Below are 57134 nucleotides of genomic sequence, written 5' to 3'. Positions count from 1 at the left end.
CGGTCATGTCGACCGCGAGCATCTTGCTTCCCTGGAGCCGAAACTGAGCCACGGGCCCGACGTTATCGGCCTCTTTCGTCGGCGGACAGGGACACCGGTGACCCGGGAGCGGTGATCGGCCGCCCGGCTGCCACAATGGACGACGGCTTGTGCATCGCTTCACAAGCCGCCCCGTGTCCTCTGTACTCCTCTGTACCCCTCACGCGAAGGTGCTCTCGTGGACTTCAAGACCGCCACCGCGCTGCGCCGGCTCCGCCTGGTCTCCGCGCCCGAGGCCGTGTCCTTCCTGCTGCTGCTCGTCTGCTCGGTGCTCAAGCGCACCACTGACTTCAACGCGGTGCCGGTGATGGGCATGGTGCACGGCGTCCTGTTCATCCTGTACCTGGTCTTCTGGGCGGACGCCTGGAACCGCACCAAGTGGGGGTGGCAGACCGCCGCCCTCTACTTCGTCCTCTCTGTCCTGCCCACCGGCGGCTTCTTCGCCGAGCGCAAGCTCAAGCGCGAGGCCGAGGCGAGCGTCATCGCGGCCCGCGCACGCAAGGAGGGCGTGGTCAAAGCATGATCGTCGCCTTTTCGGTGACGCCGCTGGGCGTCGGCGAGGACGTGGGCGAATACGTCGCGGACGCGGTGCGGGTGGTCCGGGAATCCGGGCTGCCCAACCGTACGGACGCGATGTTCACGTCGATCGAGGGCGAGTGGGACGAGGTCATGGCCGTCGTCAAGCGAGCCGTCGCGGCGGTGGAGGCGCGGGCGCCGAGGGTCTCGGTCGTCCTGAAGGCCGACATCCGGCCGGGTGTGACGGACGGCCTGACGTCCAAGGTCGACACGGTGGAGCGCCACCTGTCCGCGACGTAGCGCGCCGACCTCTCCCGCGCGGGGTTCGCCTGTAGTCCGGTCCGCCCGGCCGCCCGGCCTCTCCGGGGGTCAGGGTCCGGGGGCGGTGGCCTGCCTCCCGGGCGGGGTTCGCCCGTAGTCCGGTCCGCCCGGCCAACCGGCCTCTCCGGGGGGCCAGGGTCTGGGGGCGGTGGCCTGCCTCGCGGGCGGGGTTCGCCCGTAGTGCGGTTCGCCCGGCCGCCCGGCCCTCTGGGGGGCCAGGGTCTGGGGGCGGTGGCCTGCCTTCCGCGCGGGGTTCGCCTGTAGTCGGGTCCGGCCGGCCTCTCCGGGGCCAGGGTCCGGGGGCGGTGGCCCGCCTCCCGGTTTCACCGGTGTGCAAGAGGTTCTGCTGACGCCGTACTCCGAGGGGCTGGGTGACGCCGTACTCCTGGGTCTCGGCCCGTCCGGGCTGGGGCTGCCGACGTGCGGGATGCCGGTGGGCGCGGTGGTCAGCGAGGCTCTGGTGGGGTCGCCGCTGGGCCGCGCGCACGGGCCCGGCTGACGCTGCCAGTGGGGGTGGCGGCGAGCTGCCCGCCCTGGGGTACGCCTGGCACCCCTCGTTCGGCTGGGCCCTGGCCCTCCAGGCCCGAAGTGTGAGACTGGGCTGACCACGATATGACCGGCCGGTAGGGTCGGTACCGTGCCCAAGCCGCTCAGCCTGCCGTTCGACCCCATCGCACGCGCCGATGAACTCTGGAAGCAGCGATGGGGGTCCGTGCCGTCCATGGCCGCGATCACCTCGATCATGCGGGCCCAGCAGATTCTGCTGAGCCAGGTCGACGCCGTGGTCAAGCCGTACGAACTGACCTTCGCCCGCTATGAGGCGCTGGTGCTGCTCACCTTCTCCAAGGCCGGTGAGCTGCCCATGTCCAAGATCGGCGAGCGGCTGATGGTGCACCCCACCTCGGTCACCAACACGGTGGACCGCCTGGTCAAGTCGGGGCTGGTCGCCAAGCGGCCGAACCCCAACGACGGCCGCGGCACGCTGGCCTCCATCACCGACCGGGGCCGTGAGGTGGTCGAGTCGGCCACCCGCGATCTCATGGCGATGGACTTCGGGCTCGGGGTGTACGACGCCGAGGAGTGCGACCAGATCTTCGCGATGCTGCGTCCGTTGCGGATCGCCGCGGACGATTTCGAGGAAGAGCGGTAGAAGAGCCGCCCGGGGGCGGCGAAGATCGCCCCGGAACGGACGGTTACGCTCACTGCCATGAAGAAGAGCGTTCTGAGCCGCTACCGGGTGATGGCCTACGTCACCGGCGTGCTGCTGATCCTGCTGACCCTCGGCGTGGTCGCCAAGTATCTGCTGGACGTGGACGGCGCGGCCGGGTTCGTCAGCGTCGTCGGCATCGCCCACGGCTGGCTGTACGTCCTCTATCTGGTCTTCGCCTTCGATCTGGGCTCCAAGGCGAAGTGGCCGTTCGGCAGGCTGGCGTGGCTGCTGCTCGCGGGCACGATCCCGACCGCGGTCTTCTTCGTCGAGCGCAAGGTCGTCCGTGAGGTCGGACCGCAGGTGGCCGACGCCGCGGCGGAGCCCGCCAAGGCCTGACGGCGCCCCGCGCCGTATCTCGCGCCGGGCCGCTCACCTGCGGGTACGGTCCGGCCGGCCACCCGATCGGGCCGACCGATGCTGTCAGCCGTCGACAATTACTAGGACGTCCTAGTAAATTTGAAGGCATGGACGCCCAAGGCATTGAGGAAGGCCGCCGCCGCTGGCAGGCCCGGTACGACGCGGCCCGCAAGCGCGTGGCCGCCGGGGGTTTGGGGGCGGAGCCCCCAAGGGGCTGGACGCGTACCACTCTCTCGGGTGATCCCGTCGAGCCGGTCTACGGACCCGCTCCGGGGGACACGGTCGAGGGGTTCGAGAGGATCGGCTGGCCGGGCGAGTTCCCGTTCACCCGCGGTCTGTATCCCACCGGCTACCGCGGGCGGGCCTGGACCATCCGCCAGTTCGCCGGGTTCGGCAACGCCGAGCAGACCAATGAGCGCTACAAGATGATCCTGGAGGCTGGGGGCGGCGGTCTGTCGGTCGCCTTCGACATGCCGACCCTGATGGGCCGCGACTCCGACGATCCGCGCTCGCTCGGCGAGGTCGGCCACTGCGGTGTCGCCATCGACTCCGCCGCCGACATGGAGATCCTCTTCAAGGACATCCCGCTCGGCGAGGTGACCACCTCGATGACGATCAGCGGCCCGGCCGTCCCGGTCTTCTGCATGTATCTGGTCGCCGCTGAGCGCCAGGGCGTCGACATCTCGGCGCTCAACGGCACGCTCCAGACGGACATCTTCAAGGAGTACATCGCGCAGAAGGAGTGGCTCTTCCCGCCCGAGCCGCATCTGAAGCTGATCGGCGACCTGATGGAGTACTGCTCCCAGGGCATCCCCGACTACAAGCCGCTCTCCGTCTCCGGCTACCACATCCGCGAGGCCGGGGCGACGGCCGCACAGGAGCTCGCGTACACCCTGGCCGACGGCTTCGGCTATGTGGAGCTCGGGCTCTCCCGCGGGCTGGACGTCAACACCTTCGCACCCGGTCTGTCTTTCTTCTTCGACGCGCACATCGACTTCTTCGAGGAGATCGCCAAGTTCCGCGCGGCCCGCCGGATCTGGGCCCGCTGGATGCGCGATGTCTACGGGGCGACCTCCGAGAAGGCGCAGTGGCTGCGGTTCCACACCCAGACCGCCGGGGTCTCGCTGACCGCGCAACAGCCGTACAACAACGTCGTACGGACCGCCGTGGAGGCCCTCTCCGCGGTCCTCGGCGGCACCAACTCGCTGCACACCAACGCCCTGGACGAGACCCTGGCGCTGCCCAGCGAGCAGGCCGCCGAGATCGCCCTGCGCACCCAGCAGGTGCTCATGGAGGAGACCGGGATCCTCAATGTGGCCGATCCGCTGGGCGGTTCCTGGTACGTCGAGGCGCTGACCGACCGGATCGAGGCCGACGCCGAGAAGATCTTCGAGCAGATCAGGGAGCGCGGCCGCCGCACGGTGCCGGAGGGGCAGGAGCCAAAGTGGCCGATCACCGCCGGCATCCTGCGGGGCATCGAGGACGGCTGGTTCACCGGTGAGATCGCCGAGTCCGCCTTCCGGTACCAGCGGGCGCTGGAGAAGGGCGACAAGAAGGTCGTCGGGGTCAACTGCGCCCAGGGCTCGGTCACCGGCGATCTGGAGATCCTGCGGGTCGGCCATGAGGTCGAGCGCGAGCAGGTGCGGGTGCTGGGCGCCCGCAGGGCCGGGCGCGACGAGGCGAAGGTCGCCGCGGGGCTGAAGGCGCTCGTGGCCGCCGCGCGCGATGACACCAACATGATCGAGCCGATGCTGGCGGCCGTACGGGCCGAGGCGACGCTCGGCGAGATCTGCGACGCCCTGCGCGACGAGTGGGGGATCTACACGGAGCCGGCGGGCTTCTGATCGTGCCCCGGCAGGGGCTTCGGCGCCGCGGAGGCGCCGGAGCCCGCCGCGGCCAGTCCGTGCAGCAGGAGCACCGAGAACTCCCCGGCCCACCGCGGGTCCACCGGCTCGGCGCTGACCAGCATGCGGTGCACCACCGCGCCCGCGATCACATCGAAGATCAGGTCCGCGTTGCGGGCCGCCGCGTCGGGATCCTCCTCGCGCGGCAGCTCGCCGCGCAGCTGTGCCCGCTCCCGACCGATCAGTACCAGCCGCTTCTGCCGGTCCACGATCGCCGACCGGACCCGGGCCCGTAGCGCGTCGTCATAGGTGGCCTCGGCGATGACGGCCATCAGCGCCGTCTTGGTCTCGGGGAGCTCCAGCAGCGCCGCGAACCGCAGCACCACGTCCTCGATGTCGGCCTGCAGACTGCCGTGGTCGGCGACCTCCAGGTGCTCGTCGAAGACCGCCGCGACCGCGTCCACGACCAGCTCGCTCTTGCCCGCCCAGCGGCGGTAGACGGTCGTCTTGGCGACGCCGGCGCGCGAGGCGACATCCCCCAGCGTCAGCTTCGCCCAGCCGAGCTCGACCAGGGCGGCACGGGTGGCGTCGAGGATGGCGCGGTCGGCCTCGGCGCTGCGGGGGCGCCCGGTACGGCGTGCGGGCGTGTTCATGGCCGGGACCCTACCCGCCAGTACCGGAAGGAGTCCCGGTGAGTTACGCTACGGCTCGTAGCGTAAGACGCGTGCCCGGTCCTTCCATGGGGGAGTGCGCTTTTCCATTCGCCGCGGGAAGAGGGGAGGATAGGACCATGCAGCCACGGAACATGTCCATGAGTGGAGTGGTCGACCTCGCCGCGGTGAAGGCGGCCGGAGAAGCCAAGCAGAAGGCGGAGAAGGCGCGGGCCGAGAAGGCCCGCACCGGTGGCGCCCCCGCGCCCACCCGTCTGGTCTTCGATGTCGACGAAGCGGGTTTTCAGCAGGAGGTCCTGCAGCGCTCCACCGAAGTGCCGGTCGTCATCGACTTCTGGGCCGAGTGGTGCGAGCCGTGCAAGCAGCTCGGTCCCATCCTGGAGCGGCTGGCCGGGGAGTACGCGGGGAAGTTCGTCCTCGCCAAGATCGACGTCGACGCCAACCAGATGCTCTTCCAGCAGTTCGGCGTCCAGGGCATCCCCGCGGTCTTCGCGGTGGTCGCGGGCCAGCCGGTGCCGCTCTTCCAGGGAGCCGCGCCCGAGGCGCAGATCCGCCAGGTGCTGGACCAGCTGATCCAGGCCGCGGAGCAGCAGTTCGGCATCGTGGGTACACCTGTTGAAGCCGGGGCGGAGGCCGAGGAGGCCGAGGAGGCCGAGCGGGAGGCCGCGCAGCGGCCCGAGTCGCCGCAGGACGCCGCGCTCTCGGCGGCCCATCAGGCGCTGGACGCGGGTGACCTGGGCGGCGCGGTGCAGGCGTACAAGAACGTGCTCGCCGAGGACCCGGCCAACGGCGAGGCGAAGCTGGGTCTGGCACAGGCCGAGCTGCTGCAGCGCGTTCAGGGTGTGGACGCCCAGCAGGTGCGCAAGGCGGCCGCCGAGAACCCGGGTGATGTGGCGGCGCAGATCGCGGCGGCAGACCTGGATCTGGTGGGTGGTCATGTGGAGGACGCCTTCGGACGCTTGGTCGACACGGTGCGTCGCACGACGGGGGACGACCGGGAGGCGGCGCGCGTCCATCTCCTGGATCTCTTCGATGTGATCGGCAGTGACGACCCCCGAGTGGTCACGGCGCGTAGTGCGTTGGCGCGCGTGCTGTTCTGACCTCTGGTGGCTCAAACAGTGCGGCGACCGCTCTTTACCAAAAATTGGTAAACGCGGTCGCTGTTACTGCCAGTAAATGTCCGTCAGCACTTTGTCCGGTCTTGAAGTAAATCTCCCTCTCTTTCCGGTCGCCATGTGACGACCCTGTGTGCCCGGCCTCGACCTTCCCGCAGCGCTACGGTTATCCGGCCGTTACTCGCTAGTAACGAACCCCTTGTGCCTCAGCCAGGAATGGACCACGATCGGCCAAGCTCGGTCCATCCCCCGTAGCCCGGCAGCCGGTCGGTGCGTTGGTGTGGTGGTCCCCACCGGGCAGGCCGGCGGCAATGACGTCGGCCTTGGACAGGGGGGTCTCTGCCCACCGGGCAGGGCCTGTCCAGGAGGTTGCGCGAGAAGCGTGGCCAGTGGTTGTCGCTCGGGGGTGATCGCCGGTGTTGCGGGTGCGGTGTGCGCCTGTGAGACGTGGGCGCTCTCCTTCCCGAGGACGTAGCACTTCTCCCATCCCAGGTCCGGGGCTGATCGCCCCGGCCGGAGATGTACGTCCGAGAAGGAGGAAAGTCATGGAGTCTCAGGCTCGTGGCGGAACCAGATGGAAGCGGTTCGCCGTTGTCATGGTGCCGAGCGTTGCTGCCACGGCCGCGATTGGCGTCGCCCTGTCCCAGGGTGCGCTCGCGGCGTCGTTCAACGTGTCCGGCCAGCAGTTCAAGGTCGCGGTCGACCGTCTTGACGGTACGGGCTTCGCCCAGTACGGCGCCATTGACACCCAGCACGGCGGGAAGCACATCCCGGTCGCCGTGTCGGCGTTCAAGAGCGCCAAGCTCAAGGGTCTGTGCCAGTCCGTCGTGGTCCCGGTCCCGCTCTTCGGCGATGTGTCGCTGAAGCTGTCGGCCGGCAACGGCAGCAAGACGGTCGAGGCCAAGAACCTGTTCATCGATCTCGATCAGCTGGACGCGGACGCCACGTTCCGCGGGATCGACATCGGTGTGGCCGCGGGTGACGCGACCAAGGGTCCCGGTATCAAGAAGGGCGACAAGGCCGATCCCGGTTCCTTCGCCCAGCAGGCCGATTCCGCGACGCTGACCGGTGTGAGGCAGACCGCCTGGGCGACCAGTGCGGGCACGTTCAAGCTCTCGGGCCTTTCGATGAAGGTCAGCAAGGGCAAGAACGAGTGCTTCTGACGCGCTGAGCTGGGGTGGGGGGCCGCGGCGCTGCCCTCCACCCGGGCATCGGCCGGCAGCGCCGTGTGCGCCACGCTTTGCTATTACCGCTGTAGAACAACGCGATCCACCGATCGCCAGCCCCAGGGAGCTGTTTTCAATGAGTGCCGAGTCGCCGGGGGCGCGTGACCGAATCAGCCGTTGGCGGAAGTCCTTCCGGGTGTGGCGCTGGCAGCGCCCGTACTGGGCGGGGTTGTTGACCCTGCTGGCAGGGCTGCCGATCATTTACTTTCCGTACAACAGCCTCAACGCGGGCGGGTTCACCATCAACCTGTCCACCACCGCCGGATCGGCCTCGCTGATCATCGGTGTGCTGCTGATCATCCTGGGCCTGACCATGTGGTTCCAGCCCTTGGTGCGGGTATTCGCCGGAGTCGCCTCGATCCTCCTCGGCCTGGTGTCGCTTCCCGTCTCCAACATCGGCGGCTTCCTGATGGGATTTCTGCTGGCGCTGTTCGGCGGTGGCATGAGCGTCGCCTGGGCGCCGGGCGAGGCACCGGAGGAGCAGCCGGCGAAGGGCCAGGAGGCCGTACCGGAGGGCGACGGGAACGGTGACAGCGTGCCGGAACCGGCCGGAGCCGGGACCGCACTGGACCAGGACGCCACGAATGGGAGGCACCGTGCGGGGTGAAGAGGAGCAGCTCGAGGGCGCGAGCCCTCGGCAAGTGAGAACGGGTCCGCGGCACGCGGCTCCAAGAAAGTCGATGCTCACTCGCCTTCAGGTGCCCGCGGGCAAGGCGATAGCGCTGGCCGCCATGCCCACCGCCGTGCTCATGGGCATGGGGCTGACTCCGCAGCTCGCCTCGGCGAGCCCCAGGGCCGACGACCGGTTCAAGGCCGGGCCGTGCGTGTCCCAGCCGGATGAGGCGGACAAGGCGGATAAGGCCGACAAGGGGGATGCCAAGGGCAAGGAGACGGCGGACCCGAAGGGCGACGCCAAGGACGATTCCCCGGCCACCCCCGGCGGCTCCCAGGGCGACGACGGCGCCACGGCCGATCCGAACCCGTCGGCCGGCAAGCCCGCGCCCACGCCGTCGCCGTCCGATTCCCAGGACGCCCAGGAGTCGAAGGAGCCCTCGGCCTCGCCGAGCCCCTCGGAGTCCGAGTCGAGGAACCCGCTGGACCCGCTGGGGCTCGGGGACGCGCTCCACAAGGTCATCGGTGGCGACGAGGAGAAGTCCGACGCGTCCGCCGAACCGAGCGCCTCGCCGACCACGAAGCCGAGCCCTTCGCCGTCCGGTACGTCCGACTCGGCGGCCGACAAGGCGACGGACCCGGTCAAGGACACGGTGGACAAGGTCGGACAGGGCGCCCAGGACGCCGCCGACAAGGCGAAGAAGACGGTCGAGGACACCAAGGACCAGGCCGACAAGGCCCTCCCCACGCCCTCCCCGTCCGCCTCGAAGGGCGCCGGCGGCAAGGAGGCGTTCCCCTGTCCGGAGTTCGACGCGGACGCGTACAAGAACGCCGACGCCGAGAAGACCCCCAACCTGCTGCCGGACGACCCCTGGACCCTCAAGAGCACGCTGCTGAGCCTGCATGGCCTGGACTACCAGGGCATCGTGGAGATCAAGACGTACAGCGGGAAGGTCAAGAAGGTCCTGAAGTTCACCGCCAAAAGCGTGGACATCAAGGATCTGCACCAGACGGTGATCGGCCCGGGCGGGACCACCACCCACGTGCAGGCCCGCGAGGGGTCCAAGTCGACGATCCGCAACGGCACGGTGACGATGTACACCGAGGAGCTCAAGGGCAATCTGCTGGGGATCATCCCGATCACCTTCAGCCCCAAGAGTCCGCCCCCGCTGAACCTCCCCGAGGTCTTCTTCACCAATGTCACTGTGAAGCAGGCCGGTCAGTTCGGTGGCGATCTGACCGTACCGGGCATGCATCTCTACAAGACCGGGGAGTGACACACCCCGCGACACACAGGCCCGTTCGGGAGCCGCACCACCCCTCCTCGGGAGGGAAAAACGCCCGTGGGCACCAACTCCGGCCGGAGTTGGTGCCCACGGGCGCGTTCGGGCCCGAGCGGCTTACTCGTTCTCGCCGCCCAGGTGGTGCACCCGCACCATGTTGGTGGTGCCGGGCACGCCGGGGGGCGAGCCCGCGGTGATGATCATCTTGTCGCCCGCGTTGTAGCGGCCCAGCTTCGACAGCTCGGCGTCCACCAGGTCCACCATCGCGTCGGTGTGCTCCACATACGGCACGACAAAGGACTCCACGCCCCAGCTCAGCGTCAGCTGGTTACGGGTCGCGCTGTCCGTGGTGAAGGCCAGGATCGGCTGCTGGGCGCGGTAGCGGGAGAGCCGGCGGGCGGTGTCGCCGGACTTGGTGAAGGCCACCAGCGACTTGGCGCCCAGGAAGTCGGCGATCTCGCAGGCCGCGCGGGCCACCGAACCGCCCTGCGTCCGCGGCTTCTTGCCCGGCACCAGCGGCTGGAGGCCGCGCGAGAGCAGCTCCTGCTCGGCCGCCTGCACGATCCGGGACATCGTCTTGACGGTGTCGAGCGGGTAAGCGCCGACCGAGGACTCGGCGGAGAGCATGACCGCGTCCGCGCCGTCCAGGATCGCGTTGGCGACATCGGACGCCTCGGCGCGGGTCGGCCGCGAGTTGGTGATCATCGACTCCATCATCTGGGTCGCGACGATCACCGGCTTGGCGTTCCGGCGGCAGAGCTCGATCAGCCGCTTCTGCACCATCGGGACCTTCTCCAGCGGATATTCCACCGCCAGGTCGCCACGGGCCACCATGACGCCGTCGAAGGCGTCGACGACATCCTGCATATTGGCGACGGCCTGCGGCTTCTCCACCTTGGCGATCACCGGCACCCGGCGGCCCACCTCGTCCATGACGCGGTGGACGTCACGGACGTCGCCCGCGTCCCGGACGAAGGAGAGCGCCACCAGGTCGCACCCCATGGCCAGGCCGAACTTCAGGTCCTCGATGTCCTTCTCGGACAGCGCGGGCACATTGACCGCCGCACCGGGGAGGTTGATCCCCTTGTGGTCGGAGATCACCCCACCCTCGATGACGATGGTCCGCACCCGGGGACCCTCGACCGCGGTGACCCGCAGCTCGACGTTGCCGTCATTGATCAGAATCTGGTCGCCCTTGGACACATCGCCCGGCAGCCCCTTGTAGGTGGTGCCGCAGATGGTGCGGTCGCCCGGCACGTCCTCGGTGGTGATGATGAACTCGTCGCCGCGGACCAGCTCCACCGGGCCGTCGGCGAAGGTCCCCAGGCGGATCTTGGGGCCCTGGAGGTCGACGAGCACGCCGACCGCGTGGCCGGTCTCCTCGGACGCCTTGCGGACGCGGTGGTACCGCTCCTCGTGCTCCGGGTGGCTTCCGTGGCTCATATTGAAGCGGGCCACGTTCATCCCGGCCTCGATCAGTGCCTTCAACTGTTCGTAGGAGTCGACGGCGGGGCCCAGAGTGCAGACGATTTTGGAACGGCGCATGAGGCAGATCCTATCGGGTTTGTTTCGGAGCGGAATATTTAAGGCTTGGATCAAAGGGAGCAGAGCCGAGACTAGGCGCTGACCAGGTCGAACGCCTGGGTGGCGATCTCCAGCTCCTCGTCCGTGGGCACCACGGCCACCGCGACCCGGCTGCTCCCGGCGGAGATCAGCCGCGGCGTGGTGCCGCGCAGCGCGTTGCGCACCGAGTCCACCTCGATGCCGAACGCGGTGAGGCCGCGCATCGCCGCCTCCCGCACCGCCGCGGAGTTCTCCCCCACCCCGGCGGTGAAGGCGATGGCGTCCACCCGTCCGAGTACCGCGATGTACGCGCCCACATACTTGCGCAGTCGGTGAATGTAGATGTCAAAGGCCAGCTGGGCGGCCGGGTCGCCCTCGCCCATCCGGCGGCCGATCTCGCGCATGTCGTTGTCCCCGCACAACCCCAGCAGCCCGCTGCGCTTGTTGAGCAGGGTGTCGATCTCATCGGTCGACATCCCGCCCACCCGGGACAGATGAAAGATCGCCGCCGGGTCGATGTCTCCCGACCGGGTACCCATGACCAGGCCCTCCAACGGGGTCAGCCCCATCGAGGTCTCCACGCACTCCCCGCCGCGCACGGCCGAGGCACTGGCCCCGTTGCCCAGGTGCAGCACGATCGTGTTGACCTTCGAGACGTCCCTCCCCAGCAGCGCGGCCGTGGCCCGGGAGACATACGCCTGCGAGGTGCCGTGGAAGCCGTAGCGCCGCACCCCGCACCGGTCGGCGGTCTCCACGTCGATCGCATAACGCGCCGCGGCCTCCGGGATCGTCGCGTGGAAGGCGGTGTCGAAGACCGCGACCTGCGGCAGATCCGGGCGCAGCGCGCGGGCCACCCTGATCCCGGTGACGTTGGCCGGGTTGTGCAGCGGGGCCAGCGGGCTCAGCTTCTCGATCTCCTCGACCACCTCATCGGTGATCAGGGTCGGCTTCGTGAACCGAGTGCCGCCGTGCACCACCCGGTGCCCGACCGCCGCCAGCTGGGGCGAGTCGAGGCCGAGGCCCTGCCCCCTCAGGTCCTCGGAGACCTGCTTGAGGGCCGCCGCGTGGTCGGCGACGGGGCCCTCCCCGATGCGCTCCACGATGCCGGAGGCCAGCCGGGTGCGGTCGGCCATGTCCAGCAGCTGGTACTTGACGGACGAGGAGCCGGAGTTCAGGACGAGGACTCGGGAGCCGTTCACGCGGTCTGCGCCTTCTGTGTCGGGGACGTCGGGGACTGCGCCTGGATGGCGGTGATCGAAACGGTGTTGACGATGTCCTGGACGAGTGCCCCGCGGGACAGGTCGTTCACCGGCTTGCGCAGGCCCTGGAGCACCGGGCCCACCGCCACGGCGCCCGCCGAGCGCTGGACGGCCTTGTAGGTGTTGTTGCCGGTGTTCAGGTCCGGGAAGATCAGCACGGTGGCCCGGCCCGCCACCTCGGAGTCCGGCAGCTTGGTCGCCGCCACCGCCGTGTCCACCGCCGCGTCGTACTGGATCGGGCCCTCGACCAGCAGATCCGGGCGGCGCTCGCGGACCAGCTCGGTCGCCTTGCGGACCTTGTCCACGTCCGCGCCCGAGCCGGAGGTGCCGGTGGAGTACGACAGCATCGCGATCCGCGGCTCCACGCCGAACTGGGCGGCGGTCGTCGCCGACTGGATGGCGATGTCCGCGAGCTGCTCGGCGTCCGGATCCGGGTTGACCGCGCAGTCGCCGTACACCAGCACCCGGTCGGCCAGGCACATGAAGAAGACGGACGAGACGATCTCGGCGCCCGGCGCGGTCTTGATGATCTCGAAGGCGGGCCGGATGGTCGCCGCGGTGGAGTGCACGGCGCCCGAGACCATGCCGTCGGCCAGACCCTCCTGCACCATCAGGGTGCCGAAGTACGAGACGTCGGCCACCACGTCGTAGGCCAGCTCGTAGGAGACGCCCTTGTGGGCGCGGAGCCGCGCGTACTGCTCGGCGAACCGTTCCCGCAGCGGGGAGGTCTGCGGATCGACGACATCGGCGTCCGCGAGCTGGATGCCGAGCTCGGCGGCGCGCTTGCGGATCGCGTCCTCCTCGCCCAGCAGTGTGAGGTCGCACACATCGCGGCGCAGCAGGACGTCGGCGGCGCGCAGCACCCGCTCCTCGGTGCCCTCGGGGAGGACGACCCGGCGGCGGTCCGCCCGCGACCGCTCGATCAGGTCGTGCTCGAACATCATCGGCGTGACCCGGCCGGAGCGGGCCAGCGAGATGCGGCCGGTCAGCGCGGCGGTGTCCACATGGCGCTCGAAGAGGCCGAGCGCGGTCTCGGCCTTGCGCGGCGAGTCCGCGGTGAGCTTGCCCTCGATCGCGAACAGCTCGGCCGCGGTCGGGAAGGAGCCGCCCGCCACCGACGCCACCGGGGTGCCCGGGGCCAGCCGCGAGGCGAGCGCCAGGATGTCGGGGCCCGGCCGCTCGTCCAGGGTGAGCAGCACACCGGCGATCGCCGGGGCGCCCGCGCTGTGCGCGGCGAGGGCCCCGACGATCAGGTCCGCCCGGTCACCGGGCGTCACCACCAGGCAGCCCTCGGTCAGCGCGGGCAGGAAGCTCGGCAGCATCGCGCCGCCGAAGACGAAGTCCCGTACGTCCCGGGAGAGTCCGGAGTGATCTCCGAGCAGCACCTCGGCGCCGAGCGTGCGGACGATCTGCGAGACGGTCGGCGCGGAGAGCGCGGCGTCCTCGGGGAGCGCGTAGGAGGGCACGGGCAGTCGGGCGGCCAGTCGCTCGGCGATGGCCCCGCGGTCCCCGGGGGCGCCCCGGTTGACGACGACGGCGACGACGTCGCAGCCCTGCGCCTCATAGGCCCGGTAGGCGTTGTGCGCCTCGGCGACGGCCGACTCCGCGGTCTGGTTCTGGCCGCCGACCACCGTGATCACCGAGGCGCCGAACTCATTGGCCAGCCGTGCGTTCAGCCCCAGCTCGTCGGGGAGGCTGGTGGCGGCGTAGTCACTGCCCAGCACCAGGACGTACTCGTAGTCGCGGGCCACCTCGTGGAAGCGGCCGACCAGGTGCGAGACCAGCTCGTCGGCGCCCCGCTCGGCCTGGAGCGCGGCTGCCTCCTCGTAGGTCATGCCGAAGACGGACGCCGGGGGCTGGCTCAGCCGGTAGCGGGCCCGCAGAAGATCGAAGAGGCGGTCGGGGCCGTCGTGCACGAGGGGGCGGAAGACGCCGACCCGGTCGACGTGGCGGGTCAGGAGCTCCATGACCCCCAGCTCGACGACCTGACGTCCATCGCCGCGTTCGATCCCGGTCACGTACACGCTGCGCGTCACGCGTGCTCTCCGTTTCTTTGCCGTTCCTCGGCGTTTTCCCGGTGTGCGCCCTTCGGGCACAATTCAGCCATATCGGAGGGCCCAGTCCCCTTGACAATACTCGTGGGCCTGGTTAGCGCGCTCGTCAGCATGAGGGATACAGCACCACCCCGCCCATGAAACAATCGGACTGGCTCAGATCTACCCGTAGGGAGCAGGAGACACAGCACGATGCGCATCGGAGTTCTCACCGCAGGCGGCGACTGCCCCGGCCTGAACGCTGTGATCCGGTCGGTTGTCCACCGCGCCGTGGCCGGCCACGGTGACGAGGTCATCGGGTTCGAGGACGGCTTCAAGGGCCTGCTCGACGGCCGTCACCGCAAGCTCGACCTCGACGCCGTCAGCGGCATCCTCGCCCGCGGCGGCACCATCCTCGGCTCCTCCCGGCTGGAGCGCGCCCGGCTGCGCGAGGCGTGCGAGACCTCCAGGGACCACGCCCGCGACTACGGCATAGACGTGCTGATCCCGATCGGCGGCGAGGGCACCCTCACCGCGGCCCGCATGCTCTCGGACGTGGGCCTGCCGATCGTCGGCGTGCCGAAGACGATCGACAACGACATCTCCTCCACCGACCGCACGTTCGGCTTCGACACCGCCGTCGGCGTCGCCACCGAGGCCATGGACCGGCTCAAGACCACCGCCGAGTCGCATCAGCGGGTCATGGTCGTCGAGGTCATGGGGCGCCACGCGGGCTGGATCGCGCTGGAGTCCGGCATGGCGGGCGGCGCCCACGGCATCTGCCTGCCGGAGCGGCCCTTCGAGGTCGACGGGCTGGTGAAGATGATCGAGGAGCGCTTCGCCCGCGGCAAGAAGTTCGCGGTCATCTGCGTCGCCGAGGGCGCGCATCCCGCCGAGGGCTCCATGGAGTACCAGAAGGGCGAGATCGACCAGTACGGCCATGAGCGTTTCGCCGGGATCGGCAACCGGCTCGCGGCCGAGCTGGAGCGGCGCCTGGGCAAGGAGGCCCGTCCGGTCATCCTCGGCCATGTGCAGCGCGGCGGCACCCCCACCGCGTACGACCGCGTGCTGGCCACCCGCTTCGGCTGGCACGCCGTCGAGGCCGCGCACCGCGGCGACTTCGGCATGATGACCGCGCTGCGCGGCACGGACATCACGATGGTGCCGATCGCCGATGCCGTCTCCGAGCTCAAGACCGTCCCCGCGAACCGCATGGACGAGGCCGAATCCGTCTTCTGAACCGGCTCTTGATACTGTCCCGGCCCTGATCTCGGGGGACACGGGATCGAGGGGGACAAGAGGGGATGAGGGAGCAACGGGCGGGATGCGTCGGTTATGGGACCGGGTGCGGCCATCGGCGGCCCGTCATGCCTTGACGGCGCCGCCCAGCGCGAAGCCGCCGCCCAGACGGCGGGAGATCAGCACATAGAGCAGGACCACCGGCGTGGAGTAGAGGATCGAGAAGGCGGCCAGCTGGCCGTAGACCACTTGGCCGTAGTTGCCGAAGAAGGTGAAGATCGAGACGGACGCCGGAAGTTGCTCGGGGGAGAGCAGCAGCATGAAGGGGACGAAGAAGTTGCCCCACATCATGATGAAGCTGTAGATCATCACCACCGTGATCCCCGGCCCCATCAGCGGCAGGATCACGCGCGTGAGGCTCTGCAGCCATGACGCGCCGTCCGTCCACGCCGCCTCCTCCAGGATCACCGGCACCCCGTCCATGAAGTTCTTCATCAGCCAGATGGCGAAGGGGAGTTGGGACGCGGCCAGGAAGAGGGCCGTGCCCGACATGGTGTCGATCAGGTCCACCTGCACGAAGAGGCCGTAGACCGGGACCATGATCGCGGTGATCGGCAGACAGGTGGTGAACAGCACCGTCAGCAGATAGGGGCGCACCAGACGGGAGCGGAAGCGGGAGAGCGGATAGGCGGCCAGCGCCGCGCACGCGACCGTCAGCACGGTCGCGCCGCCGCACAGCAGCAGGCTGTTCAGCATGGGCGTGAAGGTGATCTCGTCCGTCCACACCGCCGAGAAGTTGTCGAGCGTGGGGGAGCCGGGCGCCGAGACCCGCAAGGTCGCCTCGCTGTCGACGCCGGCCAGCAGCAGCCACGCCAGCGGAAGGAGAAACGCCGCCGCGACCGCCAGCAGCGCGGTGTCGGCGGCCAGCCGGCGGCGGACGCGGGAGGACCAGGGGGGACGGGGCCAGGGATCACGGGAGAGTGCGGACAACCTGGGACCTCCTCGCGCGGCGAGCGCAGTCGATCAGCGTCCCGTCCATGAAACCGGTTGCCCCACCGTGGCGGAAGAGCGGTGCACCGCCCAGGACCCAAGGGGGCTACGGGCGGCCGGAGACGGTCGAGGTGACGCCCACCGGCTGATCGTTCCTCAGCTGGCCGAAGAGCCGCTTCGCCGCCGTCATGTCCCACTTCACGGCGCTGCCCTTCGAGGTCGCGAAGCCGAGATCGGACACCGGGACGTTGAGCCGCTTGCCGTCGCCCGAGGTGACGCCTTTCATCGCCTGGAACAGGGACATGAGGTTTCGCAGGCCCATGTCCTTGTCCACGGTGAGCGTGTCCAGGCCCGCGTTCATGGTCGGGAAGGCCGCGAACGGGTTGGCCAGGACGCCCGGGGTGGCCGCCTTGTTCGCGAGGGCGGCCAGGAACTTCTGCTGGTTCCGGGTACGTCCCAGGTCGCCCTTGGCCTCCTGGTGGCGCTGGCGGACGAAGGCGAGGGCCTTCGCGCCGTCGAGGGTGTGGCAGCCCTTCTTCAGGTCAAGGCCGGACTTGTCGTCCCTGACATCCCGCGCCACGCACATCCGCACGCCACCGACCGAGTCCACGATGTTCACGAAGCCGGCGAAGCCGATCTCGGCGTAGTGGTCGATGTGCAGCCCGGTGTTGCGCTCGATGGTCGCGACCAGCAGGTCGGGGCCGCCCATCGCGTAGGCAGCGTTCAGCTTGTTCTGCTCCGCGGGGTAGAGCCGGCCGGTCTGGGGGCGGACGAACGAGGGGATGGTCACCCAGGAGTCGCGCGGGAGGCTCATCATCGTGGTGCCGTTCGCGCCGGTGTGCAGCACCATCATCGAGTCGGTGCGGCTGCCCTCGGCCGAGCCGGTGCGAAGGTTCTTCCTGGCCTGGTCGGAGAGGCCGGCACGGCTGTCGGAGCCCACGATGAGGTAGTTGGTGCCCTTGCCGGGCGGCGGGCGGTCCGGGACCGTGGAGAGGTCGACCTGGCGGTTGAGCTCGGTGTCGGCCCAGACGTAGGTGCCCCCAGAGGCGATCAGCAGCGCGGAGACCAGGACGATCGCCGCACGGGTGACCCGGCGGCGCCGGCTGAGGCGCTCCTTGGGGGCCCGTCGCCTGACGGTGGGGGCGGGCGGGGGAGGGGGCTCGGGGGCGTGGGTCTCCTCGCTCGTCCGGTAGGGGGCCGGCCGGATGGGGGTGCTCCGGGTCCCCGTGGGCATGCCCTGGGCCCCCGTCGTGGGCATGCTCTGGGCCCCCGTCGTGGGCATGCTCTGGGCCTCGGCCGCGGGCATGCTCTGCGTCTCCGCCGTGGAGATCTCCCAGGCCCGCGCCGACGCCGACTCCGCCTGCCGCGGCCCGGCGTGCGCCGACCGCTGCCCCTCCTGCCCGGTGATGACGCCTGTCGGCCGCACTCCGCCGCCGTGCCGGTTCCCGTCCACCCACCCGTTCAACCGCTCAGTCATGGTTGGCAGTCTCCAGTCGCGCGAGCCTGCCCGCCGGACGTTCATAGAGGAAGAACAACTTCCGTACGGCCTTGAACGCCGGTGTGGTCATCGGCCGTAGGTCATAGGTCATTTGGATGTCAGGCTCCGGTGCGCGGGTGCCCGGCCCAGCTCCTGGGCGGCCGTCCCGGAGCGCTTCATGCGGTGCCACGTCAGCCGGGCGCCGAGCAGCAGGGCGACCACGGACTGGATGACCACCAGATACATCAGCTGCCGGTAGACGAAGAGCTGGAAGGGCATCGACCACAGCGACCGCATCCGCTCGCCGTCCAGCCGCAGCGCGTATCCGGCGCAGACCACCTGGACGGCGAGGAAGGCGAACCACACCCCGGCCGACTGCAGGGGGTCCTGGAAGAGCGCCCCGTACAGGAAGAAGAGGTCCACCACGGGCGCGAGCAGCGGCAGCACGACCTGGAAGAGCAGGAGATAGCTCAGCCCGCGGCGACCGAACCGGCCCACCGAGCCCAGTGAGACCACGGCGCGGCGATGTTTCCACATGGCCTGGAGCGTGCCGTAGCCCCAGCGGTACCGCTGTCGCCAGAGCTGGCGCAGGGAGGTGGGGACCTCGGTCCAGGCGACGGCGGTCTCCTCGTAGACCACTCGCCAGCCGGCCCGCCACAGGGCCATGGTGAGGTCGGTGTCCTCGGCGAGGGTGTCCTCGCTGACCCCGCCGACGCCCATCAGCGCGTCCCGCCGGAAGGCGCCGATGGCGCCGGGAACGGTCGGCATGCACTCCAGCACCTCGAACATCCGGCGGTCGAGGTTGAACCCGAAGACGTACTCCAGATGCTGCCATCTGCCGAGCAGACCGCGCCGGTTGCCGACCTTGGTGTTGCCGCTGACCGCGCCGATGGCCGGGTGGGCGAGCGGCTGGATGAGCTGGTGGATGGCGTCGGGTTCGAAGACGGTGTCGGCGTCGACCATGACCACGATGTCGTGCCCGGTATGCGCAAGCCCGGTGTTGAGGGCGGCTGCCTTGCCGGCGTTGGGCTGGCGGATCACCAGCACCCGCGGGTCGCCGGTCCGGGCGGCGATGTCGGCCGTGCGGTCCGTCGACCCGTCGTCGATCACGATGATCTGGAGGTGCTGGTGGGTGGAGGCGAGCAGCGAACGGATGGTGGCCTCGATGCCCGCCTCTTCGTTGTACGCCGGGATGAGCACCGTCACTGGGTCGTTCACCTCCCGGAGCCACGGAGCGCCGGGGCGGAAGCGGGTGAGACGCCGGACATGGGTGCGGGCGAAGAGGGTGAGCATCAGCAGCCGCAGCACCCCCAGCGCGCCCGCGATCCCCAGCACCCACGTCATGGTGGTCACAAAGGCGCGGCCGATGGCCGCGACCCAGATCAGGCCCACGCCCTGCCAGTGTTCGAACGGGGAGGCCGAGATGTCGACCGGGGGCACGCCGAGTCCGCCCGTCACGGTGGTGAACCTCTTGACCCGCGGGTTGTTCAGCAGCTTTTCCGTCTGTTGGTACGCGCTCTCGGTCTGGCTGAACTGCCGGACCACTCCCTGCGAAGGCTTCTTGGCCGAGGTGTCGGCGGCGACCAGCGCGTAGCCCTGCGCGGCGCCCCGCCGCGCCGCCTCCCACTCGTCGCCGCACAGCGTGCTCACATCGGTGGTCAGCGGCATCCGCAGCAGCCTCGGCTCCTTGTCCACGGTGCCGGCCAGCGCCGACTCGGTGAGGGACAACTCCAGGCCGGCGCGGCCGGAGGACGCGCTGCCCAGGTCGGCGCCGGTGTAGGTGTTGGAGCCGATCTCATGGCCCTCGTCGCGGATCCGCCGTACCAGGTCCGGATACCGCGCCGCCTGGGAGCCGTAGAGGAAGAAGGTCGCGTGTGCTTTCCGCTTGTGCAGCAGGTCGAGCAGGCGCGGTGTCCACACGGGGTCGGGCCCGCCGTCGTAGGTGAGCGCGACCGTTCCGGCAGGCATGCTCACGGACGTCACCCGTTCGCCGTTGATCTGCACCACCGGGCCGCCGCCCGCCACGGCCCTGGGCACGGGGCTGGTGCAGGGGCGCCGTGTCTTCGCGGCGTCGACCTCGTGATTGGTCCAGCCCTGGAACATCAGCAAGGCGAACATGACGGGCAGGACGAGGGCAAGCAGCAGCCAGTGCGCTCGTGGGTCACGGGACCGCTTGTGCCGGCCTCCTCGGTACTCGTGGCTCATTGGGTCTCAACGTAGTGAACAGAGATCACCTTGCCGGGGGGAGCTTGCGGGACCTTGCGGTTACGGATAAGAATCCGCCACTGGCCCCCTCCGGGCCGCCGCATCACGTAGGGTTCGCGAGCGCGACCCGGCCGCGCGCGGCGCTCACGCGGCGAGGCGGGTGTAACGCCCCTTCCCGGTCTTCCCTTTCCTTGCCTTTCGTTGCCGTCCCTTCCCTGTCCGGCCCTGTCCGATAACAAGCGGTACTCCGGGCGGGCTCTGCTTGACTGGCGCGTATGACCTCCGGGTTCGAGACGACCAGGCCCACGCCCATCGACTACCTCGACCGGCTGACCGCGACCGACGCCGGGCGCGGATACAAGCAGCGGATGGCGGAGGTCTTCGACCTCCGCCCCGGCCACACCGCCCTCGACGTGGGCTGCGGCCCCGGCACCGACCTGCTCGCCCTGGCCGAGGCGGTCGGCCACACCGGGTCGGTGGTCGGTGTCGATCACGATCAGGAGATGGTCGAGCGGGCCGCGCGCCGCACCGCCGCCCACCCCCGGGTCGAGGTGCGGCGCGGCGATGTCCACTCCCTGCCGCTGGACGACGCCACCGCCGACCGTGCCCGTACGGACCGGGTGCTGCAACACGTTGAGGACCCGTCGGGGGCCCTCGCCGAGATCCATCGCGTGCTGCGGCCCGGCGGGCGGCTGGTCATGGGCGAGCCGGACTGGGACACCCTGGCCATCGACCACCCGGACCTGGAAGTCTCACGCGCCTACACCCGCCATATCGTCGAGCGGGTGGTGCGCAACGCCGCCATCGGCCGCCAACTGGCCCGGCTCGCCGCCCGGGCCGGCTTCGGCGTCCCGGAGGTCGTCCCGGTCACCCAGATCTTCCGCGACGTCCGCGCGGCGGACAAGATCCTCGGCCTGGAGCGCACCACCCGCCGGGCCGTCCGCGCGGGATACCTGACGAGTGATCAGGCACGCAGGTGGCTGGATCACCTCGCCCATGGGCCGTTCCTCGCCTCGGTGACGCTGCACATCGTGGTGGCGGACGTGTAGCCGACCAGCCGACCACCCGGCCCGCCTGGCTCAGCCCGCCGTCGCGAAGGCGTTCACGCCGGTGAGGTCGGCCGACAGGCGCCACAGCCGCTCCGCCGTCCCCGGGTCCGTCGCATACGTACGGACGCCCGCGATGAGCTCCCCCTCGCCAGCCGGCTCGGCGATGTCGCAGTCCTCGCAGTAGACGCCGCCCGCGCCCGCCAGCTGGGGAGACGTCGCCGCCCACACCTGGGTCGCCGCGCCCTGTTCGGGGGTTTTGAAGGAGGCCGCCCAGGTGCCGTTCTCGTTTATCCACCCGGCGGCGACCATCTCCTCCTTGGGCACATGGCGGGCCAGCTGGGTGGCGATGGTGCCGGGATGGACCGAGAAGGCGCGGACGCCGGCGTCGCGGCCGAGGGCGTCGAGCCCGACGGCGAACAGGGCGTTGGCCGTCTTGGCCTGGCCGTATGCCCGCCACTTGTCGTATCCCCGGGCGAACTGCGGGTCCTCCCAGTGGATGTCCGAGAGCTGATGGCCGTTGGAGGACACCGAGACCACGCGTCCCCCGCCCCGCTCGCCACCCTGGGCGATCGCGGGCCACAGCCGGTTGACGAGGGCGTAGTGGCCGAGGTGGTTGACGGCGAACTGGGCCTCCCAGCCGGGCCCGACCCGGGTCTCCGGGCAGGCCATGATCCCGGCGTTGTTGATCACCAGATCGATGGGACGGCCGGAGGCGAGGAGGCGGTCGGCGAAGGCGCGGATGCTGTCGAGGTCGACGAGGTCCATTTCGTCGACCTCCACGCCCTCGATGCCGGCGAGGGCCTCCTCGGCGGTCGCCCGCCGCCGCGCGGGGACCATGACCGTCGCCCCGGCGCGGGCGAGCGCCCGTGTCGTCTCCAGTCCGAGGCCCGAGTAGCCGCCGGTCACGACCGCGAACGTATCCGTGAGGTCGATCCCGCGCAGAACCTCCTCCGTGGTGCTCCGGGCGCCGAAGCCCGAGCCGATCCGGTGCTGGGGTGTTGTCATGCGGCGAAGCTATGGCTTGAAGCGCGCTCAAGGTCACCGCACGGGCCATGCCGCGGGCGGGTTCACTCCGGTGCGCCCGCCATGGCCCGTATTGATATGCCCGCAACAATCGGCTTCTACGGTGGTGATCCATGACCACCGTCACTCGTCCCACACCCCGAACGGCCGTCGTCCTGGCGGCCGTTCTCGTCCTCGTCGCGGCCGTAGTGGGCCTTGGCCCGCTCTCGTACGCCTCCGGCGACGACGCCAAGGGCAGATTCACGGTCCGCGCCCTCGTCATCACCATGTTCCCCGGGGAGACCAAGCCCTGGCTGGAACGGGAGTCCCTGCCCCGCACCATCGAGGCGCCCGGGGCCTCCGGCCCCCTGCACTGCTCGGAGGACGGACTGTGCGTCACCACCACCGGCATGGGCAAGGTCAACGCCGCCGCGAGCATGACGGCCATCCTGGACAGCCACCGGCTGGACCTGAGCCGGGCGTACTTCCTCACCTCCGGCATCGGCGGCACGCCCCCGGACCACGGCACCCTGGGCTTCGCGGCCTGGGCCCGCTGGGTCGTCGACTACGACCTCGGCCACCATGTCTCAGCCGCCACCGACCCCACCGTCCCGCACGGCTACCTCAAGGGCGACACGACCGGCACCAACGTCTTCCGCCTCGACGACCGTCTGGTCGACACCGCCTATCGCCTGACCAAGGACATCAAGCTGGCCGACAGCGACCAGGCCGCCGAGAACCGCCGCCACTACCGGGGGCAGGCCGGCAGGACCCCGTACGTCGACATCTGCGACACGGTGACCGGAGACAACTTCTGGACCGGCCGCGACCAGTCCGAGCGGGCGCGGTACATCACCGACCAGTGGACGGAGGGCCGAGGCGACTACTGCACAACCCAGATGGAGGACAACGCCACCGCCGCCGTCCTCGCCCGCCACGGCCACCTGGACCACTACCTCGACCTGCGCACCGCCAGCGACTTCGACCAGCCGTATCCAGGACAGAGCGCCAAGGAGGCACTGTCGGCCTTTCCCGGCTTCCGGATCTCCGTCGAGAACGCCTACCGGGTCGGCTCCACGGTGGCCCACCATCTGACGGAGCACGGCGGGTGAGCCCTGTGCTGGGAGTTACGGTTGGACGGGCTTGTGCGCCAGGAGGCAGAAGTGTTGCCTCTTCAGCCCCACGGGCTCCTGCTCCAGCCGTGCGGTGACGACGAACCCGGCCTCGGCCAGGAGCCCGGCCAGCCGGTGCGGTGGCAGACGGTACGACTCGTACGAGACCGGATGGCCATACGCCCGCGCGGGCCGCAGACGCTCATCACCGACGGCACCCCCCAGCAGCAGACGGCCGCCGGGCGCGAGCGTGCGGTGGAACTCGGCGAACACCCCCGGAAGCTGCTCCGGTGGCGTGTGATGGGTGGAGTAGAAGGCCAGGACACCCCCCAGCTCACCGTCCCGGAGGTCCAGCGCGGTCATCGAGCCCACCGTGAACCGCAGACCGGGGTGGGCCTGGCGGGCCAGCTCGATCATCTTCGGCGACAGATCGATGCCGCGTGCGGACACCCCCAGAGTGTCCAGGTACGCCGTCACCTTTCCGGGTCCGCATCCGATGTCCGCCACCGGCCCGAGACCGTCGCCCCGCACGAGCTCGGCGAACGCGGCCAGCATCGCGCGGGTCAGCGGATCCAGCTCGGCCGGGGACTTGACCTGTTGGGCGTAGTCGGCGGCGACGGTGTCGTACGACTCCCGGACGGCGGTCAGGTAGGAGGGCTCGGTCATGCCGGTAACCCTAAGCGGATGCGGTGAAGTTCGCCGCTGATCCCTCGCCGTTCGGCCTGGTCGAGGGCTTGGACGCCGAGAAGGATCAGCACTTGACTTCGCCGTAACCGCTTAGACCGCGTACCGCGTTTTTTCGGGGCGAGTGGGTCAGGGCTCGGCCACGTCCAGCTCAGCCCAGATTTCCTTGCCGACGATCCGGGTGCGGACGCCCCATCGGGCGGCCAGGGCGCGGACGATGAGCAGGCCGCGGCCGTTCTTGTCGGCGGGGGACGGGCGGCGTGGGCGGGGGAGGCGTTCGCCCCTGGGATCGGTGACGGCGATGCGCAGGCGGGCCTTGGTGAGGGTGAGCTGGACACGGAAGAGGCGTCCGGGGACCTGGCCATGCCGTACGGCGTTGGTGCCCAGCTCGGACACGATGAGTGCGGCGTCTTCGGCGAGGGCCGGATGCCCCCACTCGGCGACCATGCGCGCGGCGTAGTGGCGGGCTCGGGTCACGCTTATCGGAGTCGGGACGTAGTCGACGCGGCCCTCTTGGACGACGGGGTCGTTGTGGTCGGGGATCCGGGGGTCTTGGGGCGCGAAAGCCATCGCGTACCTCCAGTGGGCAGGGCGGAGCGGAGCCGCCAACTGACGTCCCTGTGCGAGCGGTTCATCACGGACCGTAGCCCCGGCATGGAGATCATTACAAGTTCCTCTTGGAGGAATTCCCTCGATCTGGTTTGCGGCGGCGGCCCCATGAGGCCAGACTGTGCGCGTGACGACAAGTCAGCCGATGCAGGGCAACAGCACATCGACCGTTCTGGGACGCAGGCTCGGTGGCGAGCTGACCAAGCTCCGCACAGCGGCGGGCCTGACCCAGACCCACGCCGCGAAGGTCCTTACCGGATCCACCACCAAGGTCGCGAAGATGGAGGGTGGCTGGGTTCCGATGCGCGACCCGGACATCCGCGCGTTGTGCGAGCTGTACGGCGCGAACGACCCTGCGACGGTGGGCATGCTGCTGGAGTTGGCGCGTATCGACCGCGAGCGTCGCAAGGCCAAGGGCTGGTGGAACGACGTACCGCTCACCAACACGATGAGGGAGTACGTGCCGCTGGAGAGCGCTGCCACCGCGATCAAGGCTTGGCAGGTTTCGTTCGTTCCGGGCCTGCTCCAGACTGCTGGGTACGTACGGGTGCTACGGCGCTTCGCGCTACCGGATGAGCATCCTGATGAGACCGAGAGGTTCGTTGCTTCCAGGGTGGCGCGACAGCAGCGGCTTTCCGGGGAGTCACCGCCTTCTCTCTGGACCATCATTCCGGAGGCCGCGCTGCGCATCCCCGCGATTGAACCGGAGATGCTCCGTGCGCAGTTGGTGAGCATCCTGGACTGGGGAGAGCGGCCCAATGTCACGGTGCAAGTGCTCCCGTTCAGCGCTGGCTTTGCCGAGGGGCTGTCTGGCTCCTTCAACGTGCTCTCGTTCGCCGAGCCGGGAGCCATGGACGTGGTCTACGTGGAGTCGTCGCACTCTTACGTGTGGGTTGAGGGTGGCGATGGTGCTGCTCAACACGTAAGAATCTTCGAGAAGACGGCGCAGCGCGCCCTCCGCGATTCCGACTCCCGAGCCTTCATCGAGGCCCTCATCAAGGAAGTCTGAGCAGTGACAGCTTTCGCTTTCCGCAAGTCAAGTCACAGTGACCCATATGAGGAGTGCGTCGAGGTGGCCACCAACGTCCCCGCCACCGTGGCCATGCGCGACTCAAAGCGCCCCGACGGTTCCATACTCCGGTGCACACCCACGGCCTGGGCGGCCTTCCGGGCCGCCCTGATCGAGGGGCGGATCGGTTAGGCGGGCCGAGCCCGTGACTATGCTGGCGCCCGCGTGGCTGGTGCGAACACGTGCGCTGGTCGGTAACAAGGGAAAGAGCGGGGTGGGGACGCGTGGCCAAGCCTGTGCGTGCGGCTATCGGGGACACGTGGATCACGTGCACGTTCTGCCAGGGTGATCTGTTCCGGGACCGTGAGGTGAAGCTCAACAGCTCCGCCGCGGAGTTCCTGAACTTCGCCTGGGCGAACGAGTCGGCCACCGGGTTGATCTGCTGGAGCTGCGGCTACGTCCATCTGTTCGTCAACAAGGACCTCGACCTGTACAAGGTCAAGAAGGGCGAGGCGTGATGGGGGCGGGGCGGCTCAGACCTCCTCCCTCATCAGTCGCAGATAGACCACCGAGAACAAACCACCCACCAGCAACAGCAGCAGCGCTACCGCCGTCCCGTAGCCGATCAGCGACTTGTTGAACGCCTGGTCGTACATGAAGACCGGCAGCGTCTGGCTGCGGTTTCCGGGGCCGCCCCGGGTCATCGCCCAGATGAGGCCGAAGACCGAAAGCGTCTGCAGGGTGTTGAGCATCAGGTTGGTGCCGATGGAGCGGCGGATCATCGGCAGGGTGATGTGCCAGAAGCGGCCGAGCCCACCGGCCCCGTCGACCTCGGCCGCCTCCGTGATCTCCTTGGGGATCTCCGAGAGCGCGGCGGAGTAGACGAGCATGGAGAAGGCCGTACCGCGCCAGACGTTGGCGAAGGAGACGGCGAGGATCGGCAGGGTATAGAGCCAGTTCTGCGACGGCAGACCGAGCCAGTCCAGCACCTCGTTGAGCGTGCCCTCGCGACGGAAGAACGCGTACAGCAGGAAGCCCGCGACGATCTCGGGGAGCACCCACGCCGCAATGACGACAGAGCCGGTAAGGGTCCGCACCGGCCGCGAGGCGCGCTGCATCAGAGCGGCCAGGGCCAGGCCCAGGGTGTTCTGGCCGACCAGGGACGAGACGACGGTGAAGACGAGGGTGAGGACGACCGCGTTGCGGAAGTCGTCGTCCCCGAAGGCGCGCCGGAAGTTGTCGAGGCCGACGAAGTCCGTGGTGGACGCGCCGGTCAGCTGCATATTGGTGAAGGCGATATAGACGCAGTAGCCGATCGGCCCGCCGAGGAAGAGCAACAGGAGCAGCGTGGCCGGGGCGATCGGGAGCCAGCGGAGGGGGTGGTGGCGGCGGTTCCCCGGGCGCGCCGGGGCATCGGCCCGTACCGCCGCCACCTTGGTCGCGGTGGTCATCAGCCCTTGTTCACCGTGGCGCCGTCGGTGATGGACTTCAGCTGCTGGTCGTACGACTTGGCGGCGGAGGCCGGCGAGGCGTTGTCCGCGGTCGCCGCCTCCATCGCCTCGCCGATGGCCGTGGAGACCTGTGGGTAGAGGGAGGTGGCGGGGCGGTAGTGGGTGTGCCGCACCAGGCCGGTGAAGAAGGTGATGCCGGGCATGGAGGCGGTGTACTCCGGGTCCTTCGCGACGTCCTTACGGACCGCGATCTGGGCGTCCACGATGTCCCACCGGACCGCGTTCTCCTTGGTCTGGAGCTGCTCGATGAACTTCCAGGCCAGATCGGGCTTCCTGGACTTGGCGCTGATCGCCCACGTCCAGCCGCCGGACATGCTGACCTTGCCGGGCGCCTGGCCGTGCTGCGTGGGCATCGCGGCCTGCCCGAGTGTCTTCGACCACTCGGGCCACGGCTTGCCGCCGGTCTTCAGCCAGTTCTGACCGAGCCAGGAGCCGTCGAGGGCGATGGCGAGCTTGCCCTCGGGCAGCCATTCGCTGAAGACGGTGGTGCCGACGTTCGGATCGAGCGCGTCGGAGATGTCCGGGCCCAGCTTCTCGGAGTAGACGGTCTTGAGGAAGCCCAGGGAATCCCGGAAGCCCTGGCCGCCGGTGACCCACTTCTTCGCGTCGGGGTCGTACAGCGCTTTTCCGTCCACGCCGCCCGTGCCGTACAGCAGCATCTCGAAGCTCTGCATGACGGAGGTCTCGCCCGGGGCCTTGCCGGTGTAGACGTTGAGCGGGGTGACGCCGGGGACCTTCTTCTTGATGGTGCGCGCGGCCTTGAGGATGTCGTCCCAGTTCTTGGGCGCCCAGTCGGCCGGGAGCCCGGCCTTGGCGAAGGTCTTCTTGTTGAACCACAGGCCGCGGGTGTCGGTGCCGTCCGGCACTCCGTACGTCTTGCCGTCCTCGGCCTTGGCGGCCGCCTTCGCCGTGTCGACGAACTGGTTCCAGCTCTTCCACTTGGCCAGATAGTCGTCGAGCGGGCGCAGATAGCCCGCCTTGATGTCGGAGTTGATCCGGAAGGTGTCCTCGTAGACCAGATCGGGGGCGGTCTTCGGGGACCGCATCATCTGCTGCACCTTGGTGGCGTAGTCGTTGTCCTGCGCCTGGATCGGGATGAGCTTGACCTTCTTGCCGGGGTTCGCCTTCTCGAACTGCTTCTTCACCGCGGCGAGGTGGTTGTCCTTGAAGCGGATCTTGTTGTCGGTGCTCCGGTTGTAGGCGACCTTGATGGTGTTCGGGTCGCTGCCCGAACCGCCGCCGCAGGCGGTGAGGCCCGCGGTGGCGGCGAGGGTGGCGGCGGCGAGGATCAGTGGGGCGGTGGGGCGCACGGGCACGACCTCCTCCTTGCGGGCCTCTGAGGGCTGCGGCCTGACCGTAAGGTCGCCTTCAACGCAAGGTCAATCCCCCTGACCAGTCAGGTCACTTGACCGAAGGGCGGGCCTCGCCCACGGCCCCTTTTCCAGGGCTTTCCACCGGCTTTCCACCGGCTTTCCACGGCCGTTATGACTCGCTGAGCCAGCGGTAGAGGAGCTCCGGGCGGCCGATCTGCCCGTAGTGCGGGGCGCGCGCCGCCCGTCCCGCGTCCACCAGATGCTCCAAATAACGGCGCGCGGTGATCCGGGAGATGCCGACCGTCTCGGCCGTCGCCGCGGCCGAGATCCCCTCCCCGGCGCCGCGCAGCACCTCCGTCACCGCCTGAAGGGTGGCCTGGGTCAGCCCCTTCGGCATCGCGGCCGGCTGCGGAGCGCGCAGCGCGGCGAGCGCGCGGTCCACCTCCTCCTGCCCGCTGGCCTCGCCGGCGGTCGCCCGGAACTCGGCGTACCGGAGGAGCCGGTCCCGGAGGGTGGAGAAGGTGAACGGCTTCAGTACGTACTGCACGACCCCGAGCGAGACGCCGTCCCGCACCATGGCGAGATCCCGGGCCGAGGTGACCGCGATGACATCCGCCCCGTGCCCGGCCGCGCGCAGCGCCCGCACCAGCTGGAGGCCGTGGCCGTCGGGGAGGTAGAGATCCAGCAGCAGCAGATCGGCGGGCGTCCGCTCCAGCTGGCGCTGCGCATCGCCGCCCGTGCGTGCCGTCCCGACCACGGAGAATCCGGGGACGCGCTCGACGTACATCCGATGCGCGTCCGCCGCCACGGGGTCGTCTTCGACGACGAGAACCCGGATCGGCGCCGGTTTCGCCGGTGTCGCCTGCGTCGGGCTCATGGGACGGATTCCTCTCGGCCACGGGTATCGGGCGGGTCGGGGGCGCGGGAGCTCAGGGCTCCAATTTACGGAGGGTAACCGCCGCTGGCCAGGGCCGGGACCGGGGCCGGGGTCAGGGCCGGGGCCGGGGTCAGCGCCGGGGCCGGGGTCAGGGGCGGGGTCAGGGTCGAGGGCCAGGGCCAGGGCCAGGGCCAGGGCCGGGGCCGGGGCCAGGGCCGGGGCCGGGGCCGGGGCCGGGGCCAGGGCCGGGGCCAGGGTCAGGGCCGGGGCCGGGGCCGAGGGCCGGGCGCCCCGGCCCTCGGCCCTCGGCGCCGAGGGCCGGGCGCCCCGGCCGCGCCCGGCCCGCCGGGGCGAGCCCTTGCCGGGCCCGCCGCCCATCGGGGGCGGTGCGCGGCACGCGGATGACCTTGAGGGCTCCATCCCGTGAGCACTACCAGAATCGACGTGGTATCGAGAAAAATTGACACTGTGTAGACTTTTGCTGAAGGGGGCGACCCGGCTCCTCGCGAGACCTCTGTGGAGGAGCAGTGCAGAAGCAGAACTGGCTCATCACCGGCGTCAGCACGGGCCTTGGGCGCGCTTTCGCCCAAGCCGCCCTGGCCGCCGGGCACACCGTCGTAGGCACCATCCGTTCCGAGAAGGACCTGCGGGCCTTCGAAGAGCTCAGGCCCGGGCACGCTCACGGCCGTATCCTGGACGTGACGGACGGTGACGCCGTCTCCGGCGCGGTCGCGGAGGTCGAGCGGAGCGTCGGCCCTCTGGACGTCGTCGTCGCCAACGCCGGCTACGGCCTGGAGGGAACCTTCGAGGAAACCCCGCTGGCCGAGGTGCGACGGCAGTTCGAGGTCAACGTGTTCGGGGCAGTGGCCACCCTGCAGGCGGCACTGCCCCACATGCGCCGCCGCCGCCGCGGACACCTGATGGCCGTCACCTCCATGGGCGGGCTCATGGCCGTGCCCGGCATGTCCGCCTACTGCGGCAGCAAGTTCGCCCTGGAGGGCATCCTGGAGGCGCTGGGCAAGGAAGTCGCGCAGTTCGGAATCCATGTGACGGCGATCGAGCCCGGCTCCTTCCGCACCGACTGGGCCGGACGGTCCATGACACGCGCCGCGCGGACCGTCGACGACTACGACGAGTTGTTCACCCCCATCCGCGAAGCGCGGCAGAAGGCCAGCGGCAACCAGCTGGGCGATCCGGCCAAGGCCGGGGACGCCCTCGTGCACATCACCTCGGTCGAGCAGCCGCCGGCCCACCTCGTCCTGGGCTCGGACGCGCTGCGGCTGGTCACCGCCGCCCGCACGGCCGTGGACGAGGACATCCGCGCATGGGAGGTGCTCTCCCGTACGACCGACTTCGCCGAGGGCGCTCAGCTCTGATGCCCGGCCACCATTCCGCGCGCAGCCGTCGCACCACCGAGCGCAAGGGGGATGTCCGGGAGCGGGCCATCCTCGACACCTGCGAGGCCCTGCTGGCGCAAAACGGCTACGACGCCATGACCGTCGGCGACATAGCCCAGGGAGCCGGCATCACACGTGGCGCCCTGTACTTCTACTTCGCCTCCAAGCAAGACGTGGTCACGGCACTCGTGGCCCGGACCGTCGAGCACCTGTGGGAACGGTCCCGGGTCACCGCGCAGACGGACGAGCCGCGCCAGGCCATCGCGGCAGCCATGCGGCGCACGGTCGAGCTGTGGAACGAGCACGGCCTGGTCATGCGCACGGCGATCGACTTGTCGGTGACCGTGCCGGAGATCGGCGAGCTGTGGAACCACACGGCTGACCTGTTCATCGCGGCCATCACCGCCGTCCTGGAACGTGCCGGCATCCAGGCCGGCGCCGCACCGGACCAAGCCTCAGCGATGGCGCGCGCCCTGTGCTGGATGATCGAGCGGACGTTCTACCACGCCTCACAGGAATCCCGCGAGAAGCTCCAAGAGGCGTCGGCGACATGCGAACACATCTGGCTGACCAGCGCCGGTCTGATCACCTGAGGTATCTGCCATGGACGCGGTGAGGCGCGCGGTGCGCAGCGGAGGGCACCACCGACGGCGGTGCCGCCACGGCACGCGGCGTCGCGCCGCTCATGGCATGGCGGCTGGGGAGGACGTGGCGCCGCTCATGCATGGCGGCTGGGGAGGACGTGGCGCCGCTCATGGCATGGCGGCTGGGGAGGGCGTCGCGCCGCTCATGGCATGGCGGCCGGGGAGGGCGTCGCGCCGCTCATGGCATGGCGGCCGGGGAGGGCGTCGCGCCGCTCATGGCATGGCGGGGCTGGGGAGGGCGTCGCGCCGCTCATGGCATGGCGGCCGGGGAGGACAGGGGGAGGCGGATGGTGAAGGCCGCGCCGCCCTCCTCCGACCTGGTGACCTCCACCGTGCCCGCGTTGCGGCGCGCGGCCTGCTGGACCAGGGCCAGGCCGAGGCCGCGCCCCGGCGACTTGGTGGACCAGCCGCGGCGGAATGCCTCCTCGGCGGCCGCCGGGTCCAGGCCCGGCCCGGTGTCCGCGACGCGCAGCGTCAGCTCGCCGCCGTCCGCGCGGGCGGTGACCGTGACGCGGGCGCTGCGCGGGGCCGTATCGCCGCCCATGCCCTCGGCCGCCGCGTCCGTGGCGTTGTCGATGAGGTTGCCGAGGATGGTGACCAGGTCCCGGGCGGGGAGCCCCGGTGGCAGGACGCCGTCGTCGATCCGGCTGTCAGGGGCGAGGACGAGCTCGACGCCGCGCTCGTTGGCCTGGGCCGCCTTGCCGAGCAGCAGCGCGGCCAGCACGGGTTCGGCGACGGCCGCCACCACCTGGTCGGTGAGGGCCTGGGCGAGCTCCAGCTCGGCCGTCGCGAAGTCGACCGCCTCGTCCGCCCGGCCCAGCTCGATCAGGGAGACGACGGCGTGCAGCCGGTTGGCGGCCTCATGGGCCTGGGAGCGCAGGGCCTCGGCGAAGCCGCGGACCGAGTCCAGCTCGCCGGAGAGCGCCTGGAGCTCGGTGTGGTCGCGCAGGGTGACGACCGTGCCGCACCGCTCACCGCTGCTGACCGGCGAGGTGTTGACGACCACGACCCGCTCCGCGGTCAGATGCAGCTCGTCGACGCGTGGCTCGGCGGCCAGCAGGGCGCCGGTCAGCGGTGCGGGGAGGCCGAGCTCGGAGACGTCGCGGCCGACCGAGTCCTCGGGCAGGCCGAGCAGCTCACGGCCCCCGTCGTTGATCAGCGCGATCCGCCGCCGGCCGTCGAGCATCAGCAGCCCCTCGCGGACGGCGTGCAGCGCGGCCTCGTGGTAGTCGTGCATGCGGCTCAGCTCGGCGGCGTTCATCCCGTGCGTATGGCGGCGCAGCCGGGCGTTGATGACGTACGCGGCCACGCCGCCGATCGCGAGGGCGGCGAGCGCGACGCCGAGCAGGGCGAGCAGCTGTCGCCGCACCTGGGCGCTGATGGTTTCCACGGTGATGCCCGCGCTGACCAGCGCGGTGATCCGGCCGCCCGCCCGTGGATCGCGGACGGGGGCGACGACGCGCACGGAGGGGCCCAGCGTGCCGGTGTAGGTCTCGGGGAAGATCCGGCCGCGCAGCGCGGGCCGGATGTGGCCGAGGTATTCCCCGCCGATCCGGTCGGGGTCGGGGTGGGTCCAGCGGATGCCGCGGGTATTCATGATCGTGACGAAGGTGACGCCGGTGTCGCGGCGCACCTTCTCCGCGTACGGCTGGAGCCGGGCGCTGGGGTCGTCGGACCGTACGGCCTGGGCGACCGCCGGGGAGTCGGCGACGGCGGCCGCGGCGGCTGTGGCCTGGCGGCGTGCGGCGACCTCCGCCTGGTTCCGGCCGGTCATGTAGGCGAAGACGGCGCATCCGGCCACCAGGGCCGCGACCAGCACGACCTGCATGGCGAAGAGCTGGCCGGCCAGGCTCCGGGGGTGGGGGACGCGCATGGCCATCAGTCTGCACACGCATCTTTGTATGAACGAAATGAACGCAAGGGTGACCCCCGTCACAGCGTGGGGCATAGTCGCCGGGACCGTTCAAGGCGGAGTGCGAGCCGCACGAGTACAGCGCCAGGACAGTTGGACGGCAGATGAAGAAGGGGGCAGCACCGTGGCTGCGCAGACCTCGCCGCCCGCATCGGGACGTCACGAGCCCGATCGGACGAAGAAGGAAAGGATTCACTACCTCTACCTCGCCGTCATCGGCGCGGTGGTGCTCGGCATCATCGTGGGGTTCGCCGCCCCCGGGGTGGCGGTGGAGCTCAAGCCCATCGGCACCGGCTTTGTGAATCTGATCAAAATGTTGATCTCGCCGATCATCTTCTGCACGATCGTGCTCGGCATCGGTTCCGTACGGAAGGCCGCGAAGGTCGGCGCGGTCGGCGGTCTCGCCCTCGGCTACTTCATGGTGATGTCGACCGTCGCCCTGGCCATCGGCCTGGTCGTCGGCAACATACTCGAGCCCGGCAGCGGGCTGCACATGAGCCATGAGGCAGCTCAGGCCGGGCAGAGCCAGGCGGAGGGCGCGAGCGAGTCCACGGCGGACTTCGTCCTCGGCATCATCCCCACCACCCTCGTCTCCGCCTTCACCGGCGGTGAGGTGCTGCAGACGCTGTTCGTGGCCCTGCTGGCGGGATTCGCCCTGCAGGCGATGGGCAAGGCGGGCGAGCCGGTGCTGCGCGGCGTCGGCCACATCCAGCAGCTGGTCTTCAAGCTGCTGTCGATGGTCATGTGGGCCGCGCCGGTGGGCGCCTTCGGCGCGATCGCCGCGGTGGTCGGCGAGACCGGTCTGGACGCGCTCAAGGCGCTCGCGGTCATCATGATCGGCTTCTATGTGACCTGCGCGCTGTTCGTGATCGTCGTCCTCGGCACACTGCTGCGGCTGGTCGCGGGCGTGAATCTGTTCCTGCTGCTGAAGTATCTGGCGCGGGAGTTCCTGCTGATCCTCTCGACGTCGTCGTCCGAGTCGGCGCTGCCGCTGCTGATCGCCAAGATGGAGCACGCGGGCGTCAGCAGGCCGGTCGTCGGCATCACCGTGCCGACCGGCTACTCCTTCAACCTGGACGGCACCGCGATCTACCTGACCATGTCCTCGCTGTTCATCGCCGAGGCGATGGGTGACCCGCTCTCGATCGGCCAGCAGATATCCCTGCTCGTCTTCATGATCGTGGCCTCGAAGGGCGCGGCCGGGGTGACCGGCGCGGGCATGGCGACCCTGGCCGGTGGTCTCCAGTCGCACCGCCCGGAACTGGTGGACGGCGTCGGTCTCATCGTCGGCATCGACCGCTTCATGAGCGAGGCCCGCGCGCTGACCAACTTCGCGGGCAACGCTGTCGCCACCGTCCTGGTCGGCACGTGGACCAAGGAGATCGACAAGGAGCGCATGCGGGAGGTCCTCGCGGGCCGGCTGCCGTTCGACGCGGAGGCATTCGCCCGCCAGGGCCACGGCGGTGACGGCGAGGCGGACCCGGGCAAGGAGGGCGAGGGCAAGACCCTCCCCGAGCAGCGTGGTGGCGACACGGCGAAGGAGCACGTCCCCGCCTGACGCCTGACGGCTGACGGCTGACGCCTGACGCCTTACGCGCGACCGCGGCCCTGCCCTCCTGAATCGGGGCAGGGCCGCGGTCGGTTGCCGGCTCGTCACCGGCGCGGGCATCGTCACCGGCGCGGGCATCGGGGTCGGCGGGGGGAACGTGGGATCGGCGGCGGAGAGCCGTTCAGGCGGCGTCGCTGGGCCGCGGCCGACCGCCCGCCTCGGGCGGCGTCGCGTCCGGGTCGACGCCCAGCACGATCGAGCCGGTCAGGCCCTTGTCGTAGCGGCCCCGCGCGACCTGCCGGAGCGAGACGATCGAGGCCGCCCCCGCCGACTGGGCGGTGCGGTCTTCGGCGAGTTTGACCCGCTCGGATTTTGTGTGCTTCGCATACGGATCCAGCTTGGCGATGGCGTCGGCGACCTCGTCGGAGAAGAACACCTGGCCGGTGTGGGCGACATGGCCGCCCTCGTACGTCCCGCCCTGGACATCACCCTCGTAGTGCACCTTGAGGTGGATATGGGTGGTGCGGCCGTAGTACCAGCCCGGGAAGATCGTCTTGAACGTCGCCTTGCCCTTTCTGTCCGTGAGCTGGATTCCGCGCAGGAACGTCGTCTCGTCGGTGTTCGGGACGTGCCCGTTCTCGTCCGCCTTGCTGGGGTCGTAGGGCTCGTCCGGCGAGATGGCGGTGTATCCGGCGTAGACACCGCCGGCGTCGCAGTGCCAGATGTCCACCGCGGCGTTGGACAGGGGCTTGCAGGTCTTGGTGTCCACCACCTGGAAGGTGAGGGCGAGCGGGACGCCCGGCCGGTTCTCCGTGATGTCGCGGCGGACCTTCTCGTCCTCCAGGTAGTAGGGACCCGTCATCTGCTCGGCGGTGAGGACGCACTGCGGGGTGGCCGTGGAGCCCCCGGTGGGGGAGCTGGTGGCGGCCGAGTTCGTGGTGGAGCCGCCCGGCCCGGCCGACGCCTGGGCGGCGTAGGCCGCGACCCCCGCCACCCCCAGTCCCGCTCCGCCGAGGACGGTCAGGACCTTTCGGCGGTTGGGGCTCGGTGTGGCGGGAGCGTTGTCGTCCTGCGCTGAGGGTGTGTGCTGTTCGTCGTTCGCCATGCCCTGGAACCTAGGATTCCAGGATGAGCGGGGCCTGGGCAGCGGCTGGGGATCAGCTGTGAAGGGATCCGCCTCAAGCCGGGCGCAGCCAGATCGTGGCGAGCGGGGGCAGGACCGGGAGGAGGGAGGCGGGGCGGCCGTGCCAGGCGGTGGGCTCGGACTTCAGCGGCTCCGGGTTGGTGACGCCGCTGCCCCCGTAGCGCCGGTCGTCGGTGTTCAGCACCTCGCGCCACTCGGGCACCTCGCCCGGCACCCCGATCCGGTACTCATGGCGAACCACCGGTGAGAAGTTGCTGATGGCCAGCAGCGGTGTGCCCTCGGCGTCGAAGCGGAGGAAGGCGAACACATTGTCCTCGTAGCCGTCGCCGTCGACCCAGGCGAAGCCCTCCGGGTCGGTGTCGCGCTGCCACAGGGAGGGCGTGGCGGCGTACCCCCGGTTGAGGTCGCGGACCAGGTCGCGGACGCCGCGGTGGTCGGCCTCGGCGGAGTACGAGGGGTCCAGCAGCCACCAGTCGGGGCCGTGGGACTCCGACCACTCCGCGCCCTGCGCGAACTCCTGGCCCATGAAGAGCAGCTGCTTGCCCGGGTGGGCCCACATGAAGCCGAGATAGGCGCGGTGGTTGGCGCGCTGCTGCCACCAGTCACCGGGCATCTTCGAGACGAGGGCGCCCTTGCCGTGCACTACCTCGTCGTGCGAGATGGGCAGCACATAGTTCTCGCTGTAGGCGTACACCATCGAGAAGGTCATCTCATGGTGGTGGTACTTGCGGTGCACCGGCTCGTGTGCGACATAGCCCAGCGAGTCGTGCATCCACCCCATGTTCCACTTCAGCCCGAAGCCGAGGCCGCCGAAGCCGCTCGGGCCGACGTGGTGAGTGGCGCGGGTGACGCCGTCCCAGGCGGTGGACTCCTCGGCGATGGTGACCACGCCCGGGCAGCGGCGGTAGACGGTGGCGTTCATCTCCTGGAGGAAGGCCACGGCGTCGAGGTTCTCCCGGCCGCCGTGCGCGTTGGGCGTCCACTGGCCGGGCTCGCGGGAGTAGTCGAGATAGAGCATGGAGGCCACGGCGTCGACCCGAAGGCCGTCGATATGGAACTCCTCGCACCAGTAGACGGCGTTGGCCACCAGGAAGTTACGGACCTCGGTGCGGCCGTAGTCGAACTCGAGCGTGCCCCAGTCCGGATGCGCGGCCCGCAAGGGGTCGGCCGGTTCGTACAGCGGGCGGCCGTCGAACTCCGCCAGCGCCCAGGCGTCCTTGGGGAAGTGCGCCGGCACCCAGTCCACCAGGACGCCGATGCCCGCTTGGTGCAACGCGTCGATCAGGTACTTGAAGTCGTCGGGGGTCCCCAGACGGGCGGTGGGCGCGTAGAAGCCGGTGACCTGGTAGCCCCAGGACCCGCCGAAGGGGTGCTCGGCCACCGGCATCAGCTCGACATGGGTGAAGCCGAGGTCCCTGACGTAGGCGGGGAGCTGCTCGGCGAGCTGCCGGTAGGTCAGCCCCGGCCGCCACGACGGCAGGTGCACCTCGTACACCGAGAACGGGGATTCGTGGACGCGCAGGTCCGCCCGGCGCGCCAGCCAGGCGTCATCGCGCCAGCGGTGGTGCGAGGAGTGGACGACGGAGGCGGTGGCGGGCGGGCATTCGGTGCGCCGTGCCATCGGGTCGGCGCGCAGGGTGTGGCTGCCGTCCGGGCGGGTGATCTGGAACTTGTACAGCGCGCCCTCGCCGACACCCGGCAGGAACAGCTCCCAGACGCCGTTGCCGCCGAGCGAGCGCATCGGGAAGGCGCTGCCGTCCCAGTAGCTGAAGTCGCCGGTGACGCGCACCCCGCGCGCGTCGGGCGCCCAGACGGTGAACCGGGTCCCGGCCACGCCCTGGTGCCTCATCGGATGCGCGCCCAGCGCCCGCCACAGCTCCTCGTGGCGGCCCTCGCCGATCAGGTGCAGATCGAGTCCGCCGAGGGTGGGCAGGAAGCGGTACGGGTCGTGGACCTCCACCTCGTTGTCCTCGTACGCCACGAGCAGCCGGTAGTCGGGGATCTCCTGGAGCGGCAGCACCCCGGAGAACAGCCCGTCGCCGTCGGCGTGCAGCCGGGCGCGCAGCCCGGCGGCGGTGACCGTCACGGAGCGGGCGTACGGGCGCAGCGCCCGGAACAGGGCGCCGCCGCGGACGGGATGGGCGCCGAGCAGGGCATGCGGATCGTGGTGCGCGCCGGCGAGCAGCCGCTGCCGCTCGTCGTCATCGAGCGCGGGCGCGGCCCGCACCCCCCGCTCGGCGTAGGCCGCGGCATCGTCCCGGCGGCCGGCCCGCGCGGTGGGCCGCCCGGTGACCGGCGGCCGGCCCTTCGCGCCGCCGTTCGCGGTGGCGTTCGCGGTGGCGGGATGCGCCCCGGCGGTCCGGGACGGGGCCCCTGCCCCCTCTCCCGGCCCGGCCTCCGCGCGCGGCGCGCGGGGCCGGGGCGGAGAGTCGTACGACAGGCGCGCGTCGCGGCCCGGACCGCTGCCCCCGGCCGCCGGGCGGGCCTCGGTGCGGGGCCGGGCGCGGTCGGGGAGGAACGTGGGCGGGACCGGCGGGCCGGTCCTGGCGCCGGTGGCGGCGGGACCGCGCCCCGGGTCCTCGTCGGACGGGTACTGGCTGGAGGGGGGGCGTGCGGTCACGGGGTGGTCCTCCCGGAGGTATCGGGGGCGACAGAGGGGACGGAGCGGACGTCAGGTCACGTGCGGGCGCCGGCGAGACGGCGGATCGCGGTCATGGGGACGGACAGCCAGTCGGGGCGGTGGCGCGCCTCGTAGAGGACTTCGTACACGGCCTTGTCGGTCTCGTGGGCGCGCAGCAGCTCCGGCTCGGCGCGCGGGTCGGTGCCGGACGCGTCCGCGTAGCCCGCGCAGTAGGCGGCGCGGGTCCGGCCGGCCCACTCCTGGGGGTTCTCGTGCTTCCCCACGGCCGCCGCGTAGTCGAAGGACCTGAGCATGCCCGCGATGTCGCGCACCGGCGGCTGTGGGCGGCGGCGCTCGGCGAGCGGACGTGACGGCTCGCCCTCGAAGTCGATCAGCGACCACCGCCCTTCACCTCCGGCGCCGGTCGTCAGCAGCGCCTGTCCCAGGTGCAGATCGCCGTGGATGCGCTGGGCCGCCCAGGTGCGGCCGGCGCGGCCGAGCGCGGCCAGGTCCTCGTAGGCGCCGTGCAGCGCGGCGCGGTACGGCTGGAGCGCGGGCACCGCGGCGGCCGCCGAGTCGAGCCGTTCGCTCATGGCGGCCGCGAGGTGCTCGAGCTGGGGCCGCCGCAGGACGGAGGTGGGCAGCGCGCGGGCCATGGCGAGATGGACCTCGGCGGTGGCGTGGCCGAGCGCGCGGGCGGCGTCGGTGAAGTCGTCGTGGACGGCCAGGGCGTCCAGGGCGAGCCGCCAGCCGTCGGTGGAACCGGTGAGGTAGGGCTGCAGCACGCCCAGGGTGAAGGGCTCGGGCGGGGGCCCGGCGCTCTCGGCGGGCGGTTCGGCCTCGAACCAGGCGGCGGGCGCGGGCACCCGGGTGCAGCCGGTGTGGGCGAGGGCGAGGGGGAGTTCGAGGTCGGGGTTGGTGCCGGGGCTGACTCGGCGGAAGAGCTTGAGAATAAACGTATCGCCGTAGATGACCGAGGAGTTGGACTGCTCGGCGGTCATCAGCCGCGGTGCCAGCACGGAGGGGATGACCGTGGACGGCTCGCGGACGAACCGCAGCGGTCCGAGCCGGCCCGGCACCCGCAGCCGCTCCAGCAGCAGCCCGGCCAGCCGGGGGTCGAACAGGGCCTCGTACACCGTGCGCCCGTCCAGCGGCCCGCCGCTCGGGCGGCCGACGAGCGCGTGCGCGAGCGGCGGCGGAAGGGTGGAGCGCACCCCGAGGAGGATCTGATAGCAGTCGCTGGCCGCCGCGCCGCGCCGGTGCCCGCAGCCGAATCCGTGCCGATGGCCGGGCGGCTCCGGCTGCTGGGCGCGGATGAGCAGATGGAGCAGCCCGGGCGTGGCGCCGCGCGCCGCGCACGGCAGCAGCTGGGTCGCGGAGACGAGCGCGAATCCGGTGACGGGGCGGCCCTTGCCCGCGAACCAGCGCTGCCGGGGCAGCCACTCGGCGAGCAGCGGCGCGAGCGAGGCGAGCAGCGCGGCCGACCCCGTGTCACCGGACCCGGCGGCGGCGCGGACGGCGGGTGACGGGGGCTCGGCCCGTGGTACAGCGGTCGGCGGGTGATGTGCCCCCCGGGAGAATGAAGCTTCCGGCATGGCGTCGCGTCCTTTCCCCGGGCACACGACATATCAGGGCAAAGTGTCCCGGATTGCGGCATTGACTGTGCGACGGTGCGGGACGTGTCGGGCGAGGATCGTCCGTACGGCGAGTACGGAGTACGCGATCGGCGCTCCGCTGCGGCGGTAGTACACAGAGTGCCCATGACGGGGGGTCGAAAACGCCCGTACGCGCCCGGGATGGACGCGTACGGACGAGGGCCCGTAACGGCCTGGCCGAAATCGGCCGGTCAGTCGGCCCAGTGGCCCGCGGTCTCGTTGTGCCGCAGCCGGAACCAGTAGAAGCCGTGCCCGGCCAGGGTCAGCAGATACGGCAGCTCACCGATGGCCGGGAAGCGCACCCCGCCGATCAGCTCGACCGGATGGCGGCCGGCGAACGCCTGCAGGTCGAGCTCCGTGGGCTGGGCGAACCGCGAGAAGTTGTTCACGCACAGCACCAGGTCGTCCTCGCCGTCCCGGGTGGTGGGGGCCTCCCGGAGGAAGGCGAGGACGGCGGGGTTGGAGGACGGCAGCTCGGTGAAGGAGCCCAGGCCGAAGGCGGGGTTCTGCTTACGGATCTCGATCATCCGGCGGGTCCAGTGGAGCAGCGAGGACGGGCTGCTCATGGCCGCCTCGACATTGGTGACCTGATAGCCGTAGACCGGGTCCATGATGGTCGGCAGGAACAGCCGCCCCGGATCGCAGGAGGAGAATCCCGCGTTCCGGTCGGGGGTCCACTGCATGGGGGTGCGGACGGCGTCGCGGTCGCCGAGCCAGATGTTGTCGCCCATGCCGATCTCGTCGCCGTAGTACAGGATGGGCGAACCGGGCAGGGACAGCAGCAGCGCCGTGAACAGCTCGATCTGATTGCGGTCGTTGTCCAGCAGGGGCGCCAGTCGTCGGCGGATGCCGATATTGGCGCGCATTCTCGGATCCTTGGCGTACTCCGCGTACATGTAGTCGCGCTCTTCGTCGGTGACCATCTCGAGAGTCAGCTCGTCGTGATTGCGCAGGAAGATGCCCCACTGACAGCCGGAAGGGATCGCGGGGGTCTTGGAGAGGATTTCCGAGACCGGATAGCGGGACTCGCGGCGCACCGCCATGAAGATGCGCGGCATGACGGGGAAGTGGAAGGCCATATGGCATTCGTCGCCGCCCGCCTCGTAGTCGCCGAAGTAGTCGACGACGTCCTCCGGCCACTGATTGGCCTCGGCCAGCAGCACGGTGTCGGGGTAGTGGGCGTCGATCTCGGCCCGGACGCGCCTGAGCATCTCATGCGTACGGGGGAGGTTCTCGCAGTCGGTGCCCTCCTCGGCGTACAGATACGGGACGGCGTCCAGCCGGAACCCGTCGATGCCCAGGTCCAGCCAGAAGCGCAGGGCGGCCAGTACCTCTTCCTGGACGGCCGGGTTCTCGAAGTTGAGGTCCGGCTGATGCGAGAAGAAGCGGTGCCAGTAGTACTGCTTGCGTACCGGGTCAAAGGTCCAGTTGGACGCCTCGGTGTCGACGAAGATGATCCGCGCGTCCTGGTACTGCTTGTCGTCGTCGGCCCATACGTAGTAGTCGCCGTACGGTCCGTCCGGGTCGGTGCGGGACTCCTGGAACCACGGATGATGGTCACTGGTGTGGTTCATGACAAAGTCGATGATGACGCGCATCCCGCGCTGATGGGCGGCGTCCACGAACTCGACGAAATCCGCGAGATCCCCGAACTCCGGCAGGACAGCGGTGTAGTCCGAGACGTCATAGCCGCCGTCGCGCAGCGGGGAGGCGAAGAACGGCGGCAGCCAAAGGCAGTCCACGCCCAGCCACTGCAGATAGTCGAGTTTGGCCGTGAGTCCCTTCAGGTCGCCGACGCCGTCGCCGTTGCTGTCCTGGAAGGAGCGGACCAGGACCTCGTAGAAGACGGCGCGCTTGAACCAGTCGGGATCGCGGTCCTTGGCGGGGGTGTCTTCGAAGGTGTCCGGTACGGGCTCGTTGACGATCATGGTGTGGGTGACCCTCCGATCGGTGAGGACGGTCGCAGGGAGAGCACATGCGCGGGAGCCATCTCACGCCCCGGCTCCAGGCGCACATAGTTGTCCCTGCCCCAGTGATAGGTCTCGCCGGTGAGCTCGTCGCGCACCGGGACGGACTCGTGCCATTCGAGGCCGAGTTCCGGCATGTTCAACGAGACCGTCGTCTCCTGGGTGTGGTGGGGGTCCAGGTTGACGACCGCGAGCACGCACGAATCTCCCGTGCGCTTCGAGTAGACGATGACGGATTCGTTGTCGGCGTGGTGAAATCTGAGGTTACGCAGTCGCCGCAGGGCCGGATGGCGGCGGCGCACCCGATTCAGCCGGGTGATCAGCGGGGTGATGGTCCGGCCCTCGCGCTCGGCCGCCGCCCAGTCGCGCGGCCGCAGCTGGTACTTCTCCGAGTCGAGGTACTCCTCGCTCCCGGCGCGCAGCGGCGTGTTCTCGCACAGCTCGTAGCCCGCGTAGACGCCCCAGGTCGGGGAGAGGGTGGCGGCCAGGACGGCCCGTACCGCGAAGGCGGGGCGGCCGCCCTTCTGGAGGTAGGCGTGCAGAATGTCGGGGGTGTTGACGAAGAAGTTGGGCCGCATCCAGGCGGCCGCGTCCCCGGACAGCTCGGTCAGATAGTCGGTGAGCTCCCGCTTGTCGTTGCGCCAGGTGAAGTAGGTGTACGACTGCTGGAAGCCGATCGCGCCGAGCGTGTTCATCATCGCGGGGCGGGTGAACGCCTCGGCGAGGAAGAGGACATCGGGGTCGGTGCGGTTGATGTCGCCGATGACCTTCTCCCAGAAGACCACCGGCTTGGTGTGCGGATTGTCGACGCGGAAGATCTTGACGCCATGGGCCATCCAGAAGCGCAGCACCCGCTCGGTCTCGCGGACCAGCCCGGTGAAGTCCGCGTCGAAGGCGATCGGATAGATGTCCTGGTACTTCTTGGGCGGGTTCTCCGCGTACGCGATCGTGCCGTCCGCCCGTTGGTGGAACCACTCGGGGTGCTCGGTGACCCAGGGATGGTCCGGTGAGCACTGGAGTGCGAAGTCCAGCGCCACCTCCATGCGCAGCTCGCGCGCCCGCGCGACGAAGTGGTCGAAGTCGTGCAGGGTGCCGAGGTCGGGGTGGATCGCGTCATGCCCGCCGTCGGCCGAGCCGATCGCCCAGGGGGAGCCGACGTCATAGGGGCCCGCCGAGAGCGCGTTGTTGGGTCCCTTGCGGAACGCGGTGCCGATGGGGTGGATCGGCGGCAGATAGACGACATCGAAGCCCGCCGCGGCGACGGCGGGCAGCCGCTCGGCGGCGGTGCGCAGGGTGCCACTGACCGGCCGCCGCCCCTCGACGGCCTTGGCGCCCTCGGAGCGCGGGAAGAGCTCGTACCAGGAGCCGAACAGCGCCCGCTCCCGGTCGACCTGGAGCGGCATCGGGCGCGAGGAGGTGACCAGTTCGCGCAGCGGATGGCGGTCGAGGGCGGCGGTGACGTCGGGGGCGAGGGCGGCGGCGAGCCGGTCGGCCACCGGGCGCCGCTCGTCCCGCAGCCCGTCGACGGCCTGCAGCACCGCCTCCCGGCCGTCGTTCTTGGGCACACCGGTCGCGGCCCTCTCATGCAGCCGGGCTCCCTCCTCCAGGACCAGATCGGTGTCGATCCCGGCGGGGATCTTGATGCGTGCGTGGTGGCGCCAGGTGGCGACCGGATCGCTCCATGCCTCGACCGTGTACGACCAGCGGCCGGGCGAACCGGGGGTGACCTCGGCGCCCCAGCGGTCGGTGCCGGGCGCGAGTTCACGCATCGGGGTCCAGGGGCCGGACCGGCCGGCCGGATCGCGGAGGACGACATTGGCGCTGACCGCGTCGTGACCTTCCCGGAACACGGTGGCACTGACCTCGAAGGTCTCGCCCACGACCGCCTTGGCGGGGCGGCGGCCGCAGTCGATCAGCGGACGGATATCCAGAATGGGAATGCGACCGATCATAGGATCACCTGACGGCGTTGCGGGCTGATGTGCTTCGGCGGCTTTTTGTGTCCTTTGTATCGTTTCTGCCGCCGGGCGACGGGTTGCGGGCATGACAGCTCCTGTCCGCGTTCACTCTGGTGGGCGGATGAGGTCGGCCATGGGGGGCGCGTTCGGAAAGCCTTCCCCTGCGCCACCGGGGAACAATCCGGGTTCCCGTGAACTATCCGTTCGTAACGCCGGGTACATGGATCGGCCCCGCCCGTAGGCGAGGCCGTCCAGTCATAGCGTCATACCGTCGCCTCAGTTGGACACCCGCAGCAGTCGGTTCGGCGAGCCGAAGCCCGCGCCGCGCACCCGGCCCATGACCGCCTCCGCCGTCAGCGCCGCACCGACCTGGTCCGCGGTCGCCGAACGGTGATCCGCGAGATGGAGCGCGGCGGCGCCCGCGACATGCGGCGCCGCCATGGAGGTGCCCGAGAGCGTTCTGGTCGCCGTGTCGCTCGTGTTCGAGGCCGAGACGATCCGGTCGCCGGGCGCGAACAGATCAATGGCGGGGCCCCAGTTGGAGAAGTCGGAGCGCCGGTCGGCGCGGTCGGTCGAGCCGACCGTGAGCGCCTGTGGCACTCGGCCCGGCGAGAACGAGTCCGCGGGCCCGTTCTGATTGCCCGCGGCGACGGTGAAGGTGAGCCCCACGGCGATCCCGGCCCGTACCGCCGTGTCCCACTCGGGCACCGGTGCCGCGACCGCCGTCCCCAGGCTCAGGTTGACCACGGCAGGCCGCCTCGCGTGGGTCAGCACCCAGTCCAGACCGGCCAGCACCTGGGCGCTGGTCCCCTCGCCCCGGTCGTCCAGTACCCGTACGGCGACGATGCCGGCCCGCTTCGCCACGCCGTACCGCGCACCCGCCGCGATGGCGGCCACATGGGTGCCATGGCCGTTGCCGTCCTCGGCGACCGGGTCGTCATCGACGAAGTCCCAGCCGGACCGGGCCCGGCCGCCGAAGTCCCGGTGGCTGGTGCGGACACCGGAATCGATGACGTAGATCGTGGCCCCCCGGCCCGCGCTCGCGGGCGCGGTGTACGCCTCGTCCAGCGGGCGGTCCGGCTGGTCGATCCGGTCCAGACCCCAGGACGGTGGACGGGACTGAGTGCGCCGCGACGGGGTGTCTCGCAACGCGGTGCGCCGTGACGGGGTGTCCCGCAACGCGGTGTCCCGCAGCGCGGTGTCCCGCAACGCGGTGTCCCGCAACGCGGTGCGCCGTGACGGGGTGTCCCGCAGCGACACCTCCGCGTCCCGGGTGACCGAGGCGACGCCCGGATCGGCGGCGAGCCGCCGGGCCTGTGCCTCGTCCGCCCGTACCGCATAGCCGTTCAGCGCCGTGCTGTAGGTGCGGCGAACGCGCGCCCCGTACTTCTCGACGAGCGCCCTGCCCTGTCCGGATGAGGCCGCGGGTACCCCCGCCCCCCGCTTCAGCGTGACGATATAGCCGCCGTCCACCGCCGCCGCCGCGCCCTGGACCCGCCCTTCGACGGGGGCGGCGGCCCGCAGGGGAGCGGCCTGTGCGGGCAGCGCGGACGCGAGGACCGCTGCCGCGGCAGCGGCCAGAGCCCCGGCCGCGCGGCGGCGGCGCGCCCTTCTGAATGCCATGGTCGATTCCCCTCCCCAACTCGACGGCGCCAGCCTCTCGTGTACGGAAAGATCCGGACAAGGGCGCATCAGGGGGTGGAACCAGCCATATCAGCGGCGCGGATACCGGGTCGGGTTGCGCTGAATTCGCGCCAGTATCCGGCTGGGCGCCTCCACCACGACTTCTCGGGGGCCGGGCGAAACAGCCGAAACGGGGACTCCCCGGCCGCTACCGTCGAAGGGTGAAGGCCATCCGTCGATTCAGCGTGCGTCCCGTCCTTCCGGAACCCCTACGACCGCTCCACCGGCTGGCGCGTAATCTGCGCTGGTCCTGGCATCCCGAGACCCGCGAGCTCTTCGAGGCCGTGGACCCCGAGGGCTGGCAGGCGTCGGGCGGCGACCCGGTGCGGCTGCTGGGCAGCGTGCCCGTCTCCCGACTCGCGAACCTCGCCGAGGACCGCCCCTTCCTGCGGCGGCTCACGGCGGCCGCCGACGATCTGCACGACTATCTGACCGGCCCCCGCTGGTACCAGGGCCTGGCCGGGGCCGGCGACGGCAGCGTCACAAGGAGCGCCCCCGAGCCCGCCGGACCATCTGCCGGAACGTCGTCCAGATCGTCCGGAACGCCATCCGCAACGCCGTCCGGAACGCCATCCGCAACGCCGTCCGGAACGCCGTCCGGAACGCCGTCCGGAACGCCGTCCGGGACATCCGCCGGACTCCCCGCCGCCATCGCCTACTTCTCGCCGGAATTCGGCATCACCGCCGCCCTGCCGCAGTACTCCGGCGGCCTCGGCATCCTCGCCGGCGACCATCTCAAGGCCGCGAGCGACCTCGGCGTGCCCCTGATGGGCGTCGGGCTGCTCTACCGCCACGGCTACTTCCGCCAGTCCCTCTCCCGCGAGGGCTGGCAACAGGAGCGGTACCCCCTGCTCGACCCCAACGAGCTGCCCCTGACCCTGCTGTGCGGACCGGACGGCCGCCCGGTCCGGATTCCGCTCGCTCTCCCCGGCGGCCGCCCGCTGCACGCGCGCGTCTGGCAGGCCCAGGTCGGCCGGGTGCCACTGCTGTTGCTCGACTCGGACGTGGAGGAGAACGACCACGGCGAGCGCGATGTCACCGACCGGCTCTACGGCGGCGGCAGCGAGCACCGGCTGCTCCAGGAGATGCTGCTGGGCATCGGCGGCGTCCGCGCCGTGCGCGCGTACTGCCGGCTCACCGGCCACCCCGCCCCCGAGGTCTTCCACACCAACGAAGGCCACGCCGGCTTCCAGGGCCTGGAGCGGGTCCGCGAACTCATCGCCGACGGCCTGGACTTCGCCACCGCCCACGAGACGGTGCGGGCCGGCACCGTCTTCACCACCCACACCCCCGTCCCCGCCGGAATCGACCGCTTCGACCGCGAGCTCGTCGCCCGCCACTTCGGCGACGACGGCGAACTGCCGGGGATCGAGGTCGAGCGGGTCCTCGCGCTCGGCATGGAGACCTACCCGGGCGGCGAGCCCAATCTCTTCAACATGGCCGTCATGGGCCTACGGCTGGCCCAGCGCGCCAACGGGGTGTCCACCCTGCACGGCAAGGTCAGCCGTGAGATGTTCGCGGGGCTGTGGCCCGGCTTCGACCCCGAGGAGGTGCCCATCACCTCCGTCACCAACGGCGTCCACGCGGCCACCTGGACCGCGCCGGAGGTCACCCGGCTCGGCGCCCGCCAGTTCGGCCACCTCCCCGACGGCGAACTGTGGGAGCTCCGCCGTGCCCTGCGCAAACAGCTCGTCGCCGAGGTCCGCCGTCGGCTCCACGAGTCCTGGCGGCAGCGCGGCGCGGGCACCGCCGAGCTCGGCTGGATCGACGGAGTGCTCGACCCCGACGTCCTCACCATCGGCTTCGCCCGCCGCGTCCCCTCCTACAAGCGGCTCACCCTGATGCTGCGCGACCGCGACCGGCTGATGGAGCTGCTGCTCCACCCCGAGCGCCCGATCCAGATCGTCGTCGCGGGCAAGGCCCACCCGGCCGACGACGGCGGCAAGCGGCTCATCCAGGAACTGGTGCGGTTCGCCGACGACTCGCGGGTGCGCCACCGCCTCGTCTTCCTGCCCGACTACGGCATGGCGATGGCCCAAAAGCTCTACCCCGGCTGCGACGTCTGGCTCAACAACCCGCTGCGGCCGCTGGAGGCATGCGGGACCAGCGGAATGAAGGCGGCGCTCAACGGCGGGCTCAACCTCTCCGTCCTGGACGGCTGGTGGGACGAGTGGTACGAACCCGACTTCGGCTGGGCCATCCCCACGGCCGACGGCACCGCCATCGACGAGACCCGCCGGGACGACCTCGAAGCCGCCGCCCTCTACGAACTGCTGGAGACCCGCGTCGCCCCGCGCTTCTACGACCGCGGGGTCGACCGCCTCCCCGGCCGCTGGATCGACATGGTCCGGCGCACCCTCAACACCCTCGCCCCCAAGGTGCTCGCGGGCCGCATGGTGCGCGAGTACGTCGAGCGGCTCTACGCCCCCGCCGCCCGCTCCCACCGCGCCCTCGACGGCACCGCCGCCCGCGACGTGGCCGCCTGGAAGGCCCGCGTCCGCGCCGCCTGGCCGGACGTCGCCGTCGACCACGTCGAGGCCCAGCTCACCCCACCCGCTCCGGGCGGCGCCGCCGAACTGGGCTCGAACCTCTCCCTTCGGGTCCGGGTACGCCTCGGTGGCCTCGAACCCGCCGACGTGGAAGTCCAGGCCGTCGCCGGACGCGTGGACGACACCGACCGCATCACGGACGGCACCCACGTGCCCCTCAAGCCCACCGCGGGCCCCGACGAGGAGGGCCGCCGCCTCTACGAGGGCCCCCTCGCCCTCGACCGCACCGGCCCCTTCGGCTACACGATCCGCATCCTCCCCGCCCACCGCCTCCTCGCCGACCCCGCCGAACTCGGCCTGATCGCCGTGCCGTCGGAAACCACGGCCGAAGAGGCGGGTGTCCTGATGCGGTGACCTGCCCGTACGTCCGCCCCGCCACTCGCCGCTCGTGGGTGGCGGGGCGGGCTGTTTCACCCGAACGGCCGCACTGAATAGAACATACAGCCCATAGCCGGGCGAGCCTGATGGGCGTGGGGACGGCGGAGAGACCGGCGTCCTTCTCAGCCCGGGAGGTTCCATGTCAGCACCGATTACCAGCAGGGCATGCGCGGCCGCGGCCATCGCGACGGCATCACTCGCGCTGACGACGGCGCTCGCGCAATCCGCGTACGCGGGAACCTCGTCCTCTGCGGCCGTCAAGAGCCGCACCGAAGGCGGCAGCATCATGCTCGTCGCCCCCAGCCCCGACCCCGAGGACGCACGCCGCCACTCCGAAGGCGAGGACTCACGCCGCCACGAGGGCCGAGAGCACGCCCGGGAGCAGCACAAGCAGCACAACAGAGCCACCCACAGCCCGTCCCCGACCCGCACGGCCACCCCGACCCGCACGGCCACTCCCACCCGCACGGCCACCCCGACCCGCACGGCGACCAGCAGCCCGCCTCCGACAGCCACCGCCACCCAGACCCCGACCCAGCGCCCGTCCGGCGGCGTGCGGACCGGTACGGGCGGCGGTGCCTCGGGGCCGAACAGCCTCGAAATAGCCCTCGGCGCCGTGCTGGCCGCAGCCGGCCTGGGTGGCGGCGTGCTGGTCGTGCGTCGTCGGCGCGCGGCCGCCGACCGTGGCTGAGGCTGAAGGCGGCAGCTGAGGCCGAGCGCAGCCAGTGACCGGGTTGCCCCGGACCGGCGTCCGGTCCGGGGCAACCCCGCCGTTACCCGGGAGGACACATGAGGCACCGGTTCCTGGTGGCCGGAGGCTACGCCTTGGCCATGGCCGGCGTGGCACTGGGCGGCTGGCTGGTGCACGACGGCACCGTGACGCGCCACCCCCCGCTGCCCAGCGCGGCACAGCCCTTCACGGCGGCCGAAGAGACCGGGCGGCCGGCGGCCGTCAGCCCCCTGACCCGCTCGGAGCCCCGACGGCTGCGTATCCCCGCCATCTCCGTCGACGCTCCCCTGACCGGTCTCGGCCTCGACGCCAATGGCCACCTGAAGGAGCCGCCGGCCGACAACGACAACCTCGTTGCCTGGTACAAGGACGGCGCCACGCCCGGCGAGACGGGCACCGCCATCCTTTACGGCCACGTGGACCTCCCTGACAGCACCGCCGTGTTCTGGAAACTCGGCAAGCTGCGGAAGGGGGAGCCGGTCCAGGTTCAGCGCGATGACGACAAGGTCGCGCTCTTCACGATCGACGCCATCGAGGTCTACCCGAGGAACAGGATTCCCAACTCCAAGGTCTACGGCGTCGCCAACCGCCCCGAGCTGCGGCTGATCACCTGCGGCGGCTCGTACTCCCGGTCGACCGGATACGAGTCGAACGTGGTCGTCTTCGCCCATCTCACCGGCGTGACATGACCAAGGCGAGCCGGCGGTGTGTCTCGGAAACCAGGCCAACTTGCCAGTGCGACATGCCGCGTTGCGGCTATCCTGGTGCTGGACCGTGGAGCACGGGGGAGTGTTGCACCCTATGTCCGACGTCATGCGGTGCACGAAAAAAGCCGGCCACACAGCCGGAATTGCCGCGGTCCCGGAGGCGTGAAGTCCTCCGTCGTACGTATTGAGATCTTGGGCGTCGGCAGGACCTCAGCTGACCACCGAGCGGTGGTCGGGCTGAGCCTGCCGGGGCCACCAGTTCGACCACCCGAACGAGGGGTTGAGAACTGGTGGATTGGGACGCCGTCACCGTGCTCGTACTCGCGGCCTTCGGCCTGGCCGGGTTGATACTGACCCTGGCAGTGGAGCTCCTGTCCAAGATCCCGGCGGTCATCGAGGCATGGCGCCGGGTCCGGACCACCTGGCGCGGCGGCGGCGACGGCTCGTGATGAGCTCTTCACTGCCCGGAAACCCGGTCGGCCCGCCCTCGACCAGATACACCCCGTCCCGGGTCAGCCCGGTCAGCTGCGCACCGCGGAGCTCAAGGCCGCCGCGGGCGATGTCCGGCTGGTGCGGCTGGAGGGGCGCCGGCCGTCCACCGAGGCCGTCCGGTAGCGGACGTATCCCTTCTGGGAGCCCGAGTACGCGTACACCTGGACCGCGCCGCCCGCGAACGCCCTCACCTCCGAGTTCCTCGACTGTCCGGCCGGGGACACCGGGCGGAATCTGATCGAGAGACACGGCCATCTGCCCTGCTCGGTGCCGGAGAACCAGGAGGCCTGCCGGCGCGCCGACGCGCAGCCGTAGGGAGCTGGTGCAGCCGGGCGGGCCCCGCGGCCCGCCCGGCCGGAGGGCTTACTTCACGTTGACGCCGGCCCAGGCGGCGTTGACCGTCTTGTACTCGGTGCTGGTCGAGCCGTACAGAGCCTTCGCCGCGCTCAGGGTCGCGGTGCGCGCCTTGGCGTAGTTGGTGGTGGAGGTCATGTACGTGGCGAGCGCCTTGTACCAGATCTTCTCGGCCTTGGCGCGGCCGATGCCCTTGACGGTGCGGCCGTCGTAGGTCGGGCTGTTGTAGGTCACACCGTTGATGACCTTACGGCCGCTGCCCTCGGACAGCAGGTAGAAGAAGTGGTTGGCGATGCCGGAGGTGAAGTGCGGGTCGTCGTTGCCGACGCCGCGCTTCCAGTAGTCGTAGGACAGGCCGTCCTTGCTCGGCTTGTCCATGTAGCGCAGCGGGGTGCCGTCGCCGTTGATGTCGATCTTCTCGCCGATGAGGTAGTCACCGACGTCCTTGGGGTTCTTGGCGTAGAACTCCACGGCCGTGCCGAAGATGTCGGAGGTGGCCTCGTTGAGGCCGCCGGACTCGCCGCTGTACTCGAGGTTGGCGGTGGCGGAGGTGAGCCCGTGGCTCATCTCGTGGCCCGCGACATCCAGCGAGGTGAGCGGCTTCTTGTCGCCCTCGCCGTCGCCGTAGGTCATGCAGAAGCAGTCGTCGTCCCAGAAGGCGTTGACGTAGCCGGTGCCGAAGTGGACGCGGGAGTAGGCGGCCTTGCCGTTGTTCCGGATGCCGTTGCGGTGCAGGACGTTCTTGTAGTAGTCCCACGTCTTCGCGGCACCGTAGTGCGCGTCGACGGCGGCGGTCTGGGCGATGGTGGGCTTGTAGTTGCCCCAGACGTTGTCGGCGTCGTAGAACGCCGAGCCCTTGCCCTCTTCCTTGTGCTTGAGGTTGTACGTCTGGTGGCCGCCGCGCGCGGTGTCCTTCATCAGCCACTGGCTGCCGCTTCGGACGGTGCCGATGGTGACCTTGCCGTTGTGCTGGCCCTGGCCCGTGCCGTTCTCGACGGCCTGGTACTCATACAGCTTCTTGCCGGTGTCGGCGTCGGTGATGACGTGCAGCTTGCTCGGCGTGCCGTCCTTCTGCACCCCGGTGACGACCGTCTCGTACGCGAGCGCGGGCTTGCCGGTGGCGGCCCAGATGACCTTGCGGGGCGAGCGGTCGGCGTCGGCACCCTTGTCGCCGGCGGACTTCGCGGCGGTCAGCGCGGTGCGCTCGGCGCCGGAGGGGGCGAGCGCGGCGCGGGTGTCCGCGACCTTGATGTCGGCGTCGGTGGCCTTGGTGACGCCCTGGGAGGCGCCGGTGGGCGACTCGTGCACGACCAGGTCGCCGCCGAGGACGGGCAGTCCGTCGTAGGTGCGCTCGTAGCGGGTGTGGGTGGTGCCGTCGGCGTCCTTGACGACATCCCGGACGATCAGCTTCTCCTTGCCGCCGAGACCGATGGCCTTGGCGGTGGAGACCGTCGTCGCACCGGCCTCGCGCAGCAGCTCGGCGCGGACCGAGGCGGAGAGCGTGAGCGTCGAGGCGTCCGCCGAGGCGGACGTGGGGGTCGCCGCGCCCGCGGAGCCGGCGGTGGCGCCGGCGGCGAGCAGGGAAGCGGCCAGGGTCGCCGCTCCGGCGGCGAGGGCGGTACGCGAGCGTCTGAAACGGGATATGCCAGATATGGGCGACGTCGAACGTGAATCCACGCGTATCTCCAGCAGTTATGGGGAGTTGGGGTGAAGGTTCCCCCTCAACCCGACAAAGATATGGCTTTGCCGTGGATAAAACATACCGGTGCCCGGGGACAAAAACCCCGGACACCGGCGCGTGTGTCGTTCCGAACTCAACGATTTTTACTTGACGTTGACCCCGGCCCAGGCCGCGTCCACGCCCTTGTGCTCGGCGCTGTCCGCGCCGAACAGGTCGGCGGCGGCCTTCAGGGTGGCCTCACGGGCGGCGTGGTAGTCCGTGGTGGACGTCATGTACGTGGTGAGCGCCTTGTACCAGATCTTCTCGGCCTTGTCGCGGCCGATGCCCTTGACGGTGGAGCCGTCGGAGGTCGGACTGTCGTACTTCACGCCGTTGATCTCCTTCGCGCCGCTGCCCTCGGACAGGAGGTAGAAGAAGTGGTTGGCGACGCCGGACGAGTTGTGCACGTCCTTGTCGCCGACGTCGGCGGACCAGGCGTCCGCGGAGGCCCCGTCCTTGCTGGGCTTGTCCATGTAGCGCAGCGGCTTGCCGTCGCCGTTGATGTCGATCTTCTCGCCGATGAGGTAGTCGCCGACGTCGGTGGTGTTCTTGGCGAAGAACTCGACGGAGGTGCCGAAGATGTCGGAGGTGGCTTCGTTGAGACCGCCCGACTCACCGCTGTACTCCAGACCCGCGGTCTTCGAGGTGACGCCGTGGGACATCTCGTGGCCGGCGACGTCGAGCGCGGTCAGCGGCTTCTTGTTGCCCTGGCCGTCGCCGTAGGTCATGCAGAAGCAGTCGTCGTCCCAGAAGGCGTTGACGTAGGAGTCGCCGTAGTGCACCCGGGAGGGCGCGCCCTTGCCGTCGCCGGCGATGCCGTTGCGGCCGTGCACGCTCTTGTAGTAGTCCCAGGTCGTGGCGGCGCCGTAGTGGGCGTCGACGGCCGCGGTCTGCGGGTCGTCGGGCTTGCCGGTGCCCCAGGCGTCGTCGGGGTCGGTGAACGGCTTGCCGTCTCCGCTCTCGCCGTTCTCCAGGTTGGTGGTCTTCTGGCCGCCGCGGTCGGCGTCGGTCAGGGTGAAGCCGCTGCCTTCCTTGCTGGTGCCGAGGTCGACCTTGCCGCTGTACTCGCTCTGGCCGGCGCCGGTCTCGATGGTCTGGTACTCGTAGAGCTTCTTGCCGCTGGCGGCATCGGTGATGACGTGCAGCTTGTTCGGTGTGCCGTCCTTCTGGAGGCCGCCGACGACGGTCTCGTAGGCCAGCGTGGCCTCGCCGGCGCCGGCCCAGACCACCTTGCGCGGGGCCTGGTCGGCCGCGGCCTTCTTGGTGTCGTCGGCCTTGGCGAGCTTCACCGCGGACTTCTCGGCGGCGCTCGGGGTGACCTCGGCCGTGGTGGTGGCGACCTTGACGGTCGCCTTGGTCGCCTTGGTGACGCTCTTGACGTCGCCGCCCTTGGCCTGGTGGACGATCAGGTCGCCGCCGAGGACGGGCAGTCCGTCGTAGGTGCGCTCGTAGCGGGTGTGGGTGGTGCCGTCGGCGTCCTTGACGACGTCCTTGGCGACCAGCTTCTCCTTGGCGCCCAGGCCCAGGGCCTTGGCGGTGTCCACCTTCGTCGCGTTGGCGTCGCGCAGCAGCTCGGCGCGGGTGGAGGCGGTGAGGACGGTGGGTATGGCGCCCGACCTCTCTCCGTCGCCGGACGTGGTCGCGGCGCCGGCCGAGTTGGCCGCTATGGCCGCGCCGATCAACCCGGTGACGACCGCCGCGGCGCCGGCCGCCTTCATCGAACGGCGTCTGCGGGCGTGGGCGCCTCTGGGCAGGGAACTGTTCTTGCTCACGTGAACTCCTTGTTGTTGTGGGGGGTCAGCGCCGGGCGGCGGGGAAGTGCGGCCCGGTGCTGAACAACAGGGGTTATGGGTTCGAGTGCGTGGCAGACTGTCACATAGGTCGGGTACATGTCACTGGTTTCATGACAGGTCGGCCGGAAAATGTTCGTTGGGCGTTGATCAACCTCCGGATAACGGACAGAACGTGATCAACGGAGGCGCCGCCAGGGGGAGTCGGGTCACCCCTGGCGGCGCCTGTCTGTGGGGACGGCTCAGGCCCGGGCCCTCGTCGGGCGGGCCGCCCTCGTCGGGCGGGCCGCCCTCAGATGTGGACTCAGAAGGTCAGCTTCCAGCCATTGATGTGGCCGGAGTCCTGTGCGTACACGTCCTGGACCTTCAGCTTCCAGGTACCGGCGGCGGTCTCGGACGAGGCGTCCACGGTGTACGTGGTCTTCACGTCGTCCGCCGAGTCGAACACGCTGGAACCCTTGAGCCGGTAGGCCGTACCGTCCGGCGCGATCAGGTCGATCACCAGGTCACCGCGGTAGGTGTGCGCGATGTCCACGCCCACCTGGAGGTTCGAGGGCGCGTTGCCGGGCCGGCTGACCGTGATCGGCGAGGTGACGGCGGCACCACCATCCGGAATGGCGACGTCCGTGGTGTTCTCGAAGACGTTGCCGCCCGTGGTGTTCACGGTCCAGGTGAAGGACGCCGTGCCGGTCTTGCCGGCCGAATCGGTCACCGTGACGGTCACCGCGCTCGAGCCGGTGGTGGTCGGGGTGCCGGAGATCAGACCGGTCGAGGAGTTGACCGACAGGCCCGCGGGCAGCCCGGTGGCCGCGTAGTCGAGCGCGCCCGGGTTGGAGCTGGTCGCGGTGATCTGCAGGCTGGTGGCCTGGCCCACGACGCTGGTCTGGTCGCCGGGCGGGGTGACGGTGACGCCGTCGGCGATCCGCGTGCCCACGTTGACCCCGGCCCAGGCGTTGGCCACGGCGTTGTACTGGGCGCTGCCCTGGCCGAAGAGCTGACCGGCCGCCCACAGCGTCGCGTCGCGCGCGCCCGCGTAGTTGGTGTTGGAGGTCATCCGCTGGGTCAGCGCCTTGAACCAGATCTTCTCGGCGTTGGCCCGGCCGATGCCGGTCACCGGCAGATTGTCGTAGGTGGGGCTGTTGTAGCTGACGCCGTTGATGACCTTGGCGCCGCTGCCCTCGGAGAGCAGATAGAAGAAGTGGTTGGCGATGCCGGACGAGTAGTGCACGTCCACATTGCCGACCCCGGAGTACCAGCTGTCCTTGGACGCCCCGTCCCTGCTGGGCTTGTCCATGTAGCGCAGCGGCGTGCCGTTGCCGTTGATGTCGATCTTCTCGCCGACGAGATAGTCTCCGGGGTCGGCGGCGTTGCCCGCGGCGAATTCGACGGCCGCGGCGAAGATGTCCGAGGTGCCCTCGTTGAGGCCGCCGGACTCGCCGCTGTAGGTGAGATTGGCGGTGGCGGCGGTGACGCCGTGGGTCATCTCGTGCGCCGCGACATCGAGGGAGGTCAACGGCTTGGCGTTGCCCGAGCCGTCGCCGTAGGTCATGCAGAAGCAGGTGTCCTGCCAGAAGGCGTTGACGTAGTTGCTGCTGTAGTGGACCCGGGAGTACGCCCCGACCCCGTCGCCCCTGATGCCCGAGCGGCCGTGCACGTTCTTGTAGTAGTCCCAGGTCTCGGCAGCGCCGTAGTGCGCGTCCGCCCCGGCGGTCGCGGCGTCCGAGGTCGTGCCGTTGCCCCAGACGTCGTCGGCGTCGGTGAAGAGCGTGCCGGTGCCCGAGGTGCCGCGGTTGAGGTTGTACGTCTTGTGGTTGCCGCGGCCCGCGTCGGTCAGGTTGTACGAGCCGGAGCTGCCCGAGGTGCCCAGGGCGACCTGGCCGCTGTACTGGCTGTTGCCGGTGCCGGTTTTCACGCCCTGGTACTCGAAGAGCTTCTTGCCGGTCGTCGCGTCCGTGATGACGTGCAGCTCGTTCGGGGTGCCGTCGTCCTGGAGGCCGCCGACGACGGTCTCATGCGCGAGGGTGGGCGTGCCCTTCGCCGCCCAGACGACCTTGCGCGGCGCCCGGTCGGCCGAGGTCTTCCGCGAGCCCTGTGCGTGCGCCGCCTTCACGGCCGCCTTCTCCGCGGTGGCGGGCGCGACGGCGGCGGTCGTCGTCGGGACGCTCATCCGCGCCTTGGTGGACTTGGCGACCGTCTCCACGGCGCCGCTCCTCGCCCGGTCGACCACCAAGTCGCCTCCGAGGACCGGAAGTTTGGCGTAGGTGCGCTCGTAGCGGGTGTGGGTGGTGCCGTCGACATCCTGGGTGACGTCCTTGACGACCAGCTTCTCCTTGGCCCCCAGGCCCAGGGTTCTGGCGGTGGCGCCCTTGGTGGCGTCGGCCGCCCGGATCAGCCCGGCGCGGGCCGCGGGCGAGAGCTTGGCGGGCAGGGAGCCGGGGTCCGGCCTGCCGGATATCGTGCCGCCGGCGGCGGATGTCCGGGCCGAGTCGTCCGGACGGGCGGCCGCGGGGCCGGCCTGTACGCCGACGACGATCATCGCCGCCGCGGCGACCAGCGCACCGCCCGAGACGGCGCGGCTGCCGGGTCTGCGGCTGCTGGGTCTGAGCTGCCGGTGGGGGAGAGATCTCACGCTGACTCCTTCTGCGCTGGCCACGCGGTGGCGCGACCGGGACGACCGGGCGGCTGGGTCGCCGTCCGGGCAGGGCGTGGCAGAACGGGTGCGGATGCGGTGGTGCGTTTCCCTGGCGTTACGGGGTTCG

General features: G+C 70.4%; 48 protein-coding genes (1 of these 48 cut by a window edge). 23 read left to right on the top strand and 25 right to left on the bottom strand.

The window, feature by feature from the left end; all coding sequences use genetic code 11:
* Positions 1–52, bottom strand: partial view of an AIM24 family protein gene (locus ABZU99_RS00655; protein ID WP_355951159.1) — the 5' portion only. The gene continues 587 nt to the left of window position 1, outside the view; only the first 52 of its 639 coding nucleotides appear in the window; it begins with the start codon at positions 50–52; its stop codon lies off the left edge, out of view.
* Between the two features lie 165 nt (positions 53–217).
* Here ABZU99_RS00655 and ABZU99_RS00650 point away from each other — a divergent pair, with 165 nt between their 5' ends.
* From ABZU99_RS00650 to ABZU99_RS00625, 6 genes are all read left to right on the top strand, one after another.
* Positions 218–562 carry a DUF3817 domain-containing protein gene (locus ABZU99_RS00650; protein ID WP_355951162.1) on the top strand — a complete coding sequence of 115 codons (345 nt, stop codon included), beginning with the start codon at positions 218–220 and terminating at the stop codon, positions 560–562.
* A complete protein-coding gene (locus ABZU99_RS00645; protein ID WP_356044376.1) occupies positions 559–855 on the top strand; it encodes an MTH1187 family thiamine-binding protein in 297 nt (98 codons plus the stop codon). The genes ABZU99_RS00650 and ABZU99_RS00645 overlap by 4 nt, the downstream gene beginning before the upstream one ends.
* A 352-nt stretch (positions 856–1207) precedes the next feature.
* The gene (locus ABZU99_RS00640) at positions 1208–1375 is read left to right on the top strand and encodes a hypothetical protein (protein WP_356044379.1); all 168 of its coding nucleotides are present in this window, start codon (positions 1208–1210) and stop codon (positions 1373–1375) included.
* Positions 1376–1513: 138 nt separating this feature from the next.
* Positions 1514–2026, top strand: a complete 513-nt coding sequence (locus ABZU99_RS00635) for a MarR family transcriptional regulator (RefSeq protein WP_355951168.1) — start codon at positions 1514–1516, stop codon at positions 2024–2026.
* 57 nt (positions 2027–2083) lie between these two features.
* The gene (locus tag ABZU99_RS00630; protein WP_355951171.1) at positions 2084–2422 is read left to right on the top strand and encodes a DUF3817 domain-containing protein; all 339 of its coding nucleotides are present in this window, start codon (positions 2084–2086) and stop codon (positions 2420–2422) included.
* A gap of 128 nt (positions 2423–2550) precedes the next feature.
* On the top strand, positions 2551–4287 hold the full coding sequence (locus tag ABZU99_RS00625) for a methylmalonyl-CoA mutase family protein (protein ID WP_356044383.1): 1737 nt from the start codon (positions 2551–2553) through the stop codon (positions 4285–4287).
* On the opposite strand, the gene ABZU99_RS00620 is transcribed toward ABZU99_RS00625, so the two are convergent.
* Entirely contained in the window at positions 4263–4940 is a 678-nt protein-coding gene (locus ABZU99_RS00620; protein WP_356044386.1) for a TetR/AcrR family transcriptional regulator, read from the bottom strand. The two genes, ABZU99_RS00625 and ABZU99_RS00620, sit on opposite strands and share 25 nt — an antisense overlap.
* Positions 4941–5077: 137 nt before the next feature.
* Between ABZU99_RS00620 and ABZU99_RS00615 the strand changes: the two genes are divergently transcribed.
* From ABZU99_RS00615 to ABZU99_RS00600, 4 genes are all read left to right on the top strand, one after another.
* On the top strand, positions 5078–6058 hold the full coding sequence (locus ABZU99_RS00615) for a tetratricopeptide repeat protein (RefSeq protein ID WP_355951180.1): 981 nt from the start codon (positions 5078–5080) through the stop codon (positions 6056–6058).
* A gap of 560 nt (positions 6059–6618) precedes the next feature.
* The gene (locus tag ABZU99_RS00610; RefSeq protein WP_355951183.1) at positions 6619–7236 is read left to right on the top strand and encodes a DUF6230 family protein; all 618 of its coding nucleotides are present in this window, start codon (positions 6619–6621) and stop codon (positions 7234–7236) included.
* Positions 7237–7375: 139 nt separating this feature from the next.
* Positions 7376–7906: a DUF6114 domain-containing protein gene (locus ABZU99_RS00605; RefSeq protein ID WP_356044389.1), complete on the top strand. Its 531-nt coding sequence runs from the start codon at positions 7376–7378 to the stop codon at positions 7904–7906.
* A gap of 73 nt (positions 7907–7979) precedes the next feature.
* Positions 7980–9188: a hydrogenase expression protein HypF gene (locus ABZU99_RS00600; RefSeq protein ID WP_356044392.1), complete on the top strand. Its 1209-nt coding sequence runs from the start codon at positions 7980–7982 to the stop codon at positions 9186–9188.
* A gap of 123 nt (positions 9189–9311) precedes the next feature.
* On the opposite strand, the gene pyk is transcribed toward ABZU99_RS00600, so the two are convergent.
* The 3 genes from pyk to pta all read right to left on the bottom strand — a co-directional run bounded on the left by pyk (position 9312) and on the right by pta (position 14052).
* Positions 9312–10739: a pyruvate kinase gene (gene pyk / locus ABZU99_RS00595; protein WP_355951192.1), complete on the bottom strand. Its 1428-nt coding sequence runs from the start codon at positions 10737–10739 to the stop codon at positions 9312–9314.
* Between the two features lie 71 nt (positions 10740–10810).
* Positions 10811–11956, bottom strand: coding sequence for an acetate kinase (locus ABZU99_RS00590; protein WP_355951195.1), 1146 nt, complete (start codon positions 11954–11956; stop codon positions 10811–10813).
* Positions 11953–14052, bottom strand: coding sequence for a phosphate acetyltransferase (gene pta / locus ABZU99_RS00585; protein ID WP_356044396.1), 2100 nt, complete (start codon positions 14050–14052; stop codon positions 11953–11955). Before pta ends, ABZU99_RS00590 begins: the two co-directional genes overlap by 4 nt.
* A gap of 210 nt (positions 14053–14262) precedes the next feature.
* Between pta and ABZU99_RS00580 the strand changes: the two genes are divergently transcribed.
* Entirely contained in the window at positions 14263–15288 is a 1026-nt protein-coding gene (locus tag ABZU99_RS00580) for an ATP-dependent 6-phosphofructokinase (protein ID WP_355951201.1), read from the top strand.
* Between the two features lie 126 nt (positions 15289–15414).
* Here the strand turns inward: ABZU99_RS00580 and ABZU99_RS00575 are convergent, their stop codons facing one another.
* The 3 genes from ABZU99_RS00575 to ABZU99_RS00565 form a co-directional block, all read right to left on the bottom strand.
* Positions 15415–16278, bottom strand: coding sequence for a carbohydrate ABC transporter permease (locus ABZU99_RS00575; protein WP_356044399.1), 864 nt, complete (start codon positions 16276–16278; stop codon positions 15415–15417).
* Between the two features lie 106 nt (positions 16279–16384).
* On the bottom strand, positions 16385–17755 hold the full coding sequence (locus ABZU99_RS00570) for an LCP family protein (RefSeq protein ID WP_356044402.1): 1371 nt from the start codon (positions 17753–17755) through the stop codon (positions 16385–16387).
* Between the two features lie 108 nt (positions 17756–17863).
* On the bottom strand, positions 17864–19960 hold the full coding sequence (locus tag ABZU99_RS00565; protein ID WP_356044405.1) for a bifunctional polysaccharide deacetylase/glycosyltransferase family 2 protein: 2097 nt from the start codon (positions 19958–19960) through the stop codon (positions 17864–17866).
* A 275-nt stretch (positions 19961–20235) separates the two neighbouring features.
* Between ABZU99_RS00565 and ABZU99_RS00560 the strand changes: the two genes are divergently transcribed.
* Positions 20236–21009, top strand: coding sequence for a methyltransferase domain-containing protein (locus tag ABZU99_RS00560; RefSeq protein ID WP_356044408.1), 774 nt, complete (start codon positions 20236–20238; stop codon positions 21007–21009).
* Between the two features lie 30 nt (positions 21010–21039).
* Here ABZU99_RS00560 and ABZU99_RS00555 read toward each other — a convergent pair whose 3' ends face one another.
* Positions 21040–22014 (bottom strand): SDR family NAD(P)-dependent oxidoreductase, encoded by a 975-nt coding sequence (locus ABZU99_RS00555; protein WP_356044410.1) that lies wholly within the window; start codon positions 22012–22014, stop codon positions 21040–21042.
* A gap of 131 nt (positions 22015–22145) precedes the next feature.
* Here ABZU99_RS00555 and ABZU99_RS00550 point away from each other — a divergent pair, with 131 nt between their 5' ends.
* The gene (locus tag ABZU99_RS00550; protein ID WP_356044413.1) at positions 22146–23123 is read left to right on the top strand and encodes a purine nucleoside permease; all 978 of its coding nucleotides are present in this window, start codon (positions 22146–22148) and stop codon (positions 23121–23123) included.
* 15 nt (positions 23124–23138) lie between these two features.
* On the opposite strand, the gene ABZU99_RS00545 is transcribed toward ABZU99_RS00550, so the two are convergent.
* Both ABZU99_RS00545 and ABZU99_RS00540 read right to left on the bottom strand, forming a co-directional pair.
* On the bottom strand, positions 23139–23789 hold the full coding sequence (locus tag ABZU99_RS00545; RefSeq protein WP_356044416.1) for a class I SAM-dependent methyltransferase: 651 nt from the start codon (positions 23787–23789) through the stop codon (positions 23139–23141).
* Between the two features lie 147 nt (positions 23790–23936).
* Positions 23937–24377: an ATP-binding protein gene (locus ABZU99_RS00540; protein ID WP_356044419.1), complete on the bottom strand. Its 441-nt coding sequence runs from the start codon at positions 24375–24377 to the stop codon at positions 23937–23939.
* A 166-nt stretch (positions 24378–24543) separates the two neighbouring features.
* Between ABZU99_RS00540 and ABZU99_RS00535 the strand changes: the two genes are divergently transcribed.
* The 3 genes from ABZU99_RS00535 to ABZU99_RS00525 all read left to right on the top strand — a co-directional run bounded on the left by ABZU99_RS00535 (position 24544) and on the right by ABZU99_RS00525 (position 25943).
* The gene (locus ABZU99_RS00535) at positions 24544–25425 is read left to right on the top strand and encodes a helix-turn-helix transcriptional regulator (RefSeq protein ID WP_356044422.1); all 882 of its coding nucleotides are present in this window, start codon (positions 24544–24546) and stop codon (positions 25423–25425) included.
* Positions 25426–25428: 3 nt separating this feature from the next.
* Positions 25429–25617: a DUF397 domain-containing protein gene (locus tag ABZU99_RS00530; RefSeq protein WP_356044425.1), complete on the top strand. Its 189-nt coding sequence runs from the start codon at positions 25429–25431 to the stop codon at positions 25615–25617.
* Between the two features lie 92 nt (positions 25618–25709).
* Positions 25710–25943, top strand: coding sequence for a hypothetical protein (locus ABZU99_RS00525; RefSeq protein WP_356044427.1), 234 nt, complete (start codon positions 25710–25712; stop codon positions 25941–25943).
* A 15-nt stretch (positions 25944–25958) separates the two neighbouring features.
* On the opposite strand, the gene ABZU99_RS00520 is transcribed toward ABZU99_RS00525, so the two are convergent.
* The 3 genes from ABZU99_RS00520 to ABZU99_RS00510 all read right to left on the bottom strand — a co-directional run bounded on the left by ABZU99_RS00520 (position 25959) and on the right by ABZU99_RS00510 (position 29126).
* Positions 25959–26876 (bottom strand): sugar ABC transporter permease, encoded by a 918-nt coding sequence (locus ABZU99_RS00520; protein WP_356044430.1) that lies wholly within the window; start codon positions 26874–26876, stop codon positions 25959–25961.
* Entirely contained in the window at positions 26876–28246 is a 1371-nt protein-coding gene (locus ABZU99_RS00515; RefSeq protein ID WP_356044534.1) for an extracellular solute-binding protein, read from the bottom strand. The genes ABZU99_RS00520 and ABZU99_RS00515 overlap by 1 nt, the downstream gene beginning before the upstream one ends.
* Positions 28247–28418: 172 nt before the next feature.
* Complete coding sequence (locus tag ABZU99_RS00510) at positions 28419–29126, bottom strand: response regulator (protein WP_355953715.1); 708 nt, start codon at positions 29124–29126, stop codon at positions 28419–28421.
* Between the two features lie 527 nt (positions 29127–29653).
* Here ABZU99_RS00510 and ABZU99_RS00505 point away from each other — a divergent pair.
* Positions 29654–30502 carry an oxidoreductase gene (locus ABZU99_RS00505; RefSeq protein ID WP_356044433.1) on the top strand — a complete coding sequence of 283 codons (849 nt, stop codon included), beginning with the start codon at positions 29654–29656 and terminating at the stop codon, positions 30500–30502.
* Positions 30502–31116 carry a TetR/AcrR family transcriptional regulator gene (locus tag ABZU99_RS00500; RefSeq protein WP_356044435.1) on the top strand — a complete coding sequence of 205 codons (615 nt, stop codon included), beginning with the start codon at positions 30502–30504 and terminating at the stop codon, positions 31114–31116. The genes ABZU99_RS00505 and ABZU99_RS00500 overlap by 1 nt, the downstream gene beginning before the upstream one ends.
* 301 nt (positions 31117–31417) lie before the next feature.
* Here ABZU99_RS00500 and ABZU99_RS00495 read toward each other — a convergent pair whose 3' ends face one another.
* Positions 31418–33040: a sensor histidine kinase gene (locus ABZU99_RS00495; RefSeq protein WP_356044437.1), complete on the bottom strand. Its 1623-nt coding sequence runs from the start codon at positions 33038–33040 to the stop codon at positions 31418–31420.
* A gap of 163 nt (positions 33041–33203) precedes the next feature.
* Between ABZU99_RS00495 and ABZU99_RS00490 the strand changes: the two genes are divergently transcribed.
* Entirely contained in the window at positions 33204–34637 is a 1434-nt protein-coding gene (locus tag ABZU99_RS00490; RefSeq protein ID WP_356044440.1) for a cation:dicarboxylase symporter family transporter, read from the top strand.
* A 172-nt stretch (positions 34638–34809) separates the two neighbouring features.
* On the opposite strand, the gene ABZU99_RS00485 is transcribed toward ABZU99_RS00490, so the two are convergent.
* The 6 genes from ABZU99_RS00485 to ABZU99_RS00460 all read right to left on the bottom strand — a co-directional run bounded on the left by ABZU99_RS00485 (position 34810) and on the right by ABZU99_RS00460 (position 45595).
* On the bottom strand, positions 34810–35733 hold the full coding sequence (locus ABZU99_RS00485; RefSeq protein ID WP_356044443.1) for an intradiol ring-cleavage dioxygenase: 924 nt from the start codon (positions 35731–35733) through the stop codon (positions 34810–34812).
* Between the two features lie 73 nt (positions 35734–35806).
* Positions 35807–37999 carry a 1,4-alpha-glucan branching enzyme gene (gene glgB, locus ABZU99_RS00480; RefSeq protein ID WP_356044537.1) on the bottom strand — a complete coding sequence of 731 codons (2193 nt, stop codon included), beginning with the start codon at positions 37997–37999 and terminating at the stop codon, positions 35807–35809.
* Positions 38000–38448: 449 nt separating this feature from the next.
* Positions 38449–39987: a phosphotransferase gene (locus ABZU99_RS00475; RefSeq protein WP_356044446.1), complete on the bottom strand. Its 1539-nt coding sequence runs from the start codon at positions 39985–39987 to the stop codon at positions 38449–38451.
* Between the two features lie 251 nt (positions 39988–40238).
* Positions 40239–41975 carry a maltose alpha-D-glucosyltransferase gene (gene treS, locus ABZU99_RS00470; RefSeq protein ID WP_356044449.1) on the bottom strand — a complete coding sequence of 579 codons (1737 nt, stop codon included), beginning with the start codon at positions 41973–41975 and terminating at the stop codon, positions 40239–40241.
* Entirely contained in the window at positions 41972–43966 is a 1995-nt protein-coding gene (locus ABZU99_RS00465) for an alpha-1,4-glucan--maltose-1-phosphate maltosyltransferase (protein ID WP_355953692.1), read from the bottom strand. The genes treS and ABZU99_RS00465 overlap by 4 nt, the downstream gene beginning before the upstream one ends.
* A 282-nt stretch (positions 43967–44248) precedes the next feature.
* Positions 44249–45595 carry a S8 family peptidase gene (locus ABZU99_RS00460; protein ID WP_356044452.1) on the bottom strand — a complete coding sequence of 449 codons (1347 nt, stop codon included), beginning with the start codon at positions 45593–45595 and terminating at the stop codon, positions 44249–44251.
* 221 nt (positions 45596–45816) lie between these two features.
* Between ABZU99_RS00460 and glgP the strand changes: the two genes are divergently transcribed.
* The 4 genes from glgP (at position 45817) to ABZU99_RS00440 (ending at position 50468) form a co-directional block, all read left to right on the top strand.
* On the top strand, positions 45817–48558 hold the full coding sequence (glgP, locus tag ABZU99_RS00455) for an alpha-glucan family phosphorylase (RefSeq protein WP_356044455.1): 2742 nt from the start codon (positions 45817–45819) through the stop codon (positions 48556–48558).
* A 163-nt stretch (positions 48559–48721) separates the two neighbouring features.
* A complete protein-coding gene (locus ABZU99_RS00450; RefSeq protein ID WP_355953684.1) occupies positions 48722–49273 on the top strand; it encodes a hypothetical protein in 552 nt (183 codons plus the stop codon).
* 98 nt (positions 49274–49371) lie between these two features.
* Entirely contained in the window at positions 49372–50001 is a 630-nt protein-coding gene (locus ABZU99_RS00445; RefSeq protein WP_356044459.1) for a class F sortase, read from the top strand.
* A 308-nt stretch (positions 50002–50309) separates the two neighbouring features.
* Positions 50310–50468, top strand: a complete 159-nt coding sequence (locus ABZU99_RS00440) for a hypothetical protein (RefSeq protein ID WP_355953679.1) — start codon at positions 50310–50312, stop codon at positions 50466–50468.
* Positions 50469–50540: 72 nt separating this feature from the next.
* Here ABZU99_RS00440 and ABZU99_RS00435 read toward each other — a convergent pair whose 3' ends face one another.
* From ABZU99_RS00435 to ABZU99_RS00420, 4 genes are all read right to left on the bottom strand, one after another.
* Positions 50541–50702: a hypothetical protein gene (locus ABZU99_RS00435; protein WP_355953676.1), complete on the bottom strand. Its 162-nt coding sequence runs from the start codon at positions 50700–50702 to the stop codon at positions 50541–50543.
* Between the two features lie 172 nt (positions 50703–50874).
* Positions 50875–52542: a M4 family metallopeptidase gene (locus ABZU99_RS00430; RefSeq protein WP_356044462.1), complete on the bottom strand. Its 1668-nt coding sequence runs from the start codon at positions 52540–52542 to the stop codon at positions 50875–50877.
* 147 nt (positions 52543–52689) lie between these two features.
* Positions 52690–54303 carry a M4 family metallopeptidase gene (locus tag ABZU99_RS00425; protein ID WP_355953735.1) on the bottom strand — a complete coding sequence of 538 codons (1614 nt, stop codon included), beginning with the start codon at positions 54301–54303 and terminating at the stop codon, positions 52690–52692.
* Positions 54304–54679: 376 nt separating this feature from the next.
* On the bottom strand, positions 54680–56911 hold the full coding sequence (locus ABZU99_RS00420) for a M4 family metallopeptidase (protein WP_356044540.1): 2232 nt from the start codon (positions 56909–56911) through the stop codon (positions 54680–54682).
* Between the last annotated feature and the right edge of the window lie 223 nt (positions 56912–57134).

It is taken from the genome of Streptomyces sp. NPDC005266, assembly GCF_040607655.1.
In the GTDB taxonomy this organism is placed as follows: domain Bacteria; phylum Actinomycetota; class Actinomycetes; order Streptomycetales; family Streptomycetaceae; genus Streptomyces.
The sequence above is the reverse complement of the archived record's forward strand: the minus strand, read 5'-3'. Positions and strand labels throughout refer to the sequence as shown.

Coding starts and splice junctions, on each gene's coding strand:
- ABZU99_RS00495 (WP_356044437.1), bottom strand. CDS start 33,040: ATGCGCGTCCCCCACCCCCGGAGCCTGGCCGGCCAGCTCTTCGCCATG.
- ABZU99_RS00605 (WP_356044389.1), top strand. CDS start 7,376: ATGAGTGCCGAGTCGCCGGGGGCGCGTGACCGAATCAGCCGTTGGCGG.
- ABZU99_RS00540 (WP_356044419.1), bottom strand. CDS start 24,377: ATGGCTTTCGCGCCCCAAGACCCCCGGATCCCCGACCACAACGACCCC.
- ABZU99_RS00465 (WP_355953692.1), bottom strand. CDS start 43,966: ATGATCGGTCGCATTCCCATTCTGGATATCCGTCCGCTGATCGACTGC.
- ABZU99_RS00560 (WP_356044408.1), top strand. CDS start 20,236: ATGACCTCCGGGTTCGAGACGACCAGGCCCACGCCCATCGACTACCTC.
- ABZU99_RS00555 (WP_356044410.1), bottom strand. CDS start 22,014: ATGACAACACCCCAGCACCGGATCGGCTCGGGCTTCGGCGCCCGGAGC.
- ABZU99_RS00570 (WP_356044402.1), bottom strand. CDS start 17,755: ATGACTGAGCGGTTGAACGGGTGGGTGGACGGGAACCGGCACGGCGGC.
- ABZU99_RS00450 (WP_355953684.1), top strand. CDS start 48,722: ATGTCAGCACCGATTACCAGCAGGGCATGCGCGGCCGCGGCCATCGCG.
- ABZU99_RS00475 (WP_356044446.1), bottom strand. CDS start 39,987: ATGCCGGAAGCTTCATTCTCCCGGGGGGCACATCACCCGCCGACCGCT.
- ABZU99_RS00460 (WP_356044452.1), bottom strand. CDS start 45,595: ATGGCATTCAGAAGGGCGCGCCGCCGCCGCGCGGCCGGGGCTCTGGCC.
- ABZU99_RS00625 (WP_356044383.1), top strand. CDS start 2,551: ATGGACGCCCAAGGCATTGAGGAAGGCCGCCGCCGCTGGCAGGCCCGG.
- ABZU99_RS00615 (WP_355951180.1), top strand. CDS start 5,078: ATGCAGCCACGGAACATGTCCATGAGTGGAGTGGTCGACCTCGCCGCG.
- ABZU99_RS00565 (WP_356044405.1), bottom strand. CDS start 19,960: ATGAGCCACGAGTACCGAGGAGGCCGGCACAAGCGGTCCCGTGACCCA.
- ABZU99_RS00520 (WP_356044430.1), bottom strand. CDS start 26,876: ATGACCACCGCGACCAAGGTGGCGGCGGTACGGGCCGATGCCCCGGCG.
- ABZU99_RS00600 (WP_356044392.1), top strand. CDS start 7,980: ATGCTCACTCGCCTTCAGGTGCCCGCGGGCAAGGCGATAGCGCTGGCC.
- ABZU99_RS00420 (WP_356044540.1), bottom strand. CDS start 56,911: ATGATCGTCGTCGGCGTACAGGCCGGCCCCGCGGCCGCCCGTCCGGAC.
- ABZU99_RS00485 (WP_356044443.1), bottom strand. CDS start 35,733: ATGGCGAACGACGAACAGCACACACCCTCAGCGCAGGACGACAACGCT.
- ABZU99_RS00545 (WP_356044416.1), bottom strand. CDS start 23,789: ATGACCGAGCCCTCCTACCTGACCGCCGTCCGGGAGTCGTACGACACC.
- ABZU99_RS00550 (WP_356044413.1), top strand. CDS start 22,146: ATGACCACCGTCACTCGTCCCACACCCCGAACGGCCGTCGTCCTGGCG.
- ABZU99_RS00500 (WP_356044435.1), top strand. CDS start 30,502: ATGCCCGGCCACCATTCCGCGCGCAGCCGTCGCACCACCGAGCGCAAG.
- ABZU99_RS00445 (WP_356044459.1), top strand. CDS start 49,372: ATGAGGCACCGGTTCCTGGTGGCCGGAGGCTACGCCTTGGCCATGGCC.
- ABZU99_RS00425 (WP_355953735.1), bottom strand. CDS start 54,303: ATGAAGGCGGCCGGCGCCGCGGCGGTCGTCACCGGGTTGATCGGCGCG.
- ABZU99_RS00610 (WP_355951183.1), top strand. CDS start 6,619: ATGGAGTCTCAGGCTCGTGGCGGAACCAGATGGAAGCGGTTCGCCGTT.
- ABZU99_RS00580 (WP_355951201.1), top strand. CDS start 14,263: ATGCGCATCGGAGTTCTCACCGCAGGCGGCGACTGCCCCGGCCTGAAC.
- treS (WP_356044449.1), bottom strand. CDS start 41,975: ATGATCGTCAACGAGCCCGTACCGGACACCTTCGAAGACACCCCCGCC.
- pyk (WP_355951192.1), bottom strand. CDS start 10,739: ATGCGCCGTTCCAAAATCGTCTGCACTCTGGGCCCCGCCGTCGACTCC.
- ABZU99_RS00630 (WP_355951171.1), top strand. CDS start 2,084: ATGAAGAAGAGCGTTCTGAGCCGCTACCGGGTGATGGCCTACGTCACC.
- ABZU99_RS00620 (WP_356044386.1), bottom strand. CDS start 4,940: ATGAACACGCCCGCACGCCGTACCGGGCGCCCCCGCAGCGCCGAGGCC.
- ABZU99_RS00510 (WP_355953715.1), bottom strand. CDS start 29,126: ATGAGCCCGACGCAGGCGACACCGGCGAAACCGGCGCCGATCCGGGTT.
- ABZU99_RS00645 (WP_356044376.1), top strand. CDS start 559: ATGATCGTCGCCTTTTCGGTGACGCCGCTGGGCGTCGGCGAGGACGTG.